Raw genomic sequence first — 57,671 nt, 5'->3', positions numbered from 1 at the left:
CCAGCATGAAGTCCCGGAACGGCTCGGTGATCCGCTCGAAGGCCTGTTCTTCGGTGATCTCGTTCTTCATCAGCGGCGTGATGCCGTTCTTCCAGGCCGCATCGAAGGTCGGCCCCATGACGTAGAAGGTCATGAACAGCGCCAGCGAGATGAGGATGAGATTGCCCGGCGTCGTCTGCAGCCCGATACCGCTGCGCAGGAACGAGAAGGCGATGGCAAAGCGGGTGAAGCTCGTCACCATGATCAGGATGCCCGGTGCAACGGACAGCACCGTCAGCAGGGCTATGACCTGGACGATCCGGCCCGTAGCGGACCCTTCGCCCTCGGGCAGAAGGGCCGAGAGATCGGGCACCTGGGCCTGCGCCGCAACGCTCGACAGGACCAGCAGGACAAGAGCCGGAAGAAGGCAGGGGAGAAGACGCTTCACTGGATCACCAGGGTCTGGAGGATGACTTCACTGACCGCACCTTGCGAACGCAGCCGCGCCCGTTCGTTGAGGTCCTCGCGCAGGTGCTGCAGCCCGACCGCACCTTCGAGCTGGGCGAGACGCAGGCTGTGGAGATAGGCCAGAAGATCCTCCTCCACATGGGCGGTGAGCAGATCCACGTCGTCGACCTCCGCCCCGGAGAGCACCAGCACCCCTTCCACCCGCACCCAGGCATCGCCCGGCGCGTCGAGGTTGGTCACCAGCGGCCGCATCTTCACGATGCGCTGATTGGTCTGATAGCCATCCGCATGGAGCGCGGGGCCGGAGCCGGCCTGTGCCGGGTTCGGCATCTGCCCCTGCTGCAAGGTCTGCACCATGTGGGCCGCCAGCATGGCGCCGGAAGCGACCGACAGCAGGGTCATCAGGAAGAAGACGACCCAGAAGCCGGACCGGCTCTCCTCTTTGCCGCGCGCGGCTGTGCCCGCACGGCCGGGTTCGGATGTCACGAGGCTGAAAGCCATGGCTGCGATCTCCTGCCTTGAGCCTCAGAAGGGCGTCACGATGTCATAGACCTGCTGGCCCCAGCCGGGCTGCTGGACTTCGGACAACCGGCCCCGCCCGCCATAGGAGACGCGAGCCTCGGCGATCTTGTCGTAGGGAATGGTGTTGTCGCTGCCGATGTCGCGGGGCCGCACGATGCCGCGCACCTCGACCACCCGCATCTCGTAATTCACCCGCATTTCCTGGGAACCGGCGATGATGAGATTGCCGTTGGGCAGGCGTTCCACCACCACGGCGGCGATGGAGAACTCCACGTTCTCCGACCGGTCGATCGAGCCCTTGCCAATGGAGGAAGAACCGCTGTCCGCACCGAAGGTGGCGTCGCCGGAAATGCTCTCCCCATCCACGCCGGCGGAGAAGTCGCCGCCGAAGCCGAGCGACGACACGCGGCTGCGGTCGGAGGTGTTGTCGAGGGAGGCCCGGTCGTTGATCGCGATCTTCACGGTCACCACGTCCCCCACCCGCCGGGCGCGCGGATCGGAGAAGAAATTCTCCCGCTCCGTATCCCACATGGAGTTGTAGTCCGTGGTCTTTCCAGGCCCGAAGGTGTTGAGCGGATAGGCGGCGCGCGGCTGGTTCGCCAGCCCGTAGCCGACCGGGCTCATCTCGGGCGCACGGCCGACTTCCTTGAGCTGGCCGGCACAGGCGCAAAGGCCGAGCGGCAGAAGCAGGATCAAGAGACGCATCACATGCCTCCCTTGCCGGCCGGATCGGAGAAGCCAACCATCGCCTGAGTGAGCTGGGCGGCCCGCGCCGGATCCATCTCGTCGAGGATCTCACTCGCCACCCGCGGCTTGAGCTTCAGCAGCACGCCTGTGGCCGTGTCGTCATCGGTGGTGGAAAGCTGGGCGGCGGCCGCATCCGGGCGCATGCGCGAGACGATGTTGACCACATGGCCCTCGACCTCTGCCAGCAGCTTGGCCCGCTTCTCGACCCATTGCTCGAATTCGGCGCGCTTGCGTTCCAGCAGAGCGACCTGCGCCTGCACCTTGGTCTCCAGCGACAGGAGCTTCCAGGTCTGCCAGGCGATCCGCGCCTCTTCCGCCGACTGGGCGATGTTCTTGCAATAGAGCTCCACGTCGCTCGGCTGTTCGGCCCCTTGGGTTTCGGGGGTCGTGCGCACCAGTTTTGGCGCCGGGTCGGACTGGGGCTTGGCCCGTGGCTGCTCGGCCTGCGCGCCCTGCCCGGCGATCATCAGCAGGACGCTGCCGGCAAGCATGACGCGGACACCGGATCGGGCCGGACGGAAGTTTGGCATGGGACGATCGTCCTTCTCTGACATCTCTTGGCGCAGAGTGGACGGACGGGCTTGCGCGAGGCTGGCGGCCCGGAGAGACCCGACCCGCGCATTGTCTCAAGGCGCCAAAACGCATCCACCCCGCCCGGCGGAGCTGACGGGCGAGGCGGACGCAAGGCGGCGATGGAACGCGGGCTACTGAACCACCAGCTCCGCCTGGAGGGCTCCCGCCGACTTGATCGCCTGGAGAATGGCGATGATGCCGGTGGGCTTGAGGCCGATGCGGTTGAGACCGCGCACCAGGGTCGGCAGGTCGGTGCCGCCCACCAGCGCCAGTTGCCCGCCACTCTGGGCGGCCGTGATCGACGTATTGGGCACCGCCACGGTCTGTCCGTTGGAGAAGGGCAGCGGCTGGGAGACCTCCGGCGTCTCGGTAATCCGGACCGTCAGATTGCCATGGGTAATGGCGACCGTGGTGATCTGCACGTCGCGGCCGATGACCACCGTGCCGGTGCGCTCGTCCACCACCACCCGTGCCACCTGGTCCGGGCTCACCCGCAGACTTTCGATTTCCGCGATGAAGCGGGTCAGGCTGATCTTGCCCGGCGGGACGAGATCCACCGTGCGATAGTCACGCTCCTTGGCAACCGTCACCCCGTAGCGCTCGCGGGAATGCCGGTTGATCGTGTCGGTGATGCGCACGGCGGTGACGAAATCCGGGTTCTTGAGTTCCAGCACCAGATCCGGAATGCGGGCGAAGGTCGCCGGCAGGTCGCGCTCGATCAGCGCGCCATTGGGAACGCGCCCTCCGGTCGGAATGCCTTGGCTCAGGCTCTCCGCCTGGCCTTCCTCGGCAAAGCCGGAGACGGCGATTGCACCTTGCGCAACCGCATAGACACTGCCATCCGCCCCGAGCAGCGGCGTGGCGATCAGCGTGCCGCCGGCCAGCGACGTCGCATCCCCGAGCGAGGCGATGCTCACGTCGATCCGCGACCCCTTGCCGATGAAGGGCGGCATGTTGGCGGTCACCACCACGGCGGCCACGTTGCGGGTCCGCAGGCGGTTTTCCCGCACGTTGACGCCCAGGCTGTCGAGCATGGATTGCAGCGACTGTTCGGTGAAGGGCGCATTGCGCAGGCTGTCGCCCGACCCCTTCAGCCCGACCACGAGGCCGTAGCCGACAAGCTGGTTCTCGCGCACGCCCTGAAGCGAGGCGATGTCCTTGATGCGGACCATCGCCTGGGCGCGCACCGGACCCATGAGGCCGATGCACAGCGCGATGATCCCCGCCAGCAGAATGAGCAATGGGCGCATGAAATCAGTTCTCCACCTCGATGGCCCCGTCGCTGCGGACCTTCCCCGACACGACCACGCCGCTGTCCACGTTGCGCACCCGCACCATTTCGCCGATGCCGCCGCTTTCCAGCACTTCCACCTGCATCAGGATGAAGAGACCCTGTTCCCGGAAGACCAGCCGCCCCATCTCGCCCCGCCGCACGAGTTGCAGGGGCTCCACGGCGGACAGCGGGATCGGCTGACCGGGCAGAAGCGTGCGCCGCGCCACCATGCCGACCACCTGGGACCGGTGCGGCGCCACGGCGAACTGGCGGGCCGTGCGCAGCGAGAAGCTGCGCTCGATCAGATCCAGATCCGTCAGGGTCGACCCGGGCTGGATCACCGCCCGCGGTACGGGCAGCTTGACGCCCGCGTTCGATCCCGCGGCCTGCGCCAGCCCCGCTCCTGCAAGAACAAGTGCGGCGCCAAGGGCCAGTCGTCTGGTCAGACGGGTCATGATGCTGCTCCCCGGATCACGGCCTATCGAATGCCGTTGGTGACGGTTCCGGCCATGTCGTCGGCCGCCTTGATCACCTTGGAATTCATCTCGTAGCCCCGCTGGGCGGCGATCAGTTCGGTGATTTCCTTCACCGGATCCACGTTGGAGGCTTCCTTGTAGCCCTGGCGGATGATGCCAAAGCCCGGATCCCCCGCGACCCCGTCGACGGGGGCACCCGACGCCGGCGTCTCGCGGAACAGGTTGCCGCCGACCGGCTCCAGCCCCACGTCATTGGCGAAGTTGGCGAGCGACAGGCGGCCGAGCTGGCGCGGTTCCAGTTCGCCGTCGAGCTGGGCGAAGACCTCGCCGCTCTCGTTGATGACGATCTTGATGGTCTCCGGCGGGAACAGGATCGCTGGTTCCACCCCATAGCCATCGACGGTCACCAGACGGCCGTCCGCATTCTTGTTGAAGGTCCCGGCACGGGTGTAGAGCACCTCGTTGTCCGGCCCCGTCACCTGGAACCAGCCCCGGCCATCGAGTGCCACGTCGAGCTGGTTGCCAGTGTTGGTGAGCGAACCTTGGGCATGCAGCTTGCGGATGCCGGAGGTTTTCACCCCGAGCCCCAGCTGCGCCCCTTCCGGCACCGGATCCTCGCCGCCCCGGTTCGGCACGCCCTGGAGGCGCTCGGCTTGATACAGCAGGTCGGAAAACTCCGCCTGGGCGCGCTTGAAGGCGGTGGTGTTCATGTTGGCGATGTTGTTGGCGATCACTTCGACATTGAGCTGCTGGGCGCTCATGCCGGTCGCCGCAATGGCAAGGGCTTTCATGCGGATCTCCTGAAGGGTGCGGCGAGGTCAGATCGCCATGCGGCTGATTTCCTGGTAGGCCTGAACGACCTTGTCGCGGATGGCGATAGCGGTCTGCAGGCTCTGTTCGGCGGCCATGACCGCCTCGACGACCTGCTGCACGGAGGCCTGGCCATCGACCCCGGCGATCGAGGTGGCTTCGCCCTCCTTCAGCCGGTTGATCGCGTCCTGGGACACGCTCGCCATCATCTGGGAGAAACTGGCATCCCCTGCCGCCTCCGGTCCGAAGGCACTGTCGGCCGCTGCGGGAGAGGCGACGTAGCGGGTGGTCGAGACCTTGCCGGTAAGGTCGCCGGAGACCGAGCTGAGGCCGGAAATCTGGTCGATCATGACTTACTCCTTCAAGAGGCTGATCTGGCGCAGGACCATGTCGCGCGCCTGGGTCATCAGTTTCAGGTTGGCCTCGTAGGACCGGTTGGTCTCGCGCATGTCGGCGAGCTCCATCAGCACGTTGACGTTGGGCATCTTCACGTAGCCGTCCTCGTCCGCCGCCGGGTGGCCCGGGTCGTACTCGACGGTGAAGGGCGCCTTGTCGACGCCGATGTCCTTGACCTTCACCAGATCGGCGCCCAGAGCCCGGTTCATCTCGCTCTCGAAGGTGATGGTCTTGCGGGAATAGGGATCGTCGCCTGCGGTCTGACCGGTGGACCGGGCATTCGCCAGGTTCTCCGACACGACCCGAAGGCGCTCGGACTGCGCCTTGAGCCCGGAGGACGAGATCTGCATGGCTGCGGAAAGCGGATCGCTCATGGTCTCACCTATCTCACGCTCTTGAGGTACATGCGGTGGAAGGACTGGGCGATGGAGGTGTTGAGCGTGTGGGCGCGGGTGATCTCGCCCGCCTTCATCATCTCCTGCTCCAGGCTGACCGAATTGCCCGAATGGCTGACGGTCCAGCTTTCTGCCTTGCGCACCTTGGAGGCCTCGGGCATCCGCCCGCCGCCAGCCAGATGCGCCTCGTTGGTGGCGACCATTTCCAGCCGCGTCTTGTCCAGCACGGAAACGAAAGGCTCCACGTCCCGGGCCGAATATCCGGGCGTGTTCGCATTGGCGACATTCTGGGCCACCGCCGACTGGCGCACCGACAGCCAGCCATTGCTCTGGGAGAGCATCTTGCTCAGATAGACAGGTTCCATGGGGACCCTCCGACAATCTTCATGCCAGAAGATCTAGGCCTTGAGCCTTGCGTCAGGCTGGCGTCACGGCCCGGCCGGGCACGGCAACCCCAGCGCGCGCCACACACTCTCAGTACTTACCAAAGATTGAGCGCCATTTGGATGAGCAGGTAATTTGACCAATTGAACAAATTACGATCACCTTCCTGATCCGCCTGTATTGTGGGCAGGGATCGTTTGTGATCAAAATCCGGGGTTGAGTCTCTCCAGGGGGTTTCCATGAAGATTTCCGATTTCGCACGCGGCGCCCTGCGCCACTCGCGGCGTACGGTTCTGGCTGCTGGCCTCGGCCTTGTCGCCACCGCCGCTGTCGGCCTGCCGTCTGCCTTTGCCAAGGACAAGCCGCTGAAGGTCGCGGCCATCTACACCGTTCCGGTGGAACAGCAGTGGGTGAGCCGCATCCACAAGGCGCTGACCGCTGCCCAGGAACGGGGCGACGTGACCTATGTCTATTCCGAGAACACCGCCAACACCGACTATGAGCGCGTGATGCGCGAATATGCCGAGCAGGGCATGGATCTGGTCGTCGGCGAGGCCTTCGCCGTGGAACGCGCCGCCCGCAAGGTCGCCGCCGAATATCCGGACACCGCCTTCCTGATGGGCTCGTCCTTCGGCCCGTCCAAGCCGAACTTCTCGGTCTTCGACAACTTCATCCATGAACCGTCCTACCTGACGGGCATGATCGCCGGCGCCACCACCAAGTCGAATGTCATCGGCATGGTCGGCGGCTACGCCATTCCGGAAGTGAACCGCCTGATGAACGCCTTCATGGAAGGCGCCCTGTCGGTCAACCCGGACGTGAAGTTCCTCGTGACCTTCATCAACTCCTGGTACGACCCCCCGAAGGCCAAGGAATCCGCTTTTGCCATGATCGACAAGGGCGCGGACGTACTCTACGCCGAGCGTTTCGGCGTGTCTGACGCGGCCAAGGAAAAGGGCGTGCTGGCCATCGGCAACGTCATCGACACCTCCGCCGACTATCCGGGCACCATCCTGGCCTCGTCCCTGTGGCACATGGAGCCGACCATCGACAAGGCGATCGAAGCCGTTGCCGGCGACAGCTTCGAACCCGCCGACTACGGCTCCTATTCCTACATGACCTACGGTGGCGGCTCCTTCGTCGCGGACGAAAGCCTCGTCGCACCGGAAGCTCTCGCAGCTGCCAAGGCCAAGGAACAGGAAATCCTCGACGGTCTCTTCCGGGTCAACGTCAACGACGGCGAACCCAAGTCGACCATGTAATCGACAAGCTCCGGCACCGGGGAGGGTCGTCCTCCCCGGTGCCTCTTGCGTCTCGACCGGCCCACCGGTTTTCCGTCATGCCATGACAGACCATGGCAGCCATGTCTTTGCCGCCCCTCAGGAAAAGCCTGTGACTTGTCGCGGCATAACGGCATGGATTGCAGGTTTCGGCCCTGCAATGACGCCCCGGTCAGGGTAAGAGTGTCCGGACATGACACCCTCTTGATCCGGGAACCGCCGACCATGCCAAGCGCCCCCACGGTCCTTCAGCTCGATCAGATCACCAAGCGCTTCGGCAGCTTCACGGCCAATGACGCGGTGTCCCTTTCCCTGAAGAAGGGCGAGATCCTCGCGCTTCTCGGCGAGAACGGCGCGGGCAAGACCACCCTGATGAACATCCTCTTCGGCCATTATGTCGCCGACGAAGGCACGGTCAGCGTGGCGGACCGCAGCTCCGGGGCGCTCACCGAACTGCCCCCGGGCCAGCCCCACGCGGCGCTCGAAGCCGGCGTCGGCATGGTGCACCAGCACTTCACCCTGGCCGAAAACCTCTCCGCTCTCGACAACATCCTCCTCGGCACAGAGCCGCTGTTCTCCGCCCGCTCGGCCCGCGCCAAGGGGCGCGCCCGACTGGTGGATCTGATGCAGCGCTCCGGCCTGACGGTGGATCTGGATGCCCGCATCTCGACCCTGTCGGTCGGCGAGAAGCAGCGCGTGGAGATCCTCAAGGCCCTCTACCGGGACGCCCGTGTCCTCGTGCTCGACGAGCCGACCGCCGTGCTGACCCCGCAGGAAAGCGACACCCTTTTCGAGACCTTGAAGACCCTGGCAGCCGAAGGCCTCGCCATCATCTTCATCTCCCACAAGCTGGACGAGGTGATCGCCTCCTCCGACCGGATCGCCGTGCTGCGCCTCGGCAAGCTCGTCGCCGACCAGCCGACCGCAGGCAGCACCAAGCTGCAACTGGCCGAGCTGATGGTCGGTCAGACTGTGACGCTCAGCTCGCGCCCCGAACAGGCGGCTGGCCGCGTCCTGCTCACCCTGCAGGGTGCCAGCGCCGGAGACGGCCGCGCCGCCATCCACGACATCGACCTGGCGCTGAACTCGGGCGAGATCCTCGGCATCGCCGGGGTGTCCGGCAACGGACAGGCAACCCTGGCCCGCCTGCTGTCGGGGCTGGAGCCCCTGCGCAAGGGCAGCCTCACCCTGGAAGAGCGGGACCTGGGCCGGACCCTTCACGGCCAGTCCGCCCGCACCATGATCGAGGCAGGCTTTGCCCGCATCCCCGAGGACCGGCACAAGGACGGCATCGTCGGTGCCATGTCCATCGCCGAGAACCTTGCCATCGAGACCATCCGCGCACCGCAGAACCAGCGCTTCGGCTTCCTGAAGTTCGGCGCGATTGCCGAGCGGGCCCGCGCGGCCATCAAGGCCTATGACATCCGCTGTCAGGGCGAAAGGGCCGCCGCGCGCCTGCTGTCGGGGGGCAACATCCAGAAGATCGTCCTGGCCCGCACCCTGGAAGCCAACCCGAAGGTGGTGCTTGCGGCCCAGCCCTCCCGCGGCCTCGACGTGGGGGCGACGGCGGATGTCCACCGCCGCCTGCTCGATGCCCGCGCCCGCGGCGCCGGTGTCATCCTGATTTCCGAGGACCTGGACGAGCTGATGCGCCTGTCCGACCGGATCGCCGTCATCCATCGCGGCCGTCTCGGCCCGGCGGAGGCGACCGAAACCCTCGACCGTTCGACCCTCGGCCTGCGCATGGCCGGCCATGACCACGCCGCTGACGCGGGAGAAGCCGCATGATCCGTTTCGAACCCCGCGAACCGGCGAGCCTGCCGCGCCTCATCCTGATCCCGGTGGCCGCCGCCCTGATCGCCCTGCTGCTCGCGGCCCTTCCCATCTCCGCCGCCGGCGTCAATGTGCTGGAAGCCTACGGCCTCATGGGCAAGGGTGCCTTCGGCTCGCTCTTCTCCTTCACCGAGATGCTGACCCGCGCCACCCCGCTGATCCTGACCGGACTGGCCGCAGCCCTCGCCTTCCGCGCCAAGCTGTGGAACATCGGCGCCGAGGGCCAGCTTTATGCCGGCGCGCTGGCCGCCGTTGCGGTCGGCACCGGCTGGATCGACGCACCGGGCGTCATCCTGCTGCCGCTCGTGGTCTTCGCCGGCGCGCTCGCCGGCGGCGCGGTCATGCTGGGCCCCACCCTGCTCAAGACCCGTCTCGGCGTGGACGAGGTAGTCACCACCCTGCTCCTCAATTTCGTCATCCTGCTCTTCGTCCAGATGATGCTGGAAGGCCCGATGCAAGATCCGATGGGCATGGGCTGGCCCCAGTCCGAGCCGATCCTCGATCAGGCCATCTTGCCCAAGCTCATGGACCGCATGCGCATCCACGGCGGACTGATCATCGCGCTCGCCGCCGCCCTCGCCATCCACATCCTGCTCAAGCGCACGGTCTGGGGCTTCGAGATCCGCGCCGTTGGCGAGAACGCCAGCGCCGCCGCCCATGCGGGCCTGCCGGTGCGCGCCACCTTCATCCGCGTCGGCCTTCTGTCCGGCGCGCTGGCAGGCCTTGCCGGTGTCGGCGAGGTCGCGGGCCTGAAGGGCTATCTGACGGCGGATCTCTCCCCCGGCTTCGGCTATTCCGGCATCGTCGTTGCCATGCTGGCGGGCCTCAACCCGATCGGCGTGGTCGTCGCGGCCCTCTTCATCGCCAGCATCTTCGTCGGCGCCGACAGCATGTCCCGGGCCACGGGGGTCTCCAACTATCTGGCGGACCTGATCGTCGCCATGGCGCTGATCAGCGTCCTGGTCTCCGGCCTGTTCCTGCGCTTCCGCATCAAGTTCATCCGCCCGCACGCGGCCGCCGCCTCCACTCAGGCAGCCTCTCAGGAGACCAAGTGATGGATTTCCTCGACATCTTCCTAAACGCCAATTTCTGGGCGGCGTCCTTGCGCATCGCCACACCGCTGATCTTCGGCGTCATCGGCGCGCTGGTCTGCGAACGTGCGGGCGTGCTCAATCTGGGCATCGAGGGCATCTTCACGGCCGGCGCCATGGCCGGCTGGATGGCCGTCTGGCTCGGCGCGGGTCTCTGGGGCGGTGTGGCTGTCGCGGCCCTCGCGGGCGCCTTCTTCGGACTTATCCACGCGATCCTCACCGTGCCTCTCGGCCTGTCCCAGCATGTGTCGGGCATCGGGGTGACGCTCTTTGCCACATCCTTGAGCTATTTCGTCTACCGCACGGCCCTGCCCGATGTCTCGTCTCCGCCGCGCATCGAGCCCTTCAAGCCGCTGGACATTCCGGGTCTCTCCGACCTGCCCTTCATCGGGCCGGCCCTCTTCCAGCAGACGGCGCTGACCTTCCTCGCGCTCTTCGTGGTGGCGGCCACCGCCTTCGTGCTCTATCGCACGCCGCTGGGCCTCGCGATCCGCGCCGTCGGCGACAACCCGTCTGCCGTCGAAAGCCAGGGCCTGTCCGTCTATGGCATCCGCATCGGCGCGGTGGTCGCGGGCTCCGCGCTCATGGCCCTCGGCGGTGCCTTCCTCACCATGTCCGCCTTTGACGCCTTCTTCTTCGGCATGGTCAACGGCCGGGGCTGGATCTGCATCGCGCTGACGGTCTTCGCCTCCTGGCGGCCGGGCAAGGCACTCCTCGGCGCCCTGCTCTTCGGCGCCTTCGACGCCTTCCAGGTGCGCCTGCAGACGGATGTCGGCAGCTTCATTCCCGGCCAGGTCTTCCTGATGATGCCCTATATCCTGTCCATCGCGGCGCTCATCCTGGTCGCCCGCAAGGCCGACTACCCCCGCGCCCTGCTGGTTCCCTATTTCCGCGGCCAACGCTGAGAGATCCGTTCATGTCCCTCGACCTTCTCATCAAGAACGCCACCCTTCCCGACGGCCGCAAGGGCCAGGACATCGCCTGCGCGGGCGGCCGGATCACCGCCATCGAGCCCGGCATCACCGCTGAGGCCGAGCGCATCATCAACGCCGAGGGCAAGCTGGTTTCGCCGCCCTTTGTCGACAGCCATTTCCACATGGACGCGACCCTGTCCCTCGGCCTGCCGCGCATGAATGTCAGCGGCACCCTGCTGGAAGGCATCGCGCTCTGGGGCGAGCTGAAGCCGTTGCTGACCGTGGACGCCGTGGTCGAACGCGCGCTGAAATACTGCGATCTCGCCGTCTCCCAGGGGCTTCTCGCCATTCGCACCCATGTGGATGTCTGCGACGACAAGCTGACCGGCGTGGAAGCCCTGCTCGATGTGCGCGAGAAGGTGAAGGATTACATCGACCTGCAGCTTGTCGCCTTCCCCCAGGATGGCCTCTACCGCTCGGCCACGGCCGAGAAGAACCTGCTCAGGGCCCTCGACATGGGTGTTGATGTGGTCGGCGGCATTCCCCATTTCGAACGCACCATGGAAGACGGCGCCCGGTCCGTCCGGCGCCTGTGCGAGATTGCCGCCGAGCGCGGGCTGCGGCTCGATCTTCACTGCGACGAGAGCGACGATCCCCTGTCCCGCCACATCGAGACGCTGGCCTATGAGACCCAGCGCCTCGGGTTGCAGGGCCGCACGGCGGGCTCCCACCTCACCTCGATGCACTCCATGGACAATTACTATGTCTCCAAGCTGCTGCCGCTGATCGCCGAAGCCGGCGTTCACGCCATCGCCAACCCGCTGATCAACATCACTCTGCAGGGCCGTCACGACACCTATCCGAAGCGCCGGGGACAGACCCGGGTGCCGGAGATGAAGGCCTATGGCATCAACGTCTCCTTCGGCCATGACTGCGTGATGGACCCCTGGTACAGCCAGGGCTCGGGCGACATGCTGGAAGTCGCCAGCATGGGCTTCCATGTGGCCCAGATGACCAGCCGCGCCGACATCCGCTATGCCTTCGACTGCGTGACCAGCCATCCGGCCCGGGCGATGGGTCTGGAAGGCTATGGTCTGGAAAAGGGTTGCAAGGCCGACATGGTGCTGCTTCAGGCCGCCGATACCATCGAGGCCATCCGCCTGAAGGCGACCCGTCTCGCGGTGATCAAGGGGGGCCGCGTCATCAGCGAAACCGCGCCGCGCATTGCCCGCCTGTCCCTGCCCGGCCGCCCCGCCGAGGTCGATCCGGCAAGCTATGCTCCCGTCGAGGCGAACTGAGAAAAAGCCGGTTTACCCACCGCAGCGAAATTGAAATGGCGCCCCTTGGCGAAGGGCAGCAAGCCGTCTATGAATGCAGAGAATTTGGCTCATGTTTGTTTGCCCCTTCCGGCACGGCCTGAGCCGCCCTCTCCTGCCTTGTCCGGTCCGTGAGGTCCTCTCTCGCCCGGCCACGGCCCGCACCGCCATGCCCGACCGGCTCCTGTCCTGTTCACGGGAGGCGATCCGGCAGCAGCCAACCGAACGGACAAGAGCAGCCGTGCCCGGCAGCGACGACGCCATCGATTTCAGCGACTTCACGGACGGACTGTTTCACGGCGCTGCGTCTCATCTGGTCGACCGTTTCCTGCTGGCGCCCGGCGTCTCCGGCGGCCGGCTCTGCTCGGCGCTGCTCGATCCGGCCAGCATGACCGCGATCCTCGAGGATTATGCCGCTGCCCGCTTCCCCAACTCGGATCGCCGCTCCTCGGCCTCCATGTGGGCCCAGTGGTATTTCGGCTTCCTCATCCCGCCGCTGCTGCTGCTCGCCTCGGCCGCCGACAGTCTCGTGCCCCACGAGCCGGAGCATCTGCGCGTGCTTCTCGACGGCGAACATCAGCCGCTCAAGTTCCTCCTGACGGACCCGCACGGCCAGGCCGCCCCCCGCGAGGCGGATGCCTTCGCCCGCATGGAGCTTTTTGTCGAGCGCCACCTGTCGCCGCTGGTCTTCTCCCTGTCCGCCCGTTCCGGCGTATCGGCCAAGGTCTTCTGGATGAGCGCGGCCGTGGTGATCGACTACACCAGCGACGTCTTCCTCAAGCCCGGCCAGAGGAGCTTCAAGCCCCTGACCGAGGAGCGCCTTCTGCCCAACGGCAACCGCAACCCGCTCTTCGGGCCCTACCGGCCGTCCGGGTCCGAGGCGACCCGCACCCGGCGCGTCTGCTGCATGCGTTACAATCTGGAAGGCATCGAGCGCTGCCCGGACTGTCCGCTCATGCCGGGCACTGCCCGCGCCCGCACCGAACGCCCGGGCCTCATTTCCCAGACCGCCGGCGCCCTGCTCGACCCCAACGGCTGAGGCTTGAACCGTCCCGGGTCACTTGATGCCAGCGCGCATGAAGCTCTGGACGAACTGGCGCTGGAACAGCAGGAAGGCGATCAGCAGCGGCCCGGAGGTCATCAGCGTCGCCGCATTGATCACAGACCAGTCGATGCCGCTGTCGATGGCGGAAAACACGCTCAGACCCACGGTCACCGGCCGGGTTTCTTCCGAGTTGGTGACGATCAGCGGCCACAGGAAGTTGTTCCAGTGATGGCTCACCGACACCAGCCCGTAGGCAAGATAGGTGGGCTTGGCGAGCGGGATGTAGACCCGCCACAGGATGCCCAGCGCCGAGGAGCCCTCCACCCGCGCCGCCTCGTCCAGCTCGCGCGGAACGGTGAGGAAGGTCTGGCGCAGCAGGAAGATGCCGAAGCCCGAGGCCACATAGGGCAATGCGATGGCCGGGATCGTGTCCACCAGATCGAGCAGCCGCATGGTCTGGTAGTTCTCGACGATCAGGATGTCGGGCATCACCAGCAGCTGCAGCAGCACGAGCGTGAAGAGCAGGCCGCGGCCGGGAAACTCGAACCGGGCAAAGGCATAAGCCGCCAGCGTGCAGAGGAAGAACTGGCAGGCCAGGATCAGGCTCACCAGCAGGGTGGTGTTGAGGAAATAGCGCGCAAAGGGGGCTGCCGCCCAGGCCCGCTGGAAATTCTCGAAGGTCAGCGGCGCGGTCAGGACGAAGCGCGCCTCATAGGCTGCCGGATGGATCGCCGTCCACACCGCATAGGCCAGCGGCAGGATCCAGAGGATGGCCAGCGCCCAGGCGGCGAGGGTGTTCAGCACCCGGTCATAGGTGAGCGAGCCGCGCATCATTTGTAGTGCACCTTGCGGTCGAAGAGGAAGAACTGTCCGATGGCCAGCAGGCAGAGCAGGACCAGCAGCGCCACGGTCAGCGTGGCCGCATAGCCGGTTTCCCAGAACTTGAAGGCGATCTCGTAGATGTAGAAGAGCAGCACGGCGGACGCATTGTCCGGGCCGCCGTCGGTCAGGATGAAGATGTGGTCCACCAGGCGGAAGCTGTTGATCACCGCGTTGATAGAGACAAACAGCGTCGTCGGCATCAGGAGCGGGAAGGTGATGCGCCAGAAGATGGTCCAGCCATTGGCCCCTTCCACCCGCGCGGCTTCCACCAGCGAGACGGGCATGGCCTGAAGCGCAGCGAGATAGAAGATCATGAAGAAGCCGGCCTCCTTCCAGATCGTCACCACGATGACCGCATTCAGCGCCGTGTCCGGGCTGCCGAGCCAGTTGGTGGAGGACCAGCCGAACAGGCCGCCGAAGAGCTGGTCGAAGAGACCGAAGCCGGGCGTGTAGAAGAAGAGCCAGATGTTGGCGACCGCGATCAGCGGCAGCACAGTGGGCGTGAAGAAGGCCATGCGGGCAAAGCCGCGCCCGGGCAGGCGCCCGTTCACCCACAGCGCCATGACGAGCGCCAGGCCGACGGAGGCCGGAATGGTCCCCATCGCGAACCAGAGATTGTTGCCGAGCACCTTCCAGAACACAGGATCGCCGATCATGCGCTCGTAATTGTCGAGGCCGATGAACTTCGCCGCCCGCTTGCCGCGCGGCGTGGAGTAGAAGGAATTGATCAGGCTGTTGACCGCCGGAATGTGGGTAAAGGCAAAGAGAAACACCATCGCCGGCAGCAACAGCAGCCAGCCGGTCACCCAGTCCCGTTTCAGTTTCCACGCCCGCATGGCTTGTCCTGCTCTCTCTAACATTCGTCACCCCGGCCGCGAGCCGGAAGCGGTGAGCCACGACCCACCCTCATTTCCCGTCATCCCCGGCTTGACCGGGGATCCAATCCCCTTCTCCACCAGGAACCCGCAGCGAAACCCACCGCGAGTCGATCCCCGCGCGGAGGCAGGGAAGAAGCAGAAACCGGGCGGCACGGGCCGCCCGGTTTCCGGAGTGATTAGCGGTATTCGGCGAGGACAGCGTCAGCCTGGGTCTGAGCTTCCTTCAGCGCCTCTTCCGGGGTCTTCTGACCGGTGATGGCAGCGGCCAGGGCATCGTTGAAGAAGCCGGTCACGCGCTGGTTCTGGTAGGTGGACAGTTCGGCCTTGGCGAATTCGAGCTGGTCGCGGGCCACGAGAACCTGCGGGAACTCAGCCGCATAGGTCTTCATGGCTTCGGTTTCCCAGGTCTCGGCGCGCGGGGCGACATAGCCGGTGGCCATGGTCCACTTGGCAGACTGGGCCGGAGCGGTGATCCACTGGACGAAGTCCACGGCTGCATCCAGCTGTTCGTCGGAAGCGCCCTTGAACAGGTAGAAGTTGCCGCCGCCGGTCGGAGCGCCGCGCTGTTCCTTCTCCGGCAGCATCGCCACGCCGAAGTCGAACGGAGCGTTCGTCTTGATGTTGGTCAGGTTGCCGGTGGTGGTCAGGATGATGGCGCTTTCCCCTTCGAAGAACGCCTTCGGCGTTGCACCCCATTCGATGATGCCCGGAGCCATCACGCCGTGCTTGGCGGACAGGTCGACGAAATACTGCAGGGCCTCAACAACCTTCGGATCGTCGAAGCTGGTCTTGTTGCCTTCCGCATTGGCCAGCGTCACGCCGTTGGAGATGGCGAAGCCCTGGAACGTCCAGTAGGGGAAGCCGGAGGACGGAATGCGCACGCCCCACTGGGTGACGTTGCCGTTGGCATCCTTCTTGGTCAGCTTCTTTCCGAATTCGACCAGCTCGTCCCAGGAAGCCGGAGCGACTTCCGGATCGAGGCCGGCAGCCTTGAAGGCTTCCTTGTTCCAGTAGAGCACCGGGGTGGAGCGCTGGAACGGAATGCCGTAGGTCTTGCCGCCGGTCTGGCTGTTTTCCATGAAGGACGGATAGAAGCCGGCAAGCCAGGCCTTTTCCTCATCGGTGGTCAGATAGTCGTCGAAGGGGACGACCAGATCTTCGTCGATAAGGGTGTACATGTCGGCGGAGAGCACGACGGAGAGCTGCGGAGCATTGCCGCCGCGCGACGCGGTGATGACCTTGGCGACCGTGTCCTGATAGGAGCCGGAATAGACAGCGTCGATCTTCACGTCCGGATGGTTGGCCATGTACTCGTCGGTCATGCCCTGGATGACTTCGGCAGCACCACCGCCTACGGCGACGGGGAAGTAGAACTGCAGGTCGACGGCCTGAGCAGACGCCCAGGTCGAGAAGGTCAGAGCCGTCGTGGCAACGGCCTTCAGAAGAGTGGATTTCAGCATCACGAAACGTCCCTCGTTAAGGTCACCTGCGCGCATGGTTCGCCCCCGCCCGCAGCTTCTGCGCATGTCCGCACAGTTCAGTTGGATTGCCGCGGCAATCCGGTCTCGACGACCCCGCCCTCCCGGCGTCGGCCGGTCGCGGGATCGAAAACATGGAGGTCATCCGGCCCATGGCCGAAGGCGAGCAGGGTTCCCGGCGCGGGCATGTCCTGGCCCGGCAGGCGCGCCTGCACCAGGGCACCGTCCACATCCAGATCCACCAGCGTGTCGGAACCCAGATATTCCACCGAGCGCACGACACCGCGCACCGGGCCGCTCGCATCCAGGATCAGCGCCTCGGGCCGCACTCCGATCATGTCGTCGGACCGGGTGCCCCTTGGCAGGGCCTCCACCGGCAGGGCGGAGGCGGGAATGAGGTTCATGGGCGGCGTGCCGATGAAGCGGGCGGCAAACATCGTCGCCGGCCGGGCATAGAGCGTGCGCGGATCCGCCACCTGTTCGATGCGGCCACCGTTGAGCAGCACCACCTGGTCGGCCATGGTGATGGCCTCGACCTGATCGTGGGTTACATAGACCATGGTGAAGCCGAGCTGCTGCTGCAGGGCGCGGATCTCCACCCGCATCTCATGGCGCAGTTTCGCATCCAGGTTGGAGAGCGGCTCATCCATCAGGCAGACCGGCTTCTCGGCGATGATCGCCCGGCCCAGGGCCACCCGCTGCTGCTGGCCGCCGGAAAGCTGGCCCGGCTTGCGCTCCAGCAGGGCTTCCAGCCCCAGAACCGACGCGACGGTCTGCAGACGGCGCTGCCGCTCCGCGCGCGACACCTTGCGCACCTTCAGACCGAAGGTGATGTTCTCGGCCACGCTCAGATGCGGAAACAGCGCATAGGACTGGAACACCATGGAAAGATTGCGCTGCGCCACGCCGACGCGGGTCACGTCCCGGTCGCCGATGAGAATGCGGCCGTCGGTGGTCTCCTCCAGCCCGGCGATCATGCGCAGGGTGGTGGACTTGCCGCAGCCCGAAGGCCCGAGCAGCACCGTGAAGGAACCGGCCGGCACGATCAGGTTCACGTCATCGGCGGCCAGCCCCGTTCCGTAGGACTTGCTGACATGTTCGAGGCGGATTTCCTGCCCAGCCACCCGGACGTCTGCGATCCCGCTCATGCCGCGTCTCCCGTCCGCTCGACAAGCACCGTCTCGGTGCCCGAAGCCGCGAGCATCTGCGCCACCGCGTCCGGCAGCGGCCGGTCACTGATCACATGGGAGACGTCGCTGATGTGGCCGGCACGCACATAGGCGGGCCGTGTGAACTTGGTATGGTCCAGAACCAGGAAGGACTGGCGGCAATTGGCGAGGATCGACTGGCGGGCCGCCGCTTCTTCCTCGTGGAAGTCGAGCAGCGTGCCGTCCTCGTCCACCCCGGCCACCCCGAAGATGCCGATGTCGACCTTGTAGCGGGAGAAGAACTCCTCGGCCGCCGAGCCAAGCACGTCCCGGTCCCCGGCGCGCAGGCGTCCGCCGGCAATCGTCACCTGGAAGGAAGCGTGGTTCGAGGCGGAAAAGGCCACGTTGAGATTGTTGGTGAAGATGCGCAGGTCCCGGTGGGTGCCGAGCGCCTGCATGATGATCTCCGGCGTGGTGCCGATGGAGAACGCCAGAGACTGCCCGTTGCGGATCAGCCCGGCAGCAGTCGCCGCGATCTCGCGCTTGGCATCCAGGTTCAGGATCTTGCGGGTGTTGTAATGAATGTTGCCGGGCGGCACTTCCACCCCGCCATGGGTGCGCCGCAGGATGCCCAGCTCGCACAGGCCATTCACATCCCGGCGAATGGTCTGGGTCGTGACCTCGAACCGCTCCGCCAGATCCTCCACCGATGCGAAACCGGATTTCTGCACCAGATCCGCGATCTCGGCCTGTCGGCCGGAGATGTCCGTCTGTCTTGCCATGCCCGCGCCAACCCCTGCGACAACTCTCAAGAAGCTGTGCGCCGGGGCCGGGGTCGGACCCTCGTGTTCGTCCTCGGCTCCAGCGCACGAGAACGTCTATAGGGTTTTCATATGAACCTAATTCGTCGTTCATATGAACGTATCATGACAGCGCAACGCGCCTCCCATGCGCCCCTCCCCGCGCCACTTGCGCGAGAAGGAGAGCCTCTTGATCAGCGGTGACGGAAGGAGATGCCGGCCTCGTCGAAGAGATGCAGCTTGGCCGGATCAGCCTTCAGCCGCACCCTTGTGCCCTTCTTCACCGGATGAATGCCGGGCAGCTTGGCAATCGTCCCCGCGCCCCCATTGGCGCCCTTCAGATAGAGCACCGTGGTCTCGCCCAGCGCCTCGACCAGATCCACCTCGGCCTCGATCAGCGCATCCTCCGCCTCGGTCAGCACCAGATCCTCCGGCCGCACGCCCAGCCGCACCGGCCGTGCCTGATCGGACGCTTGCGACGCGATGGGCACCACCACCGCCGGACCGTCCGCGCGGCCGACCGTCGTCTGCGTTCCGGTCGCCGTCACGGTGGCGTCCAGCAGGTTCATGGCCGGAGAGCCGATGAACTGCGCAACGAAGACATTGCGCGGGTTCTCGTAAAGCTCCAGCGGCGCACCCACCTGCTCGATATTGCCCCCGTTCAGCACCACGATCCGGTCCGCCAGGGTCATGGCCTCCACCTGGTCGTGGGTCACGTAGATCATTGTGCTGTCGGGCATGCTCTCCTTCAGATGCGCGATCTCGATACGCGTCGCCACCCGCAGGGCCGCATCCAGATTGGACAGGGGCTCGTCGAAGAGGAACACCTTCGGATCGCGCACGATGGCCCGGCCGATGGCCACCCGCTGGCGCTGACCGCCGGAGAGCGCCTTGGGCAGCCGGTCAAGATAGGGCTCGAGCTGCAGGATCCGCGCCGCCTTGGACACCGCTGCCTCGATCTCCGCCTTGGGCTTCTTCGCGATCTTCATGCCGAAGGCCATGTTGTCGCGCACGCTCATGTGCGGATAGAGCGCATAGGTCTGGAACACCATGGCGATGCCCCGCTGGGCGGGCGGCACGTCGTTCATCCGCTCGTCATCGATGGAAAGATCCCCGGCGGTGATCGTCTCCAGCCCGGCGATCATGCGCAGCAGCGTGGATTTCCCGCAGCCCGAAGGCCCGACGAAGACGATCAGCTCGCCGGTCTCGATCTCCAGGTTGATGCCGCGCAACACCTCCACCCGGCCATAGGACTTGCCCACCTCTTTCAGGGAAACCGAGCTCATGCGTCTTGCTCCGAAATGCGTGTCTGGTTGGATTTGCGTCTCATGTCATTTCACCGATCCGGCCAGCAGCCCGCGCACCAGATAGCGCTGCAAGGCAAAGAACACGGCAAGCGGCACGGCGATCGAGACGAAGGCCGAGGCGGTGAGGATCTCCCAGTTGCCCCCGCGCGAGCCCAGCAGCTCGCGCAGGCGACCGGTCATCACCAGCTGCTCCTCGTTGTTGCCGAGGAACACGGTGGCGACCAGCAGGTCGTTCCACACCCACAGGAACTGGAAAATGGCGAAGGAGGCGAGGGCCGGGAAGGAAAGCGGCAGCACGATCTTGACGAAGATCTCGAAGTCGGAGGCCCCATCGACCCGCGCGCTCTCGATGATCTCCTTCGGCAGACCCTTGATGTAGTTGCGCAGCAGATAGATGGCGAGCGGCAGGCCGAAGCCCGTGTGGGCCAGCCAGATGCCGACATAGCTCTTGCCGATGCCGATGTCCGTATAGAGCCGCAGCAGCGGGATCAGCGACATTTGCAGCGGAACCACGATCAGCCCGACCACCATGGCCACCAGGAAGGTCCGTCCCGGAAAGCGCATCCAGGCCAGAGCATAGCCGGCAAAGGCAGCGATCAGGATCGGGATGATCGTGGCCGGAATGGTCACGGTCAGCGTGTTGATGAAGGACCGGCCGATGCCTTCCGAGAGCAGCACCGTGCGGTAGTTGTCGAGGGTGAAGAGCGGCGGCTCCAGCACGGTGACGAAGAGGCGCTGGCCACGCTTGCCGGTCATGGGCTGATCCGCCTCGATGCGGAAGTCGCCGGTCTCCGTCACGCTCACCCGCTCGCCGTCCTTCAGCACGGCGGTCTCGCCGACGGCAAAGGCGGAGGGATCCTGGCTCGACACCCCGAAGGCGCTGACCGCACCGGCCCCGCCGCCGTCGAAGACATTGCCGGTGATCACGTGAAAGGCGCCCTCCTGCCGCTGGGCGCCCTTGTCATCAGGCGCGGGCGCGCGCACCACCAGATTGCGCTCGGTCGAGGTCAGCGAGGTCCACCAGCCGGAGACCGACAGCTGGTCCTTGTCGCGGAACGAGGACACCAGCAGACCGAAGGTCGGCAGGGTCCACAGCACCACCAGCAGGACAACGGAGAGATGAACGGCCCAGATGAGGGCGGGCTTGCGGCCGGCGATACCTTCCATGGTCGTCCTCACGCGTCCTTCTGCGCTTCGCGAATGTTCCAGATCATGATCGGCACCACGAGGGCCATGATCACCAGGGCGATGGTCGCCGCCCGGCCGAAGTCGAGGCCGCGGAACATCCAGTCGAACATGAAGTTGGCCAGAACCTGCGTCCCCCACTGGCCATTGGTCATGGCCAGCACGATGTCGAAGACCTTGAGCACCAGGATGGTGATCGTGGTCCAGACCACGGCGATGGTGCCCCAGATCTGCGGCACCTTGATCTTCAGGAAGATCTGCAGCGGATTGGCCCCGTCAAGCACCGCCGCCTCCACGGTTTCTTCCGGGATGCCGCGCAGCGCCGCCGAGAGGATGACCATGGCAAAGCCCGTCTGGATCCAGATCAGGATGACCATCAGGAAGAAGTTGTTCCAGAACGGCAGGGCGATCCAGGCCTGCGGCGCACCGCCCAGCGCCACGACAATGGCGTTCAGCAGGCCGATCTGCTCCACGTCCGCCGCCCGCACGTCATAGATGAACTTCCAGATGACCGAGGCGCCGATGAAGGAGATCGCCATGGGCATGAAGATCAGCGACTTGGCGATGTTGCCCCAGGCGATCCGGTCTGTCAGGGCGGCAGCGATCAGACCAAAGAAGGTGGAGGCGGCAGGCACCACCACCAGCCACAGCAGGTTGTTGCGGATGCTCTCGCGGAAGCCGTCATCGCCGAAGAGCCAGACATAATTGTCGAGCCCGACAAACTCCTCGCCGGTCCGCCCGTGCAGGGAGAGCCAGATGGAATTGAGCACCGGATAGACCAGATAGACGGTGAGGATGATCACCGCCGGCCCGAGAAAGAGCCAGGGGCGGATGAGGTTGGCGCGGCGGATATTGGCCGCCGCATGGGCGGACCGGGCCGGAAACACCAGATCCAGCAGCCGGTTGCTGCCCCAGAAATAAAGGGCACAGGCCCCCACCCCCAGCGCCATCGAGCCGAGGGCGACAAGCAGCTGTTCCATCCGGACCTCCCCGAACCGGGCGATCCCCCTCGCCCGTGTGGTTGTTGTCTCAAGAGTGTGCCATTTGCACGGGCCTGTCAAAAACGCGCCGAAGTGGCTCCGGCGCGTTCTCGTGTCGTCGGATGGCGATTTACTTGATCGCGTCCCAGGCCTTCTGGATGTCGGCACCGACTTCCGCCGCCGGCTTGCCGCCCACATAGTCGACCATGCCGGTCCAGAACGCACCGGCACCGATGGCACCCGGCATCAGGTCGGACCCGTCGAAGCGGAAGGTCGTGGCCGAGAGCAGGATCTCGCCGAGACCCTTCAGCGTGTCATCCGCATAGGCGTCCGGGTTCACACCCTTGTGCGGGGTCAGGAAGCCGGACTGGGCCATCCACACTTCGTGGGCGATCGGGCTCTTGAGGAACTCGATCAGGGCACGGGCTTCCGGGCTGTCCTTGGTGATGGAGAACACGGTGCCGGCCCCCAGAACGGGCTGGCCGAGATCCTTGCCCGCATAGGCCGGGAAGTAGAAGAAGTCCGCATCCACGCCCATTTCCGTGCCTTCCGGGAAGAAGGACGGGATGAACGAGGCCTGACGGTGCATGTAGCAGGCCGGCGGCGAGGCGAAGAGCCCCTTCGGGCTGTCGCGGAAGTCGGTCGCGGCCACGGCGCTCGGCGTGTCGACGAATTTCGGATTGTTGGCGAACCAGCCGAATTCCTCGATGGCAGCCACCACCTTCGGATCGTCGAACTTCAGCTCATTGGCGACCCAGGCATCGTAATCCGCCGGGGACTGGGTCCGCAGCATCATGTCTTCCACCCAGTCGGTCCCGGGCCAGCCGGTGGCCCCGCCGGACCCCAGACCGATGCACCAGGGCGTGCCGCCGTCGGCGACGATCTTTTCCGTCAGCGCCTTCAGCTCTTCCATCGTGGTCGGGACTTCATAGCCCGCGTCCTCGAAATTGTCCGGCACATACCAGACCAGCGACTTCACGTCGGCCTTGTAGAAGAAGCCGTAGAGATCTTCCTTGCCGTCCTTGCCGGCGAAGGTGCCCAGATCCACCCAGGACTGACCGGCCGCGTAGTTTTCCTTCACCCAGCCGGCGGTCTCCTCGCCCAGCGGCGTCAGGAAGCCCTTGGCGGCCAGATCCCGCGCCAGACCGGGCTGCGGGAAGATGGCAATGTTGGGGGCCGAACCGGCCTGGGTGTCGATGACGATCTGCTGTTCGAAACTGTCTGAGCCCGAGTACTGGACGTCGATCCCCGTCGCTTCCTCGAAATAGGCCATGGTGCGTTCCACCAGATCCTTGTCCGGGCCAAGCCACGGGCCGAACAGGGTGACGGTCTTGCCCGAGAAATCCTGCTTCTTCAGCTCTTCATAGCTTGCCCAGTTGAAGCGGGGATCCTCACCCGGCTTGAACAGGAGTTCTGCCTGCGCAGCGCCGGCGGTCAGGGCCAGCAGAGCGGCGCCGCTCAGCAATTGCTTGATCATCTGTCGTCCTCCCACGAACGGTTTTCAAACGTCTCGGCCGAATTCGGAGGGTCTGGTCCTCTGGCACCAATCCGTCATCCCCAAGGAAGACGCTTGATCCAAACCGCTTTGAATTCTTCGTCACCATGTCGCTGCCCGGGAAACTTGTCAAGCAATCCGGCCTCAAAGTATTCTTGCCGCTCATGTCGCATCGCACACCGTGCCGGCGACCCAAACCGATTTGGAAGTGGAGTCCTCCAGGGTGAACCTCAAGCAGCTGGCCGAAGCCCTGTCCCTGTCCCAGACCACGGTCAGCCGCGCGCTCAACGGCTATCCGGAAGTCAGCGAGGAGACCCGCAAGCGCGTGGAGGAGACCGCCCGGCGTCTGGGCTATGCGCCCAACAGTCAGGCGCGCAGGCTGGCCACCGGCCGCTCCATGGCCATCGGCCACGTCATCCCCGTCTCCCTGCACGAGATGATGAACCCGGTCTTCATGGAATTCATCGCCGGCGCCGGCCAGACCTATGCCCGCTTCGGCTATGACATGATCCTCACCGTCGTGCCCGACGCCCAGGTCGGTGCCGCCTATCGGGAGATCGCGGTGCGCAAGAAGGCGGATGCGGTGATGATCCACGGTCCCCGCCTCGACGACCACCGCCACGAGATCCTGCAGGAGCTGAAAATCCCCTTCCTGATCCACGGCCGCATTCCCGGCCGCGAAAACGACCTCTCCTGGATCGACATGAACAACGGCAGCGCCTTCGAGACGGCCACCGACCTGCTGCTCGATCTCGGGCATCGGCGGATCGCCCTGCTGAACGGTCTGGAGGACATGGATTTCGCCGCGCGCCGGCGCCGCGGTTTCGAGAGGGCCCACGCCCACAGAAACCTGACAGCGGATCCGGCGCTCATGCGCCAGGCCGACATGACCGAGCCCTATGGCGCAAGCTCCGCCCACGCGCTGCTCGATCTTCCGGAGCCGCCCACCGCCTTCCTCGTCTCAAGCATGATCACCGCCATCGGCGTGTCCCGGGCCATTTCCGAGCGCGGGCTGAAGATGGGCCGGGACGTGTCGGTCATCACCCATGACGACGCCCTGTCCTTCCTGCCCAACACCGGCGACAAGCCGATCTTCACCTGCACGCGCTCCTCTGTGCGCTATGCCGGCGAGCGGGCAGCCGAACTTCTGATCGATCAGGTGATGCCGCACCCGGACAAGCCGGTGCACGAATATCTCAAGGCGGAGCTGATCATCGGCCACTCCACCGGCCCGGCGCCGAAGGCGTAGCGCCCGCTCCGGCAGTTGCCGTCAGGTAACGCCATCCTCGCCCGCCCCGGCGTTGCCGTCAGGCGACGCCGTCCTCGCCAGCATGCGCCGCCACAATGGCACGCAGCCCTTGCAGGAAGTCCCGTTGCAGGCGGGTCGGCTGCCAGTTGGCCCGTGTCGTCAGACCGATCGGCCGGGCAGAGCCCGTTAGCGGCACCGGCAGCACCTTCAGCAGCCCGGCCTTGAGTTCGAGCTGGATCTGGCGCGGCGAGACGATGGTCAGATAGTCGGTCTCGATCAGAATGCCGCGCAGGGCCACAAGCGACCCGGTCTCGATGCAGCCCCGCGTCTCGCGCGGCAGGGCGCCCGATTGCACCAGACTGTCGAAGAGCCGGCGGGTCGGCGTTTCCGGGCGCGGCAGAACCCAGGGAAACTCCTGCAGGTCGGTGAGGGAAATCTGGTTCCGCTGCAGCAGAGGGTGGCTGGCCCGCGCCACCACGGCCAGCTGGTCCTGAAACAGCGCTTCCTGCACCAGGCTCGCCGTGGCAAGCTCCGGCCGCAGGGCCCCGAGCAACATGTCGATGGCCCCGCTCTCCAGCGCCTGGATCAGGTCCTCGAACGTCCCGTCCAGGATGCTGATGGTCGCATCCGGATAGAGTTGCGACAGGGCGACCGCGGCTTCCGGCACGATCTGCGCGCGCACCAGCGGCAGGGTGCCCACCACGACCTTCCCGTCATAGGCGCCCTCATGCTCGCGCACCTCGTCGAAGGTGCTGTCCAGCTCCTTCAGCGCCAGATTGGCGATCCGGGCGAGATCCTGCCCGCCTTCGGTCAGGTGCATGCCCTTGACGCCGCCGACGAAGAGCTTGGCGTCGACAATGCCCTCCAGCTCGCGCGCCGCCCGCTGCACGTTCGGCTCGGTCTGCCCAAGGAACCGGGCAGCGCCGGAGAAGCTCCCCATGCGACCCACCGCCGACACAGCGCGGATGTGCGAAATGGTCAGGTGGTTTTCCAGCGCGATCTCCCGCTCCATCGCCGCCCCGCGCCAGCGGCGCAGGTTCGTGTGGGAATAGCCGCGAATGAGATCGAGAAGACGCCGGGTCCGGCGGGCCACGATCAGCCCGCGCTCGGTGGCATAGACCCCGTTGCCGCGCCGCTCGAGCAGCTTGCCGCCGAACAGCCCGTTGAGGCGGCTGACCGCCTGGCTGGCCGCCGGCTGGGAGATCAGCAGCGTCTCGGCCGCAGCCGTCAGCGACCCCAGCCGCTCCGCCGCCTCCAGCAGGCGCAGATGCCGCAGGTTCGGGTAGAGGGGCCCGCTTTCCGGACCCGTTGCCGCGGCTGCGCCCATCGCCGGATCCGTCACGCTGCCCCCCGAAGGGATCTGCCCACTGCCTGAGCGGCCTGTGCCCATGCTCATTTCCTCGCTTCCGACGCGGGACGCCCGTGCGTCTTCGCCTGTCTTCAGGACCAGTAGAGCCGAACTGGATTGTCGACCAGCAGCTTGCGTTGCAGCTCGGCAGTCGGGGCAATCACGGGGATGCGGTCGACCAGCAGCCCGTCGTCCGGCAGATGGCTCTTCATGTTCGGATGCGGCCAGTCGGTACCCCACAGAACCCTGTCCGGGAACCGCTCCACCAGAAGCCGGGCAAAGGGCGCCACGTCGTTATAGGGCGCGCCTGTCACGGTCAGACGCTCGGGGCAACCGACCTTCACCCAGAATGTCTCGTCCTCCATCAGGCGGACGAACCGCTGGAAGCCTTCGCTCTCCACACCGGCTGCAACGTCCGGGCGGCCCATATGGTCGACCACCACCGTTACCGGCAAACTCTTGAGGAAGGGTGTCAGCTCTTCCAGCTCCGGTGCCTCGAAATAGACCACCACGTGCCAGCCGAGTTTCGCGACCCTTTCCGCCATGCGCAGATAGGCGTCCTTCGGGCCCGGATCGACCAGACGCTTCACGAAGTTGAAGCGAATGCCGCGCACGCCCAGCCGGTCCATGTCCGAAAGCGCCTCGTCGCTGATCGCCGGATCGACCACCGCAATGCCGCGGCTGTTGTCCGGATCCGCCCTCAGGGCATCGAGCAGCGCCGCGTTGTCTCGCCCGTGACAGCTCGCCTGAACGATCACATTGCGCGAGAAGCCGAGGTGCTTTCGCAGGGCGAAGAGCATCTCCTTCGGCGCGTCGGTGGGCGTGTACTTGCGCTCCGGCGCATAGGGAAAGACGTCCCCCGGGCCGAACACGTGGCAATGGGCATCCACCGCCCCTTCCGGGGCCACGAACGCCGGCTTCGACGGGTCAGGATGCCAGGTTTGCGGATCGATGGTCATGGGTCTTCCAGCTTGTCCAGATGGGCAGGGCGACGAGGATCAGCCCGGCCGCCTTCGCGGCGAAGCTGACCGGATCGGCCTGATCGAGAATGAGGGAATAGGTGAAGAGCGCCGCCGCAAGCCAGAAGCTGCCGATCGACACCTTCGACAGAGGCCTGATGAACCAGCCGACCATCGCCGTTCCGGCGGCAAAGGTCGCGCCGACGGCGCCGATGGTCGACAGGATGATGTCCAGGGTCGAGCCGATGAGCAGGAGCCCCGGCGCATAGACGAAGAAGAACGGCGCCACCACCTTGACGAAGCCGAGGCGCATGGCCTCCACCGCCGTCTCGTTGGGCTCGGAGCCGGCAATCGACGCCCCCGCATAAGCCGCCAGCGCCACGGGCGGCGTGATGGCCGAGAGCAGCCCGTAGTAGAAGATGAACATGTGCGCCGCGATGGGCGGCAGGCCGAATTTCTCCAGCGCCGGGGCAATCAGAATGGCGAGCAGCAGATAGGCGGCCGACGTCGGCATGCCCAGCCCGAGCACAAAGGACGCCAGCATGGTCAGCGCCAGAACCAGGAACAGGCTGCTGCCCCCGAAGTCGAGGATCATGGCCGAGACCTTCAGCGCCATACCGGTCAGGGTCAGCACCCCGATCAGCATGCCGGCAATCGCAACCGCCGCCACCACCGGCAGCACGTTGCGCACGGTTTCCACCATCACATCGAGCAGGGCCACCGGGGTCAGTCGGGTCTCCTTCGAGAAGGACGAGATGACAAGCGCAGAGATCAGGCACAGCACGGCCGATTTCGCCGGCGTGTAGCCATAGGCCAGGAACCCGATCAGCGCGACCAGCGGCAGAAGCATGTAGCCGCGACCGGCGAGCACCGCCCGCAGGGACGGCACGTCGGAGCCATCCGAGCGGCTCATGTTGAACTTGCCCGCCTCCAGCCGCACGGCGAGAAGCAGCGCGAAGACATAGAGCAGCGCCGGTATCAGCGCCGCCGCCGCGATGGTCGCATAGGGGGTCTGGGTGATCTCCGCCATCAGGAACGCGGCGGCCCCCATCACGGGCGGCATGATCTGACCGGCGGACGACGCTGCGGCCTCGATGGCAGCCGCCACCTTGGGGCGATATCCGGTGCGCTTCATCAGCGGGATCGTGAAGGTGCCCGTGGTCACGACGCCCGCGACCGCCGATCCGTTGATCGAGGAGAACATGGTGGAAGAGACCACGGCGGTCAGCGCCGGTCCGCCCTGGATCCGGCCCGTCAGCGCATGGGCCAGATCGACGAAGACCTGACCAAGGCCCGTGCGCAGCAGCAAGGTGCCGAGCAGCGAGAACAGCAGGATATATTGCGCGGCCACCCCCATCGGCAGGCCGAAGAGCCCTTCCGTCTTCAGGAAGAGATTGGAGGCCACCCGGCCGATCTTGTAGCCCCCATGGCCATAGACCCCGGGGATCAGGTCCCCGAAGAAGGCATAGGCAAGAGCCGCCACGCCAAGACCCACCATCACCCAGCCGATGGTGAACCGGGCCAGCACCAGCGCCGCCACGGCGCTCAGCGCGAAGAGATAGATGTCCCACTGTCCGGCGATTCCGCCGCTGCGGATGATGGACATGTAGTTGAGGTAGAGATACGGCCCCGGGATCAGGATCAGCAGCGCCAGCACATAGAGAAGCAGGCGACTGATCTGCAGCCGCCTCTGTGCGGCCACGATGAAGAGACCGGTCGAGGTCAGCAGCGAGAAGAACAGTGAGCGCATGAGCAGCGCCGTCAGGCTGCCGAACCAGGCCGCGTGGATGACCAGCGCCGTCGCCGCCAGTGCGAGGGCCGCGACGATGATGCAGAGCAGACGATGCTCGACCCGCGAGAGCGAGCCTTCAGGGAGAAATTTCCAGAGTTCGGCCACGGACAGGGATCCCAGAAGTGGCGGCGGGGCCGGCCCCGCCCGGAAAGCCGTCGCCCGGTCGCGGCCGAAGCCGGTCGAACGGGGCACGGAGCGATGACAGGGGCGCCGTAGCGCCCCGTCAGGCTTCAGGTCACTTGCCGTCGAAGTAGCGCTGCGCGCCCTCGTGCAGCGGGATCGGCGTCTTGGTCGCCTTTTCCAGCGAGATCGCCTTGGCCGCCGGGTGAACGGCCGCCACATCGCCGAGATTGTCGAAGAGCGTCTTGGTGATCTGATAGATCAGATCCGGATCCGCATCGGCTGCGGCAAACAGGATCGCCGGGTCACCGACCGCAGCCACCGGAGCATCCGCCCCCTTGTAGACACCGCCGCGGATCTCGACGAGTTCGTAGAACGGATACTTATCGATCAGGGCACCCATCTTGTCGCCATTCACCGGCACCAGCGTCATGTCCATGGTGGTGGTGAGCTCGATGAACGCGGACGCCGGAACGCCGGCGAGAATGATGGAGCCGTCCAGATTGCCGTTCTTGATGGAATCCGTTGCCTCGTTATAGGACAGATACGAGAGGTTCGAAGGCGTCAGAGCGCCGGATGCCTCCAGAACCCGCTCCGCAAAGACGGCCGAGTTGGAGCCCGGAGGCCCGACGGAAATCTTCTTGTCGGCCAGATCCTCGATGGAGGTGACGCCGCTTGCGGTCGTCGCCGCGATCTGCAGATAGGCCGGATAGAGATAGGCGATGGCGGCCACGTTCTGCGCGGCATCGAACGTTCCTTCGCCCTGCTTGCCCTCATAGAGCGTGGAGGCGCTGGAGAAACCGATGGTCATTTCGCCTGCGGAGACCCGCAGCACATTCTCGACCGAAGCGCCGGTGACTTCCGCATTGGCGGTGACGCCATCGAGCTTCTTGTTCAGGATGTCGGCCATGCCGGCGCCGATGGCGTAGAACACGCCCCCCGTGCCGCCGGTGCCGATGGACACGCGGGTTTCGGCCTGCGCCGGAGCGCTGACGGCAAGCGCGAGCGCCCCGGTTGCGATGAGCTTTCTGATCATTGGTACTCCTCCCATGTTAGCCGGATCAGATGAGAACGGTGCCTGGCTAGACGAACACCGTCCCGTCGAAGAGTTTGCGCGCGGTCCTCAGAACCCCTGCGGACACCAGCGTTCCCGTGTCGTCGAGGCGGGCCAGAACGGAGAATTCCCCCGTCGGATGTTCGACCGAAAGCGTCTTGCTCTCGCCGTCGGGCACCCGCGCCAGAGCCTGCGCCGGACCGTCCTCCAGCAGGCAGGCGGTGGCCACGCTGACGGCCCCCAGCACGCCGATGGCGGCATGGCAGCGATGGGGAATGAAGGTGCGCGTGGAAATGCAACCGGCCTCGGGCGCGCTGACGAGCGTCATCTTCGGCACGGACTTCTCGCTCACATCGCCGAGATTCATCAGCGGGCCGGCCTTGAGGCGGATCGCCTCGACCCGGCGGCGCAGCTCGCCGTTGGCCTCCAGCTCCTTCGGGGCCTCCCGCCCCGTGATGCCGAAGTCGGCCGCATTCAGGATGACGCAGGGCATGCCGTTGTCGATGAGCGTGACCGGCACGCCGTCAATCACGTCGACCGCATTGCCAGTGGGCAGCAGGGCGCCGCAGGTCGAGCCTGCCGTATCCTCGAAGACGATGGAGATCGGCGCGGAACTGCCCGGCACCCCGTCGATCCGCGCATCCCCCGCATAGGTCACCCGGCCGCCGGGCGTCGCCACGCTGGCGGTGGCCAGCTGGCCGGTGTTTTCCATGAAGATGCGCACGTCGGTCACCCCGTCGCGAGCGGCAACGAGACCGCGCTCCAGGGCAAAGGGACCGACGGCGGCAAGGATGTTGCCGCAGTTCTGGCTGTCGGCGACCACCGCCTGATCGACGAAGACCTGCAGGAACAGATAGTCCACATCGACGCCGGGCCGGGTGGACGCCTTGACCACCGCAACCTTGGAGGTCAGGGGATCCGCCCCACCCATGCCATCGATCTGGCGCGGATCGGGGGACCCCATGACCTTGAGCAGAAGGGCGTCGCGCTCCGCCGGATCCTCGGGCAGATCCTCGGCCAGGAAATACCCGCCCTTGGAGGTGCCGCCGCGCATCCACATGCAGCGGATGCCGGTGTCATGATCCGGACCGGAACGCAGCGCCTCAGACATATTTCAGCCCCTTCTCGGCCAGCCGCTCGCGCATGCCGTAGAGATCGAGACCCAGCTCGCCGGCGGCCAGACGCTGGCGCTTTTCCTCTTCCGCGGCCATGCGGGCCTGCGCCTTCTTCAGCACGTCCTCGGCCTCTTCGCGCAACACCACGCAGACCCCGTCGTCATCGGCGACCAGAATATCGCCCGGACGGACATAGGCCCCGGCGCAGACCACGGGCACGTTCACCGAGCCGATGGTCTCCTTCACCGTGCCCTGGGCGAAGACTGCCTTGGACCAGACGGGGAAGTTCATCGCCCGCAGGTCGCGCACGTCGCGCACGCCCGCATCGATGATCAGCCCCATGCCCCCGCGCGCCTGCATGGACGTGGCCAGCAGATCGCCGAAATAGCCGTCCTCGCAGGGGCTGGTCGGGGCAAGCACCAGAATGTCCCCGGCCTGCACCTGCTCGATGGCCACATGCACCATCCAGTTGTCGCCCGGAGGCGCGGAGATCGTCACGGCAGAGGCCGCCAGCTGGGCACCCGGAATGATCGGGCGCATGTAGGAGGCCAGAAGCCCCTTGCGCCCCTGCGCTTCATGGACGGTGGCCACACCGGCCTCCCCCAGCGCCTTGATCACGGCCGGATCAGCCCGTTCGATGTTCTGCACGACGACGCCGCCCATGGCAGGTCTCTCCTCTTAAAGTTCGTCAACGGTGCGCGGATAGACCGACTGGAAGCCTTCCGCATATTTGCAGGCGCGCCCGCCGGACTGGCCGCCGGAATTGCGCTGGAAGTGGTTTCCGCGATTCTCGGCCACGTTGCGATAGTAGTGCCAGAGGTGCTCCTGCCCCTGCATGCACTGGATGGCCGCCCACTTCTTCTCCCAGACGGAGGTGATGTCGAGGAACGTGTCCGGCTTCCAGTTCATCTGCTCGGACTGATGCGGCTCGAACAGATAGACCTGCGGCGCGCCGAGGATCTTCTGCCCCGGATTGTGGCCCCAGGCCTGGGCGATGGCCCGGCATTCCAGGGTCCACTGCGACACATACATGTGGTCGGTGTTGTAGGGGTCCCACTGGGAGTGCGACATCATGAAGGACGGCTGCACTTCGCGCATGACGTCGACCAGCCGGTCCTTGGCTTCGCGGGTCATGTCGAGCGGATAGTCGCCGAGGTCGAAGAAGCGGATGTCCTTGACGCCGAGAGCCTGGGCAGCAGCCTCGGCTTCCTTGCGGCGCTCGGTCTTCACCGTCTCAAGGGTCATGCCCTCCTTCTTCCAGAGCTTGGCGCTCTCGCCACGCTCGCCATAGGACAGGCAGACGACGGTGACGTCATAGCCCCGTTCCTCGTGCAGGGCGATGGCGCCACCACAGCGCCAGACGAAGTCAGCGGAATGGGCGCTGACGATGAGTGCGGTCTTCCTGGACATCTCTTCGTGTCTCCAAACCTTAGTGATCTACCGGCGGCGTGCCGTGCGTGTGGAAGCTCTCGATGGTCTTGAGACCCCAGGCCTGACCCTTCATGCGGTCGGTCTGGGTCCAGCACACCGGCTCCCAGTCCGGCTGCAGGATCAGGCGGGCGCCGGCATTGGCGACCTCGACGCGGTTGCCGGCCGGCTCCCAGACGTAGAGGAAGAAGGTGCCCTGCACCGCGTGCTTGTGCGGCCCGGTCTCGATGAAGACGCCGTTCTCAAGGAAGATGTCGGCCGCCCGCAGCACGTCTTCGCGCTGGTCCACCGCATAGGTCACATGGTGGAACCGGCCCTTGGTGCCCGTATGGTCTTCCGTGTAGGCGATGTCATAGGTCTTGTTGTTGACCGTGAACCAGCAGCCACCCAGGCGGCCATTGTCGAGCTGGATGTATTCGGTGACCCGGGAGCCCAGCGCCTTGGGCATCCATTCGCGGATCTTCGACACGTCGCTGGCCAGCAGGTTCAGGTGGTCGATGCGGCGCACGGCGGCACCCCGGCCGTGATAGCGCTGCGCGATGTTCTTCAGCGCGGCCTTTTCGCCCTCCGGCGCCACATACTTGCGGGTCTCGTAATAGACCTCGAAGATGTGCCCGTCCGGATCGGTGAAGCGATAGGCCCGTCCGTGACCCATGTCGCCCTCGACCCAGCCGATGCCGCAGCCCAGCTCCTCGATGGCCTTCACCCGGCGATCCAGGGCAGCCTCCGAGGTGCAGCGATAGCCGATGTGCCCGACGCCCGTGGTCTCGGAGCGGGTCAGCTTCAGCGAGTGGAATTCATAATCGTCGAAGCCGCGCAGATAGGCGGAGGTCTCGTCGCGACCGCTTTCGGTCAGACCATAGACGTTGACGAAGAAGTCGAGGCTTTCCTCGAACTTGTTGGTGAGCAACTCGACGTGCGCCAGATGGGCGACATCGTAACAGGGTTCTCCGGACATCTCGATCCTCCGCATTGGCCGGTCAGCTCAGGGAGAAGTCGCAAGTGGACGCAGCCAGCCGCTCACGGTCCGGCCGGGGCCATGGACTGTGGGCGCAGGCGCAAGGCAATCGCCTCCGCGTCCGGTTTCCTCACCTGATCTTGTTTTGACCCGAACCTAGAGGAGGGCCCGGGCGGCCACAAATCAATGCCGCCCCCCAGGTCATAACTTCTGCTATCAGACCAAGAAAATCCTATATGCGTCAGAGTGCCGCAAACGCAGGGTTACAGCCACTCTTGTGACCGACGCCTTATCCGATTTCAGGCAAGCGACGGATCGACCATACGGCGCGGATCGACGATCCGGTCGAAATCCTCGGCAGAGACATAGCCCAGTTCAAGAGAGATCTCGCGCAGGGTCTTGCCCTGGGCATGGGCCCTCTTTGCCACTTCGGCGGCCCGGTCATACCCGATCACCGGGGACAGGGCCGTCACCAGCATGAGCGACCGCTCCACATAGTCCGCCAGCTGAGGTTCGTTGGCCTCCATCCCCTCCACCAGGAAGCGGAGGAAATTGCCGCAGCCATCGGCCATGATCCGCGCCGACTGGAGCACCGCGTTGATCATCACCGGCTTGTAAACATTCATCTCCAGATGCCCCCCGCTCGACGCCATCCCGACGGTCACGTCATTGCCCATGACCTGCACGGCGATCATGGCTAGCGCCTCGCACTGGGTCGGATTGACCTTGCCCGGCATGATCGACGACCCCGGCTCGTTCTCCGGAAGGATCAGTTCGTTGAGCCCGCAGCGCGGGCCGCAGGCCAGCAGCCGGATGTCATTGGCGATCTTGAAGAGCGACGCGGCAAGGGACTTGTAGGCCCCGTGCAGCATGACAAGCGCATTGTGCGCCCCCTGGGTCGCGAACTTGTTGGGCGCCGTGACAAAGGGCAGCCCGGTGAGATCGGCCACGTGAGCGGCGGAGCGCACCGCGAACTCCGGGTGAGTGTTGATCCCCGTTCCAACGGCCGTGCCGCCGAGGGTGAGCTTCAGCACATCCTTCAGCGCGAAGTCGATCCGCGCCAGATCCTCGTCCAGCATCGCCACATAGCCCGACATCTCCTGGCCCAGCGTCAGCGGCGTGGCGTCCTGCAAGTGGGTGCGGCCGATCTTGATCAGATCCGCCCAGGCCTCCGCCTTCGCCGCCAGCCCGTCCCTCAGCGCGCGCACCGCAGGCAGAAGCCGGCGTTCGGCCTGAAGGGCTGCGGCCATGTGCATGGCGGTCGGATAGGTGTCGTTGGAAGACTGGGACATGTTGACGTGATCATTCGGGTGCACCGGATCCTTCGACCCCATCTCGCCGCCCGCCATCTCGATGGCCCGGTTCGAGATCACCTCGTTCACGTTCATGTTGGTCTGGGTGCCGCTTCCGGTCATCCAGACGAAAAGCGGGAAATGATCGTCCAGCGCGCCGGAGGCCACCTCCTGCGACGCGGCATCGATGAGCGCGAAGAGCGGCTCGGGCAGCAGGCCCAGATCCCGGTTGGTGCGCGCGGCGGCCTGTTTCAGCAGCCCATAGGCATGGATGAGCTCGTCGGGAACCCTGTCCGTGCCGACCGTGAAATAGGTCAGCGAGCGCTGGGTCTGCGCGCCCCAGTAGCGGGAGGCTTCCACCTCGATGGCACCCATGCCATCGGTTTCGCGGCGTGTTGCGGTCGTCATCTCTCGATCCTTCCTTGTCCCTGGGTCTGCCATGGGGTCTGCCGCGCACCCGCGCCCGACCCGCCGAAGGAACGGATCGTCAGGGTCAGACGTGCGGCAGCCGGCTGACGAAGAAGACTTCGTCCATCCGGTCCCGCGCCTCTTCCCGGCAGCGGCGCATCAGCGTTTCTGCAAGCTCGGCATCCCGCGCCTCCACGGCCGACAGAATGTCCCTGCAGACCTCCGCCATCAAGGGTGGCTTGCCCATCAGCCGCAGGAGGACGAGACGCCCACGGTGCAGCTGATCGAACAGTGCTTCGAGCAGGATGGAAAGGCGCCGGTTGGTGCCAAGCCCCACGATCAGACGACGGAAGTCGAGCTCGGCATCGGCCCAGGCATCGATATCCTCGTCCAGCTCCGCCTGGTGCATCGCCGCCACCGTGTCGCGCAGCGGGGCCAGCAGACCCTCATCCAGTTGCTGGTCCTCGAAGCAAAGCCTGCGCAGGGCGAGAGGTTCCAGCACACAGAGAATATCGTAGATGTCCTGCATGTCCTGCCGGCTCATGCCCTTGACCCGGGCCCCACGGCGCGGCACCAGATCCACCAGCCCGTCGGCCTCCAGCCGGATCAGCGCCTCGCGCACCGGCGTGCGACTCATGCCCAGCCGCTCCGCGATCTCCGGCTCCGGCGCCTGGAACCCCGGAGGCAGCTCGCTGTTCAGGATGTCCTGCTTCAGACGTTCATACGCATTGTTCACGCGTGTGGGCTTGGGCGACACCGGCATAGAACACGAGATCCCTGAACTTCGGGTGGCTACGGACATGCAAAGGCCGCCTCGGTCATAATGGTAAATTTGCCAAGGCCAACCTTAAGAAAGGGTTGTGACCGGAAAATGGTTACCTAGTCTTAAATTTTTCATTCGCATTTTATCTATCTCCGTTTTTCCGCAGAGGTCAGCAGGACCTGCCAGAAATCGGATGCGCTGCACGCGCAGTAACTCCATGAACTTTCGAGAAGAATTCGGCAGCCCAAAAGTGGCCGACCACTGGCCCCGCAGATGCCCTCGACAAACGTTAGATCCCGAATCTTACTTATAGATACAATTTACAATACATGACGAACTTGCAAAAAGACGCAGCGTTAATCTCAAGAAGGGTCGCATGAATACGCTTCCTTAACTATAATATCAAAGCATAGGCTCGACTGTTTTCGGAGTTTGTCGATGCCCAGACCCTTTGCACATTCGGTAACCGGGATGGTCCGCCTTGGCCTGCCCTTCGCGACCGCCCTTGCACTCGGCACGGCCGTGGCCTCGTCACCTGCGGCCGCCGAAAGCCTGCAGGAGGCCATGGGCTGGGCCTATGCCGCAAATCCCGGACTGAAGGCAGAGCAATCGCGCTATCAGGCCACCACCCAGGGGGTTGCCACCGCCCGGTCTCGCTTCCTGCCCACGGTGAACGGCAGCTTCACCGCCGAACACAATGCCTTCGACAGCCTGCGCAACGGAACCAGTGACCGCTCCGCCTTCTACAGTGTCGGGATCACCGCCACCCAGCCCCTGTTCCAGGGCTTCTCGGCCGTGCACCGGCTCAATCAGGCCCATGAGGAATCCAATTCCGGCCGCAACCAGCTGCTCAATGCCGAGCAGACCCTGCTCTTCAACACCGCCGATGCCTATCTCCAGGTCATGCGTGACCGCACCATCCTGTCCCTCCAGCGCGACTATGTCGGCATCGTCCAGCAGGAAGTCACGGCCGCCCAGGCCCGCTACAAGTCCGGCGACGCCACCCGCACCGACGTCGAACAGGCCAGCGCCCGTCTGGCGGAAGCCCAGGGCAACCGGGATCTGGCCATGGGCGAACTGGAGGGCTCGCTGGCCCTCTACGAGCGCCTCACCGGCAAGGAACCGGGCAAGCTCGGCTGGCCGGCCATTCCGCCCCACATCTCGCCCGCGACCCTCGACAACGCCATCGAGGTGGCGCTGGCCCAGAACCCGGCGATTCGCGCCGCCATTTCCGATGCCCGCGCCGCCCGCTATGCCGCCCGCGCTGCCGTGGGCGACATGCTGCCCAACGTGCAGCTGGAAAGCACCTGGAGCAACGGCTTCCGGGGCAATCTGGCCGAGCGCGACGAGGAGGACTTCCGCTTCGGCCTGCGGGTGACCGCCCCCCTCTTCGCCGGCGGCCGCAACGTGTCCGCCGTCCGCGCCACCAGCTACACCGCCTCCCAGCAGGAATACGCGCTGGAGGACATCCGCCTGACCATCCGCGAGAGCATCATTCGCGCCTACAAGCAGGAGCGCACGGCCAGCTCCCGGGCAGAGGCGGCCAAGCGGGCGATCGCCTCCAATGCCTCGGCAGTCAACGGGCTCAAGGTGGAATATGACGGCGGCCAGCGCTCTCTGCTCGATGTGCTCAACGGGCAGCGGGAGCTGATCAATTCCAAGGTCGCCCAGGTGCGCACCCGCTACGACCTTGAGGTCGCGCGGTTCTTCCTTCTGGCCTCCATGGGCCGGCTCGATCCGTCCCACTTCGGCATCACCGAGGACCGCCCGCCCGAGCAGCGCCGCCTCGTGCCCCAGCTGGCGAACTGGGACCTGCGCCTTGCACCGTCGGAGACCGACATGGCCGCCTCCCAGCAGCAGACCGCGAGTTTCCTCGACACCCTCTCCATGCCCGCCCTGCGCAGCTCCCTCGCACCCGAGACCACGACCGGCAGCCAGTAGCCGGAAGGCAAGAGTACACCACTCCAGTCCCCGCCTTCGCGCTCCCCCGTCGTTCTCGGCCTCGTGCCGAGAATCCAGCCTTCTGACGATACCGCACTGCCCGCAGGATGCTCGAGACAGGCCCGAGCATGACCAAAGGAGAGGGCCGCGAGACAAACGAGAGCAAACGGAAAAAGGCACCACCGCCCGCCTCCCCCTCACCATCGTCATCAACTCTGTTTTTTGAAGTCGTCTCTGATCCCGGCGTCGAAGAGGGTCCGGGGCGCCAAGGTCGGCTTGCCGCTCACCCCATTGCTCCCGCGCAAGGCATAAGCGCCATTTACCTCTCCCGGGACAGGGAGAGGTCGACGCAACGCGTCGGGTGAGGGCCGACAAGGCCGTCGGTCTTGTCGCAGCGCATATGGGGAGGATGACCTCAACCCTCACCCGGACTTTTCAGTCCGACCTCTCCCAGGCTTGGGAGAGGTAACTTGCGCCTCTTGTTACGCAAGACTGTGCACCAGACGATTTGCCTTCGTCTCCCCGGACGAAGGCAAGGCCTGAGATCCGGGGCCGGTGAGCCACGACATTGGATAGCCAGGAAGAAAGGTCCCACCCCCGCCTTCGCACCCCTCCATCATTCTCGGCCTCGTGCCGAAAATCCAGCCTTCTGACGATACCGCACTGCCCGCAGGATGCTCGAGACAGGCCCGAGCATGCCCAAAGGAGAGCGTCCGTAGGACGCAGACCCGGCTGCGTCAGGAACCAGCGCCCCTCACCGCGCCATGAAAAAGGGCGGCCCCGAAGGACCGCCCTGTCTCCTGCATCCGATCCGCTCGCCCTAGAACTGGATGCTCTCGATCTCCGTGAAATCGATGCGCGAACCATCGGCCAGATCGATGTAGCCGGCGGCGTCATCGCTCAGCGAGATCTCGCCATTGACCATGTCGACGCCGGTGATGGAGCCGTCGGTCACCGTCACGCTCCAGTCGGACCCGTAGGTGCCGAGCGCCTGCGCTCCGTCATTCAGGTCGATCATGTCGATCCAGCTTGCACCGGCGCCGCCGTGGATCGTGTCGTCGCCATCCCCCATCTGGTAGAGGAAGGTGTCCGACCCGTCGCCACCATAAAGCGTGTCGTCGCGGGTGCCGCCGACGATCAGATCGTCGCCCGCATGGCCATAGATCGTGTCCTGACCGCTCAGGCCATAGATCTGGTCGTCTCCCGTCGAGCCGTGCAGGGTGTCATTGCCCCCCACCGTCAGATCCACATCCGTGTAGAGGATCTGCTCGAAAGTGTAGGTCGATCCAAGTCCGAGGGTCGAGGCATCCGCCGTCAGCACCACCTGGTCGAACAGAACGCCGGTGTCGATGTTGATCGTGTCCATGCCAGATCCGGTGCCGGAGAAGCTGCCGCTGCCGACCAGAACCCCGTCATCATAGATCTCCCAGGAGCCGCGCTCGGTGCCGATGCCCAGTAGCCCGGAGTAGAGATCGGACACCTCGAAGGACACGCTCGAAATGTCCCGGTCAAAATCGAAGCTCAGCGCCCCCGACACGCCAGTCAGGGCGTTGTAGGTCAGATCCCCCGTGTCAGCGAGAAGCTGGGCGGCCGCGTCAAGCGTCGCCAGACCGTCGTTCACATCGAGCAGCGACGTCAGGGTGATGTCCCCGTTCAGGATCTGCCCGACGGAAACATCCACGCCTTCGAACAGGGTCAGATCATCGGCCAGGTTCAGCGCCGTCGTATCACCCACATGGATGAACTCTTCCGTACCCATGATCGGCGATCCGTCATCGAGATCGATGACGCGGATCTCGATCACTTCCGTGTCGGAAAGGCCGCCGCTGTCGGTTGCCGTCACCGTCACGGTCACCGACGGTTCGCTTTCATAGTCAAGCGCGATGCCGTCCTTGAGCTTCAGCAGATAGGCGCCATCGCTGACAACCACCTCGAAGCGACTGTCAGAGAGCGTGAACGTGTGCGTGTCGCCCGCATCCGGATCGACGACCGAAAGGGCGACGAGCCCCTCGCCTTCCCGGTTTTCGGCCACCGTGATGTCGCTCACGTCCACGAGCGACACGCTGTCGATCTGCGTGCCCTTGTAGTTGTCGGTGCCCACTTCCTCGAAGCGCAGCCGGTCGGTGCCGTCGCCTGCCCCGCCGGTCACCTCGAAGGCATAGCTCTGCCAGTCGGAACTGGTGGCCAGCGGCGCGATTTCCGCCACCAGCACACCGCCCCAAAACACCCGGACGACCGCATCCCCAACCTCGCCGCGATGACGCAGGTCGAAGCTCAGGCGATAGGTTTCGCCATCGGCGAGACCCTGCACGTCCTGATAGGCGTAGCCATTGTTCGAGGCATTGGCCAGATCGAGGCGATAATCCCCGTCCGTGGTGCCGAGATTGTTGTCCCAGCCGCTCGAATGAATGTCCGCTTCCGTGCTCCAGCCATTGACGATGGCACTGCCGTACCAGCGGCTGTTGCCATAACCGCTTTCCTGACCGGAGGACTGGAACTGCTCGAAGCTGCCGTTGACGATGTAGTTGTGAGAGCCCACCGGATCGCCGACGACCAGATCCGGCGCCTCGTTCACATCCCCCACATTGATGGTGAAGCTGCGCGAGGAGGTCGACCCGTCGCTGGACGTCGCGGTGACCAGAAGATCGATGCTCGGCGTCGTTTCGAAGTCGAGATCCACGCCGTCCGCCAGAGTGATCTCCCCGGTGTTCGCATCGATGACGAAACGCGTGTCGGTGATGGAATAGGTCACCGTGTCGCTCGCGTCCGGATCCTGGGCGAAGGCCGTGATCCCGACGACCGTTCCGCCTGCCGAGCCTTCCGCGATGAGATTGGCCGAGGCATCCACATCGCTCAACGGACCGATGGCGAACTCGTTCACATCGGTGATGTTGACGGTGAACGTCTCCGTGACGCTTGACCCGTCGCTCGAGGTGGCCGTGACCTCGATGTCGATGGACGACGTGGCTTCCGCATCAAGAACGGCCCCGTCCGCCACCGTGATCACCCCGGTATTGGCATCGATGACAAAGCGCGTGTCGGTGATGGAATAGGTCACCGTGTCGGTGCCATCCTGATCCTCGGCAAAGGCCGTAATGCCGACGACCGTTCCGCCCGCCGAATTCTCCGCCACCACATTCGCGCTGGCATCGACATCCGTCAGCGGGCCGATCGCCCATTCGTTCACGTCCCTCACCTCGATCTGGATGGTTTCCGCGTCCGACAATCCGCCGCTGTCGGTCACGGTCACAATCACGGTGACGCTCTGCTCGGTCTCGTAGTCGAATGCCTGATCGTCCTTCAGCTTGAGCATGTAACCCGACCCCGTCGCGACCACCTCGAACCGGTCGTCGGAGACGGTGAAGCTGTGGCTGTCGCCATCATCCGGATCGACCACGGACAGCGCCACGATCTCCGCACCGGCATATTCCTCCGCCACCGAGATGGTCGATCCGGACTGGATCGACACGCTGTCGATCAAGGTGCCGGCCAGATTGTTCGTCCCGATTTCCACGAAGGTCAGCGTGTTGGTGCCATCCCCCGCGCCGCCGACCACGTTGAAGGTGAAGGTTTGCCAGTCCACGCCCGTCACGGCCGGGTCGATGGTCGCCAGCAACTCGCCATTCCAGTAGATCTCGGCCACGCTTTCGCCAATGGCGCCACGGCTCTTCAGATCCATGCTCAGCTCATAGACATGTCCGTCCAGCTGGCCTTCGATCGTCTGGGAGATCGTGCCGTTCTGGCGCGCCGAGAGATCCAGGTGATGGGACCCGTCGGTTGCCCCGAAATTGTAGTGACCGCTCTGGTGCACATCCACATTGGTGTAGCTGTCCCAGCCCTCGATGCTGTCCGGGTTCTCGTACCAGCCCTGCCCCGGCGTGCCGTCGAGCATGCCGGCAAAGACTTCGAAACTGCCATTCACCAGGAATTCCTGGCCGGACATTTCCGCGTTGACCACCAGGTCCGGCGCCTCGTTCACGTCGGTGATGGTGACCGTGAAGGTCTCCGTCGCCGTCGAGCCGTCGGACGACGTGGCCGTCACCTCCAGATCCACGGTCGGCGTCGCCTCGTGGTCGAAGGACACCCCGTCGGCCACGGTCACGACGCCCGTGGTCGGATCAATCACGAAGCGGGCATCGGTGATCGAATAGGTCACCGTGTCGACCGCATCCGGGTCGCTGGCGAAGGCGGTAATGCCGACATACTCGCCGCCGGTGCCATTCTCGGCCACCGCATTCACACCCGTATCCGTGTCGACGACCGTACTGATATCCTCGTTCACGTCGCTCACGTTGATGGTGAAGATCGCCGAGGAGCTCGAGCCATCGGTGGAGGTTGCCGTCACCTCCAGATCGATGGTCGGCGTTGCCTCGAAATCGATCTCCGCCCCGTCCGCGACGGTGACCACACCGGTGTTCGGGTCAATCACGAAGCGCGCGTCGGTGATCGAATAGGTCACAGTATCGCCCGGGTTCGGATCATTGGCGAAGGCCGTCAGGCCCACCACTGTGCCACCGGCGGAATTCTCCGCCACCGTGTTGGCACTCGCATCCACATCCGACACCGGACCGACCGGCTCGGAGATCTCGATGTCGAAGCTCTGGGTGGACGAGGACCCGTCCGTCGAGGTTGCCGTCACCGTCACGGTGACCGTCGGTTCCACATTGGCATCGAAGACCGCGCCATCGGCAACGGTCACCACACCGGTCGTCGGATCAATGACAAAACGGGCGTCATCGATGGAATAGGACACCGTGTCACTGACATCCTGATCCGAGGCCAAGGCCGTCAAACCGGTGTTCGTGCCGCCGGTCGCGGAGGCGCTGATCCGGTTCGCCGTCCCGTCCACATCGCTGACCGGGCCGATGGCAAACTCGTTCTCATCCGAGATGGTGATCGTGAAGGTCGCCTGAGAGGTCGAACCATCCGTGGACGTCGCCGTCACCACCAGATCGATGCTCGAGGTCGTCTCCGCATCCAGCACCGCCCCATCGGCAACCGTCACCACGCCCGTATTCGGGTCGATGTCGAAGCGGGTGTCGGTGATGGAATAGGTCACCGTATCCGTCGCATCCGCATCCTCAGCGAAGGCCGTGATGCCCACAACCGTCCCACCGGCAGAGTTCTCGGCAACCGTGTTTTCCGTCCCGTCCACGTCGGACACAGGACCGATGGCAAACTCGTTCTCGTCGGAAATGGTGATCGTGAAGGTCGCCTGAGAGGTCGAGCCATCCGTGGACGTCGCCGTCACAACCAGATCGATGCTCGAGGTCGTCTCCGCATCCAGCACCGCCCCATCGGCAACCGTCACGACACCCGTGGTCGGGTCGATGTCGAAGCGCGTGTCGGTGATGGAATAGGTCACCGTATCGGTCGCATCCGCATCCTCGGCGAAGGCGGTGATGCCGACCGCCGTGCCCCCGGCGGAATTCTCGGCGACCGTGTTCTCGGTCCCGTCCACATCCGTGACCGGGCCGATGGCAAACTCGTTCTCATCCGAGATGGTGATCGTGAAGGTCGCCTGAGAGGTCGAACCATCCGTGGACGTGGCCGTCACCACCAGATCGATGCTCGAGGTCGTCTCCGCATCCAGCACGGTCCCATCGGCGACCGTCACCACGCCCGTGGTCGGATCGATGACGAAGCGCGTGTCGGTGATGGAATAGGTCACCGTATCGGTCGCATCCGCATCCTCGGCGAAGGCGGTGATGCCGACCACCGTGCCCCCGGCAGAGTTCTCGGCGACCGTGTTCTCGCTCCCGTCCACATCGCTGACCGGGCCGATGGCAAACTCGTTCTCATCCGAGATGGTGATCGTGAAGGTCGCCTGAGAGGTCGAACCATCCGTGGACGTCGCCGTCACCACCAGATCGATGCTCGAGGTCGTCTCCGCATCCAGCACCGCCCCATCGGCAACCGTCACCACGCCCGTATTCGGGTCGATGTCGAAGCGGGTGTCGGTGATGGAATAGGTCACCGTATCCGTCGCATCCGCATCCTCAGCGAAGGCGGTGATGCCCACAACCGTCCCACCGGCAGAGTTCTCGGCGACCGTGTTCTCGGTCCCGTCCACATCGCTGACCGGGCCGATGGCAAACTCGTTCTCATCCGAGATGGTGATCGTGAAGGTCGCCTGAGAGGTCGAACCATCCGTGGACGTCGCCGTCACCACCAGATCGATGCTCGAGGTCGTCTCCGCATCCAGCACCGCCCCATCGGCAACCGTCACCACGCCCGTATTCGGGTCGATGACGAAGCGGGTGTCCGTGATGGAATAGGTCACCGTATCCGTCGCATCGGCATCCGTCGCAAAGGCCGTGATGCCGACCACCGTGCCCCCGGCGGAATTCTCGGCCACCGCATTGGCAGTCCCGTCCACATCCGTGACCGGGCCGATGGCAAACTCGTTCTCATCCGAGATGGTGATCGTGAAGGTCGCCTGAGAGGTCGAACCATCCGTGGACGTCGCCGTCACCACCAGATCGATGCTCGAGGTCGTCTCCGCATCCAGCACCGCCCCATCGGCAACCGTCACCACACCCGTGGTCGGGTCGATGACGAAGCGGGTATCGGTGATGGAATAGGTCACCGTATCCGTCGCATCGGCGTCCTCGGCGAAGGCCGTGATGCCGACCACCGTGCCCCCGGCGGAGTTCTCGGCAACCGTGTTCTCGGTCCCATCCACGTCGGACACAGGACCAATCGCAAACTCGTTCTCATCCGAGATGGTGATGGTGAAGGTCGCCTGAGAGGTCGAACCATCCGTCGACGTGGCCGTCACCACCAGGTCGATGCTCGAGGTCGTCTCCGCATCCAGCACCGCCCCGTCGGCCACCGTCACCACACCCGTGGTCGGATCGATGACGAAGCGCGTGTCGGTGATGGAATAGGTCACCGTATCGGTCGCATCCGCATCCTCGGCGAAGGCCGTGATGCCGACCACCGTGCCACCGGCGGAATTCTCGGCGACCGTATTCTCGGTCCCGTCCACATCCGTGACCGGGCCAATCGCAAACTCGTTCTCATCCGAGATGGTGATCGTGAAGGTCGCCTGAGAGGTCGAGCCATCCGTCGAGGTTGCCGTCACCACCAGATCGATGCTCGAGGTCGTCTCCGCATCCAGCACCGCCCCATCGGCAACCGTCACGACACCCGTGGTCGGGTCGATGTCGAAGCGCGTGTCGGTGATGGAATAGGTCACCGTATCGGTCGCATCCGCATCCTCGGCGAAGGCGGTGATGCCGACCGCCGTGCCCCCGGCGGAATTCTCGGCGACCGTGTTCTCGGTCCCGTCCACATCCGTGACCGGGCCCACATCGAACTCATCCACATCGGTGACCGTGAAGACGAAGGTTTCCGTCGACTGGGAGCCATCCGTCGAGGTGGCCGTCACCACGACCGTGATGCTGCCTTCCGTCTCGGCGTCGAAGACCGCGCCCTCGGCAACCGTAACCACGCCTGTGGTCGGGTCGATGTCGAAACGCGGGTCGTCGATCGCATAGGTGACGCTGTCGGAGATATCCGGGTCGTCGGCGAAGGCGGTCAGCCCGGTGGCACTGCCGGCAGCCGCGTCCTCGGCGAAGCTGTTGGCGCTCGCATCCGTGTCGGAGACGGGGCCCACATCGGCCTCGTCCGCATCGCCCACGGTGAAGACGAAGGTCTGCGAGGAGCTGGACCCGTCGGACGATGTGGCCGTGACAATGACGCTCACGCTGCCTTCGGTTTCCGCGTCGAACTCCGCCCCTTCGGCGATGGTCACCAGACCCGTTGTCGGATCGATGGCGAAGCGCGGATCATCGATGGTGTAGATCACCGTGTCGCCATCCGGATCGACGGCGAGCGCCGTCAGCCCGACAACCGTGCCTGCAGGGGCATCCTCGGAAAACGCATTGGCCGTGTCATCCACGTCGACCACGTCGCCGATCACGCTGTTCACCGCCGGATCGCCATCAGGCACGCCGCCGCCGCCGGCACCCGGCCCGGCCTCGCCGCCCTCGGCGGAGGCGCCGTCACCGCCCAGATCGAACTGGGGCAGTCCGTCGCCTTCCGGCGCCGCGTTCAGGCCGACCCCGGCCGTGGCATCGCCCGCATCGGCGGCCGTTGCCTCGATACCGCCGTTGAGCTCCAGAGGTGCCTGGCCATCGCCCGTGCCCCCGCCGCTCACATCGGCCGAGCCGTCGAGCGTCGCATCGCCGGCCGGTGCGGCCTGGGCCTCCGAGCCGGCCTCCTCCGCCTGGATGACCTCGCCGCCCTCGTCATCCAGCGGCACCTGCTGGAACAGGTTGGAAACGGTCGCTTCCGACGAGTCCCCCTCGGTGAGCGAGACGCTGTAGTCGTTGGTTTCCGTCGCCCGATACGGGTCGGCAGACTGGGCGCCGGTACGCGCCACGTCGTCCGAGACGACCGGCCCGCCGGTCTGCGAAGAGGGTTCCGTCGAGGATGCGGACACCGTCGTGTTGGTCGTGGTGGACGTTGCGGCAGCCGGATCGGTGTCAGTGTTGCTCAACGGACTTCTCCTGAGGCGGAATATTCATTCCAATATTTGCGCAGTTACGCGCAAACGCCAAGAGATGTACCCTTGTAATAAATATCCATAAATTGCGCAAAACAGTGGACTGGGTAAATTTTTACATAAAGCGAGATAAACGATCAGGAAAGAAATTGATGCTCTGATGAGATTTCGGAGGCGATCTATGAGTATATATCGTAATTTATCTCTACGTAATTTTACACTCCCCAAGATCAGAGTCACCGCATCCCAGACCGGCGAGGTTATTGAGACTCCTGGCCTTCCCTGGTCGGTCCTCAGCGCCTCCGCGCTCACGGTCCTGCTCGGCCTGGCCCTGCCTCTCACCATCCTTCAGGTTTACGACCGGGTGCTGCCCAACAAGTCGACGGACACCCTGCTGGTTCTGGCCATCGGTGTCGTGGCGGTGCTGTTTCTGGACGCGACCCTCAAGATCATGCGCGGCTTTGTCGTTTCCTGGCTCGCGGCGAGCTTCAGCCACAAGGCCCACATGGAGGCCATGCGGCGGATCCTCTACGCCCGCTCGGAAACCCGCGCCCGCATGAGCGTCTCGCGCCAGATCGAGGAGCTGAAGGCGCTGCAATCGCTCGCGGATCACTATGCCAGCCCCTCCCGGCTTCTCGTGATCGACCTGCCCGCCAGCCTGATCTTCCTGGCCCTTCTCTTCGTCATCGGCGGACCGATCGGCTTCGTGCCCATCGCGCTCATCCTCGTTTTCACCCTGCTCACCTCCTCCATCAACGGCAGGCTGCAGGGACTGGTCGAAAGCCGGGCCCAGCTCGATCAGCGCAAGTACGACTTCCTGCTGGAAGTTCTGGCCGGCCTCACCACCATCAAGGCCATGGCCCTGGAGCCGATGATCATGCGCCGCTTCGAGCGCCTTCAGCGCACCGTCTCCGAGGAAGGGCAGAATTACATCGAGTGGTCCAACAACGCCCGCGACATCTCCACCCTCTTCACCGGCCTGACGACCGTCTTCATCGTCGCCGTGGGGGCGGTCCTCGTCATTCACGAGCAGCTCAGCATCGGCGCGGTCGCCGCCTGCACGCTTCTCGCCGGTCAGGTGATGCAGCCCCTGCTGCGTGGCGTGAACTACTGGACCGACATGCAGCGCATCAATCACGACCACCGGGAGGCAAGCCGCCTGTTCGAGCTGCCGCCGGAAGACGCCTATCCCGAGACCGCCGCAGCGATCGAGGGCCATATCACCCTTCAGCGCGTGTCCTGCGAAGGCAAGAGCGGCGTCCCCCTCGACCTGTCCGACAGCGAGATCCGCATCGAGGCCTGCGAGACCGTGGCTCTGGCCGGCCCCGACGGCTCGGGCCGTTCGGCTCTGCTGCGCCTCATCAGCGGCGACATGCAGCCCACCTCCGGCAAGGTGCTGATCGATGATCTGGACCTCTTCGGCGACGACCACCAGAGCCTGCGCCGGCGCATCGCCTATGTGGGCCAGGAAGCGCAGGTCTTCACCGGCACCATCCTGCAGAACCTCACCCTCTTCGGCTCCCGCGCCGATCCGAACAAGGCCCGCCTCGCCGCGGACCTGATCGGGCTGGAACGCGACATCCACCTGCTGCCCCAGGGCTATGACACCATGCTGGGCGCCGGTCTGGACGAGAACCTCACCGCTTCCTTCCTGCAGCGCATTGCCATCGCCCGCGCGCTTGCCTCCGAACCGGAGATCCTGCTGCTCGACAATGCCAATGGCGTGCTCGACATGCCGGGCGAAGCCGGGTTGCTGCAGGGCCTGACGCGCATCAAGGGTCAGCTGACCATCTTGCTCGCCAGCCACCGCCCCTCCTTCCGGGCCATAGCCGACCGGGAGATCCGCCTGGAACGCGGCCGCCTGGCGCCGCCGCCGGCCGACAAACCGGCTGGAATGCCGAGGACGGACGACTCCGGACAGCCTGGCGCTCAGGGTCCCACCCTGCCCCCCTCCCTCACCATGTCCATGAGCGGAGCCTCAACCGCATCGGGCTATTACGCCCCGCCCCGGAAGGAGCGCTGAGCCATGTCCATCAGTGCCTTTTCCGAACCGCAGATGACCCGTGACACGACCGGCCCACGCCGCGCCGTGGCCGACCTCGACCTGCGCCTGCACCAGAGAACCGGCGGCAAGGAGGGTGAAAGCACACCGGCGGAAAACTGTCTGCTGCCCCTTCTGCGCGCCCTGAAGTGGGACGGGCTGGAGCGACACCTCTTCGAGGCGCTTCCCCATCTCGAGCCCGTCGCCAGCATTTACGGCCTTCGGGCAATCCTAGCGCGGCTGAACTACGCGACCACACCCTCGCGCAAGTCGCCCGGCGCCCTCACGCCGGAGTATTTCCCCTGCCTCTTCGAGACGGAGGACGACATTCTCGTTCTTCTGGGCAAGACCGAAGCGGGGGATCTTCTCGCCTACAGCGGACGCAGCAAGGCAGAGCAGTGCCTGCCCTCGGGTGGCAAGCTCCGCGGCACGCTCTACCTGATGTCGGACAACGCCCAGACCTTCAAGAGCCAGGCCCAGTTCAAGCACTGGTCCTCGCGTCTGGCACACCAGTTCCGCGGCACGCTGGCGAAGCTGTTCCTGATCGGCCTGCTGAGCAACTTCCTGGCGCTCGCCCTGCCCATCTTCACCATGACCATCTACGACAAGGCGATGGGTGCCAAGTCCATGTCGGTGCTGGTGACCCTGCTGATCGGCATCCTGCTGATCTTCGCCCTTGACGCCCTGACCAAGCACACGAAGTCGCGCCTGCAGGCCTATTTCGGCACGCGCCTCGACAACGTGATCACCAATTCCACCTTCCGGCACTTCCTGCACATGCCCCTGCCGGTCACCTCTAACGCCCCCATCGGCGCCCAGATCACCCGCCTGCGCCAGTTCGACGGGGTGCGCGAGATCTTTCACAGCAACCTGGCCAATGCGCTGATCAACCTGCCCTTCTCGGCGATCTTCATCGTCGCCCTGGCGATCATCGGCGGCACCTTGTCCCTGCTGCCGGCTGGTCTTCTCTTCGGCTATGTGCTGGCGGGCTATTTCCTCGTGCCGCGCATGAAACGGGCCATTGCCGTGACCGGGGAAGCCAAGTCGCGCCTGCAGAACATCACCGTCGAAAGCCTGACCAAGAACCGGGCCATCCGCAGCCTGTCGGCCAATGACGTGTGGCTGGAGAAATACCGGACGATCTATTCCGACTTCGCCCAGAAGAACCTGCGCACCCGCCACCTCTCGGCAATCATCCAGATCCTGTCCCAGACCATGATGACCTCCTGCGGGGTGGCGGTTCTCGCCTTCGGGGCCATACGGGTCCTCGATGGCCAGATGACCGCCGGTGCGCTGATCGCCGTGATGGCCCTGTCCTGGCGCTCTCTCAACCCCATGCATCAGGCTTTCCTCAGCCTCACACAGCTCGGTCAGGTGCAGCAGACCATCGAGCGTATCGACGGCCTGTTCCGCGTGCCGCTAGAGCGCGAACCCGGTGCCCTGCCCAGCCTGCAGCGCTCGCTCCAGGGCACCTTGCGCGTCTCCGGCCTGTTGCTGCGCTATCCCACCCGTCAGGAACCGGCACTGAAGAACCTGTCGCTGGAAATCCCCAAGGGCGAGGTTCTGGCGATCACCGGCCCCAGCGGATCGGGCAAGTCCTCCCTGCTCAAGGCGATCCTCGGGCTCTATCCCACCCAGATGGGCGCGATCCTCGTCGACAACCTGGACATCCGCCAGCTCGACCCGGGCGAATGGCGCTATTGCATCGGCTATGCGCCCGACGAGTTCGACTTCTTCTATGGCACGGTGGCCCAGAACCTGCGCATGGCCGATCCCCAGGCCGACGACGCCCAGGTGCTGGAGGTGTTCAAGGACTTCGGGCTGCACAACTATCCCGACTTCCTGCCCGAAGGTCTGGAAACCCGCCTGACCGGCACCCTGATGCAGGCCATGCCCGACAACCTGAAGCAGCTCATGCTTCTGGCCCGCACCTTCCTGCGCCCGGCGCCGATCTACCTGCTCGACAATCCGGGCAGCAGCCTCGATCAGGCCGGCGACAAGCTGCTGGTGGAGAAGATCGAGAAGATGCGCGGCACCGCCACCGTGATCATGACCACCTACCGGCCGAGCCACATGCGGCTCGCCGACAAGGTCGCCTATCTGCAGAACGGCCAGCTGACCATCTATGGACCGCCCGACGAGGTCCTTGACGACATCATGAGCCGCTAGGCCAGAGACGACGCGAAAGAGGACATCAGCAGATGACCCAGAAGAAGACCGCCCTGCAGCAGGCCATGTATGGCTCGGTGAACCTGCCTCTGGAACTGGAGGACGGCGCGCCACCCCAGATCTATTCCCGCCTGCTCTACGGCCTGACGCTGACCACGGTCACCCTGCTCGTCTGGGCCTCCATCGGCGAGATCCGCGAAGTGGCCAACACGGTCGGCGACATCAAGCCCACCGGCAACATCATGGCCGTCGAACATCTGGAAGGCGGCATCGTGCAGGAACTCATGGTGCGCGAGGGCGACTTCGTGACCGCCGGCCAGCCGCTCGCCCGGCTGGAGAAGGAAGACACCACCGCAGAGCTTGCCCGCATCGAGAGCCGCATGCGCTACCTCGCCCTGGAGGAAGAACGCCTTCAGGCCCAGGAATATGACGAGGGGGTCAAGGTCGGGCTGCGGCTGCAATCCTCCTTGAACGAGCTGAGCGACCAGCAGCGCGACGCGTTGCGGGCAAACCGTCAGGCCCTTTCCGACGAACAGGCCGGCCTTGCCGCCCGCGTCGCCCAGAAACAGGCGGAGATCGCCAGCCTGCAGATGCAGATCACCCTGCAGGATGCCCAGGTCGATCTGGAACGGCAGAAGTTCGAGATTCAGGAAGGTCTGCTCAAGGACGGCTTCACCTCCCGCCGCCGCTATCTCGATGCCCAGACCGAATATCAGCGCGCGCTGCTGAACCGTCAGCAGACCGCCGGCAATCTGGAGACCGCCCGCGAGATGTTGGCCGAAGCCCAGGCGGGCCTCGCGCAGGCAGGAGCCGTGGTCAACCGCGACGTCGCCGACGAACGGGCCCGCATCGCCCAGGAGCGCAACGAGCTGACCCAGGAGGCCGCCAAGCTGAAGGACCGGCAGAGCCGCCTCTTCGTCAAGGCGCCCATCGACGGCTACATCCAGCTGGTCGGACAGTCCGGTCGCGGCGCGGTGGTCAATCCCGGCGATCTCATCGCCGAGATCGTGCCCATCAGCGAGCAGCTCGTCGCCGAGGTGAAGGTCGATCCGAAGGACATCGGCCACATCGAGGTCGGCCACGAGGCCGAGATCACTATCACCAGCTATGACCCCAATATCCAGGGCACGATCAAGGGTCAGGTGGAGACCATCTCCGCCTCCAGCTTCGAGAACGAGAAAGGCGAATACTACTTCAAGGCCATCGTTGCCTTCACGGGCAACACCATCGGCGAGGGCGCGAACCAGCGCCCCGTCCGCCCCGGCATGCAGGTCAACGCCCAGATCGTCACCGGATCCAAGTCGATCCTGCGCTATCTGCTGCACCCGGTCACCCGCGCCATGCGCACGATCTTCACGGAACGCTGACGCCAGATCAGCCCCCCAGATCGGCCTGCAAGGTCAGCCCCATCGACCGGAAGAGAAAAACCCCCGGAAACGAACGGTCGACAGACCTTCCTTTCCGGGGGTTTTTCATGTCAGCGGTCCGGACGTCCGGCCCGGTCAGTGGGTGTTCGGCGTCACCATGGCCGAGATCGTGCTCTGCAGGCTGACCGACCCGATCGGCCGGCCCGTCTTGTCCAGAACGTTCGCCCGGTCCTGACCGGTTTCGGCAAAGAGCTTGGCCGCATCTTCCAGCAGCATGCGCTGGCGCAGCTCCGGTGCCCCTTCCACGATCTCGCCCCGATCCATGATCGTGTCGACGAAGATCACCCGGGCCCGGTTCACTTCCTGAACGAAGTTGGAGATGTATTCATCGGCCGGACGCAGCACGATTTCCTGCCCCGTGCCCTGCTGGATCACCGCGCCGTCCCGCAGGATGGCGATGCGATCCCCCAGGCGCAGAGCCTCGTCCAGATCGTGGGTGATGAAGACGATGGTCTTGCGCAGTTCCGCCTGAAGGTCGAGCAGCACCGACTGCATGTCGACCCGGATCAGCGGATCGAGGGCCGAGAAGGCCTCGTCCATGAGCAGGATGTCCGCGTCATTGGTCAGCGCCCGGGCCAGACCCACACGCTGCTGCATGCCGCCTGACAGCTGGTTGGGATAGTGGTCCTCGAAGCCTTCGAGGCCCACCCGGGCGATCCAGCGCGCAGCCGCCTTGCGGGCGGTGCGCCGGTTCACGCCCTGGATTTCCAGACCATAGACCGTGTTCTCGATCACCGTCCGATGGGGCAGGAGCGCGAATTTCTGGAACACCATCGCCGTCTTGTGACGCCGGAATTCCCGCAGCTCCTTCGCGTTCATCGCGCAGACGTCCTGATCCCCGTAGAGCACCTCGCCCGCGGTGGGATCGATCAGCCGGTTGATGTGGCGGATCAGCGTGGACTTGCCTGAGCCCGACAGCCCCATCACCACCTGGATCTGCCCGCCGGGCATGGAGATGTTGATGTCGTTCAGGCCCAGCACGTGATTGTGCTTCTCGTTGAGCTCGGTCTTGGACATGCCGCCCTTGACCTTCTCCACCATCTCCGCTCCGTTGGGACCGAAGATCTTGTAGAGGTTGCGGATCTCGACGCCATGTGCCACCCGCTCCTCCTCGCTCGCCCCGTTGGCGAGAGCTGCATCAGCCATGGATCACCTCCGAGTGTTTCTGCAGGCGCTTGCCATAGGCCTGGGTGGCGCGGTCGAAGATGATGGCGATGGCAACGATGGCCAGACCGTTCATGACACCCATGGTGAAATACTGGTTGTTGATGGCCTGGAGCACCGGCTGGCCGAGGCCCTTCACGCCGATCATCGAGGCGACCACCACCATGGCGAGCGACATCATGATGCACTGGTTGATCCCGGCCATGATCGTCGGCAGGGCCAGCGGCAGCTGCACCTTGCTCAGCTTCTGGAAGCTCGACGAGCCGAAGGCATCAGCCGCTTCCAGCACCGCCGGATCGACGAGCCGGATGCCCAGGTTGGTCAGGCGGATCATCGGCGGAATGGCATAGACCACCACGGCGATCACGCCGGGCACCTTGCCCAGGCCGAAGATCATCACCACGGGAATGAGATAGACGAAGCTCGGCATGGTCTGCATGAGATCGAGGATCGGATTGATGATCCCCTGCATGCGGTCCGAACGCGCCATGGCGATACCGATGGGAATGCCGATGATCACCGCAACCATCGTGCAGACCGTCACCACCGCGATGGTGCGCATGGTGTCTTCCCACATGCCGAAATAGCCGATGGCCAGCAGGGCGAGCGTGGCGCCCGCCGCGATCCTGACATTGCGGCTGAGGAGGAAGACGATGCCGACGATGCCGATGAGGACCAGCGGCCAGGGGCTTTCGATAAGCAGATGTTCGAGCCAGACGAGAAAGTCCTCGAGCGGCTCGAAGGCCCGTTCGAGGGTCGGCCCATAGGCGCGCGTGAATTCGCGGAAGGCGCCGTCGATGGTCAGGCGCAGATCGCGCAGATCCCGGCGGCCGAGGGACGGAAATTCGATCCAGTCCATATTGTTTTTCCTGACGTTCCGGATGAGACGGACAGGCAACCGGGGCAAGAGGCTCCGGCTGCGGGCTTGGGCAGGTGCGGGGCGCAGCTCAGGCGCCCCGCAGCGTCAGATCAGAGCGAAGCCTTGATCTTCTCGGCGACCTCGGTGGAGACCCACTGGGTCCACACGTCCTCGAAGTTTTCCAGGAAGTAGTAGGCGCCATCCTCGTTGGTGGCCTGATTTTCGGTCATCCAGGCCAGGACCTTGTTGCAGGTCTCGTTGCGCCAGGCGCGCGCCTTGGCGTAATCGACCGCCACACCGGCCTTCTCGACGAAGCTCGGGGACAGGACCGTGAAGACTTCGGACTTCACCCATGAGTTCTTCTTCGGGTCGGTACAGTCGGCGACCACCGTGCAGCGGTTCCACTCTTCGTTGTCATGCTCGACGCCGAAGTCCAGCAGGGTCATCTCGTACTTGCCGAGAATGGCGGTCGGCGCCCAGTAGTAGCCCAGCCAGCCTTCCTTGCGCTCGAAAGCGCGAGCGATGGAGCCGTCAAGACCGGCAGCAGAGCCGGAGTCCACCAGCTCGAAGCCCGCGTCCGGACCGCCATAGGCGTTGAACAGGTTGGCCGTGGTGATCTGGCAGTTCCAGCCTGCCGGGCAGTTGAAGAAAGCACCCTTGCTTTCGTCTTCGGCGCCCGGGAAGAGTTCCGGATGCTTGAACGCGTCCTCGACGGTCTTGATCCCGTGTTCTTCGGCCAGGTACTTCGGCACCCACCAGCCTTCGACGCCACCATCCAGCAGCACTTCGCCGCCGATCACCAGGGTGCCTTCGGCCACGGCCTTGTCCAGCGGCTCGCGGAACGCGTTGATCCAGAGCTCGGGCGCCATGTCCGGCTCGCCCTTCTCGCTCATGGAGGTGAAGGTCGGCATGGTGTCGCCGGTGACCAGCTCGACCTTGCAGCCGTAGCCCTCTTCCAGAATGATCTTGTCAATCTGCGCGATAACGCCAGCGGAAGCCCAGTTCATCTCGGCCACGGTCACGGTGCCGCAGTCTTCGGCAGCCATTGCACCGGACGCCCCCATGGACAGGGTCGCCGCAGCCGCGGCCAGGAACAGTTTCTTCATCTGATTTCTCCTCAGCAGTCGATTTTCAGGACAACAGCAGGCCCGCTCTGGAAACAACTTTATGTCATCCAGACAGGCTTGTTGTTATTTGGGAAAAAGAGGTGTCGGATCGAGAGCCTCTGCCGGTTCAGGGGAACGTATTCCCGATAGACAGGGCTGTCTTCAGAACAGCAAGTCCCCCATGGCAAACCGATCCAGAATTTTCAGGTATGCGAACGCCGAGCTCGTTCATTCTGATGAGTATTTTCGGCATCAAAATCGCATCTGATGGATTGGAACAATACACTATGAGAGCCTGTTTTCAATACCTTGAATGACTTACCTGAATCTGGAGCCCTCATCGGCGGCCGAAATTTGAACGCAAGAGCGCCCGATTGGTTCCGAAATTGTGGCGGAATTCTGCGCTCTTTCGGGAGGCCGTCAGCGCATGCCGGCCCCATCGCCTTGACGTGTCAGCAGATTTGCGGGCACACAATCAGTCCCGATCCGCTTCGGGTCGCCCTCCAGCCATCGATGAGTGCCATGCCCTCCTGTTTCCATCTCGCCTACCACGTCACCGATCTGGACGCGGCCCGCGCCTTCTATGGCGGCGTGCTGGGCTGCGCCGAGGGACGCTCCACGCAGACCTGGGTCGACTTCGACTTCTTCGGCCATCAGATATCGCTGCATCTCGGTGAACCCTTCAAGACAACCAACACCGGCAAGGTGGGCGATCACATGGTCCCCATGCCCCATCTGGGCGTGATCCTGGATCTGGCGAGTTTCAACGCCCTCGCCGCACGGCTTGAAGAGGCCGGAATTGCCTTCGAGTTTCCGCCCATGACCCGCTTTGCCGGCAAACCCGGCGAACAGCGCACCATGTTCTTCCGCGATCCCTCCGGCAATCCGATCGAGGTCAAGGGTTTTGCCGACACCAGCGGGATCTTCGCAGCATGAGCACCTCCCGCCCCTCTCTCCCCGTCCTGCCCCTGCTGGCCCGCCGTCCGGAACACCGGGACGAGACCTGGACCAGCGCCCTCACCGAGGCTTTCGAAGGCACGGCCATCGTGCGCGCCTTCGAGGACCTGAGCGCCGAGGAACGCGCCCTGGCCGAGGTCGCCATCGTCGCCAATCCGGACCCGGCCCAGCTCGACACCCTGCCGCGGCTGAAATGGGTGCACAGCCTCTGGGCCGGCGTGGAGCGTCTGGTCGAAGAGCTGCAGCGCCCGGATCTGGAGATCGTGCGCCTGTCCGACCCGAACATGGCCGACATCATGGCCGAGGCGGTCCTTGCCTGGACCCTCTATCTGCACCGCGACATGCCCGCCTATGCGCGCCAGCAGCGCAAGACCATCTGGCAGGATCTGGACTATGTGCCGGCCGGCGAGCGCCGCGTCACCCTGCTCGGCCTCGGCTATCTCGGCTCCGTCGCCGCCGCCCGCCTGCTCGCCCAGGGCTTTCAGGTCCAGGGCTGGAGCCGCAGCCCCAAGGACATTCCCGGCGTCGCCTGCCATTCCGGGGCCGACGGCCTGCGCGAGGTGCTCTCCCGCACCGACATCGCCGTGATGCTGATGCCCCTGACGCCGGACACCCGCGGCATCCTGAACGACGAGACCTTGGGCCTCATGCCCCGCGGCGCGCAGCTCATCAACTTCGCCCGCGGCCCGCTCATCGACGATGCCGCCCTGTTGCGCGCCCTCGACAGCGGCCAGATCGGCCACGCGGTGCTCGACGTCTTCGCCCGCGAGCCCTTAGGCGCGGCCGATCCCTACTGGCAGCATCCCTCCGTCACCGTTCTGCCCCACATTTCCGGACCAACGACGCGGGCCTCCTCGGCCGCGGTGGTGGCGCAAAACATCCGCACCTGGTGGGCAACCGGCACCCTTCCCGCCAGCCGGGTGGACCGGACACGGGGCTACTGATCCGCCAATGACGGATCGAACCTGACGGATTGAGTGTGACGGGTGCCATGTGACGTGAGCAATGTGACGGATCGGACACCCGCCTCACGCAGGGGCATTGCACGCCTGTCATGAAAGGGGTTTATGGAGCCGTCTCCGTCATTTCGCGGACGATCCATGCGAGGCCCCTTTCATGACTGACCTGCCAATTGTCGGCGCCGCCCTCACCCTGCCCGGCCTGAAGACCCACCTCGATCTCATCCTGGAGAAGAACCGGGATCTGGAGATCCAGGATTTCATCTCCGCCGACCTGCTGGACGGGGACTGGCGTCCGCGCGTCGACGAGATCCGGGCGCTGCTGCCCCCCTACACGGGTCGCCTCGGCATCCACGGTCCGTTCTGGGGCTTCTCCATCGCCAGCCCCGATCCGG

At 65.0% G+C, this 57,671-nt stretch carries 47 protein-coding genes (2 of these 47 cut by a window edge); 14 read left to right on the top strand and 33 right to left on the bottom strand.

Going from position 1 to position 57,671, the window contains the following annotated elements:
• The 10 genes from fliP to flgB form a co-directional block, all read right to left on the bottom strand.
• Positions 1–427, bottom strand: partial view of a flagellar type III secretion system pore protein FliP gene (fliP, locus tag FR728_RS16240; protein ID WP_188318934.1) — the 5' portion only. The gene continues 329 nt to the left of window position 1, outside the view; 427 of the gene's 756 nt are visible here — the first part of the coding sequence; the start codon lies at positions 425–427; the stop codon falls past the left edge of the window.
• Complete coding sequence (locus FR728_RS16235; RefSeq protein WP_149893788.1) at positions 424–948, bottom strand: flagellar basal body-associated FliL family protein; 525 nt, start codon at positions 946–948, stop codon at positions 424–426. The genes fliP and FR728_RS16235 overlap by 4 nt, the downstream gene beginning before the upstream one ends.
• Before the next feature lie 24 nt (positions 949–972).
• Positions 973–1,674: a flagellar basal body L-ring protein FlgH gene (flgH, locus tag FR728_RS16230; RefSeq protein ID WP_149893787.1), complete on the bottom strand. Its 702-nt coding sequence runs from the start codon at positions 1,672–1,674 to the stop codon at positions 973–975.
• Positions 1,674–2,246, bottom strand: a complete 573-nt coding sequence (locus FR728_RS16225) for a MotE family protein (RefSeq protein ID WP_149893786.1) — start codon at positions 2,244–2,246, stop codon at positions 1,674–1,676. Before FR728_RS16225 ends, flgH begins: the two co-directional genes overlap by 1 nt.
• Before the next feature lie 174 nt (positions 2,247–2,420).
• A complete protein-coding gene (gene flgI / locus FR728_RS16220) occupies positions 2,421–3,539 on the bottom strand; it encodes a flagellar basal body P-ring protein FlgI (RefSeq protein ID WP_149893785.1) in 1,119 nt (372 codons plus the stop codon).
• Positions 3,540–3,543: 4 nt separating this feature from the next.
• Positions 3,544–4,017, bottom strand: a complete 474-nt coding sequence (flgA, locus tag FR728_RS16215; RefSeq protein WP_149893784.1) for a flagellar basal body P-ring formation chaperone FlgA — start codon at positions 4,015–4,017, stop codon at positions 3,544–3,546.
• Between the two features lie 23 nt (positions 4,018–4,040).
• The gene (gene flgG, locus FR728_RS16210; RefSeq protein WP_149893783.1) at positions 4,041–4,829 is read right to left on the bottom strand and encodes a flagellar basal-body rod protein FlgG; all 789 of its coding nucleotides are present in this window, start codon (positions 4,827–4,829) and stop codon (positions 4,041–4,043) included.
• Between the two features lie 27 nt (positions 4,830–4,856).
• Positions 4,857–5,198 carry a flagellar hook-basal body complex protein FliE gene (gene fliE, locus FR728_RS16205; RefSeq protein ID WP_149893782.1) on the bottom strand — a complete coding sequence of 114 codons (342 nt, stop codon included), beginning with the start codon at positions 5,196–5,198 and terminating at the stop codon, positions 4,857–4,859.
• A gap of 3 nt (positions 5,199–5,201) precedes the next feature.
• Positions 5,202–5,618 (bottom strand): flagellar basal body rod protein FlgC, encoded by a 417-nt coding sequence (flgC, locus tag FR728_RS16200; protein WP_149893781.1) that lies wholly within the window; start codon positions 5,616–5,618, stop codon positions 5,202–5,204.
• Positions 5,619–5,626: 8 nt separating this feature from the next.
• The gene (gene flgB / locus FR728_RS16195) at positions 5,627–6,004 is read right to left on the bottom strand and encodes a flagellar basal body rod protein FlgB (protein WP_149893780.1); all 378 of its coding nucleotides are present in this window, start codon (positions 6,002–6,004) and stop codon (positions 5,627–5,629) included.
• A gap of 258 nt (positions 6,005–6,262) precedes the next feature.
• Here flgB and FR728_RS16190 point away from each other — a divergent pair, with 258 nt between their 5' ends.
• The 6 genes from FR728_RS16190 (at position 6,263) to fhuF (ending at position 13,496) form a co-directional block, all read left to right on the top strand.
• A complete protein-coding gene (locus tag FR728_RS16190; protein ID WP_149893779.1) occupies positions 6,263–7,285 on the top strand; it encodes a BMP family protein in 1,023 nt (340 codons plus the stop codon).
• Positions 7,286–7,528: 243 nt separating this feature from the next.
• The gene (locus tag FR728_RS16185; protein ID WP_149893778.1) at positions 7,529–9,091 is read left to right on the top strand and encodes an ABC transporter ATP-binding protein; all 1,563 of its coding nucleotides are present in this window, start codon (positions 7,529–7,531) and stop codon (positions 9,089–9,091) included.
• Positions 9,088–10,191, top strand: coding sequence for an ABC transporter permease (locus FR728_RS16180; RefSeq protein WP_149893777.1), 1,104 nt, complete (start codon positions 9,088–9,090; stop codon positions 10,189–10,191). The genes FR728_RS16185 and FR728_RS16180 overlap by 4 nt, the downstream gene beginning before the upstream one ends.
• Entirely contained in the window at positions 10,191–11,132 is a 942-nt protein-coding gene (locus FR728_RS16175) for an ABC transporter permease (protein ID WP_149893776.1), read from the top strand. Before FR728_RS16180 ends, FR728_RS16175 begins: the two co-directional genes overlap by 1 nt.
• An 11-nt stretch (positions 11,133–11,143) precedes the next feature.
• Positions 11,144–12,439, top strand: a complete 1,296-nt coding sequence (locus FR728_RS16170; RefSeq protein WP_149893775.1) for an amidohydrolase family protein — start codon at positions 11,144–11,146, stop codon at positions 12,437–12,439.
• Between the two features lie 259 nt (positions 12,440–12,698).
• Complete coding sequence (gene fhuF, locus FR728_RS16165) at positions 12,699–13,496, top strand: siderophore-iron reductase FhuF (RefSeq protein WP_188318933.1); 798 nt, start codon at positions 12,699–12,701, stop codon at positions 13,494–13,496.
• An 18-nt stretch (positions 13,497–13,514) separates the two neighbouring features.
• Here the strand turns inward: fhuF and FR728_RS16160 are convergent, their stop codons facing one another.
• From FR728_RS16160 to FR728_RS16120, 9 genes are all read right to left on the bottom strand, one after another.
• Positions 13,515–14,336 carry a carbohydrate ABC transporter permease gene (locus FR728_RS16160; protein WP_149893773.1) on the bottom strand — a complete coding sequence of 274 codons (822 nt, stop codon included), beginning with the start codon at positions 14,334–14,336 and terminating at the stop codon, positions 13,515–13,517.
• The gene (locus FR728_RS16155; protein ID WP_149893772.1) at positions 14,333–15,220 is read right to left on the bottom strand and encodes a carbohydrate ABC transporter permease; all 888 of its coding nucleotides are present in this window, start codon (positions 15,218–15,220) and stop codon (positions 14,333–14,335) included. Before FR728_RS16155 ends, FR728_RS16160 begins: the two co-directional genes overlap by 4 nt.
• A gap of 218 nt (positions 15,221–15,438) precedes the next feature.
• Positions 15,439–16,722 carry an ABC transporter substrate-binding protein gene (locus FR728_RS16150; RefSeq protein ID WP_149893771.1) on the bottom strand — a complete coding sequence of 428 codons (1,284 nt, stop codon included), beginning with the start codon at positions 16,720–16,722 and terminating at the stop codon, positions 15,439–15,441.
• 77 nt (positions 16,723–16,799) lie between these two features.
• Entirely contained in the window at positions 16,800–17,888 is a 1,089-nt protein-coding gene (locus FR728_RS16145) for an ABC transporter ATP-binding protein (protein WP_149893770.1), read from the bottom strand.
• A complete protein-coding gene (locus FR728_RS16140; protein ID WP_149893769.1) occupies positions 17,885–18,670 on the bottom strand; it encodes a DeoR/GlpR family DNA-binding transcription regulator in 786 nt (261 codons plus the stop codon). The genes FR728_RS16145 and FR728_RS16140 overlap by 4 nt, the downstream gene beginning before the upstream one ends.
• Positions 18,671–18,882: 212 nt before the next feature.
• A complete protein-coding gene (locus tag FR728_RS16135; RefSeq protein ID WP_149893768.1) occupies positions 18,883–19,974 on the bottom strand; it encodes an ABC transporter ATP-binding protein in 1,092 nt (363 codons plus the stop codon).
• 45 nt (positions 19,975–20,019) lie between these two features.
• A complete protein-coding gene (locus tag FR728_RS16130) occupies positions 20,020–21,162 on the bottom strand; it encodes an ABC transporter permease subunit (RefSeq protein ID WP_149893767.1) in 1,143 nt (380 codons plus the stop codon).
• A gap of 8 nt (positions 21,163–21,170) precedes the next feature.
• Positions 21,171–22,160, bottom strand: a complete 990-nt coding sequence (locus FR728_RS16125) for a carbohydrate ABC transporter permease (protein ID WP_149893766.1) — start codon at positions 22,158–22,160, stop codon at positions 21,171–21,173.
• 130 nt (positions 22,161–22,290) lie between these two features.
• Positions 22,291–23,637 (bottom strand): ABC transporter substrate-binding protein, encoded by a 1,347-nt coding sequence (locus FR728_RS16120; protein ID WP_149893765.1) that lies wholly within the window; start codon positions 23,635–23,637, stop codon positions 22,291–22,293.
• Positions 23,638–23,878: 241 nt separating this feature from the next.
• Here FR728_RS16120 and FR728_RS16115 point away from each other — a divergent pair, with 241 nt between their 5' ends.
• On the top strand, positions 23,879–24,904 hold the full coding sequence (locus FR728_RS16115; RefSeq protein ID WP_149893764.1) for a LacI family DNA-binding transcriptional regulator: 1,026 nt from the start codon (positions 23,879–23,881) through the stop codon (positions 24,902–24,904).
• A 58-nt stretch (positions 24,905–24,962) separates the two neighbouring features.
• Here the strand turns inward: FR728_RS16115 and FR728_RS16110 are convergent, their stop codons facing one another.
• The 10 genes from FR728_RS16110 to FR728_RS16065 all read right to left on the bottom strand — a co-directional run bounded on the left by FR728_RS16110 (position 24,963) and on the right by FR728_RS16065 (position 36,180).
• The gene (locus tag FR728_RS16110) at positions 24,963–26,300 is read right to left on the bottom strand and encodes a LysR family transcriptional regulator (protein WP_244304691.1); all 1,338 of its coding nucleotides are present in this window, start codon (positions 26,298–26,300) and stop codon (positions 24,963–24,965) included.
• A gap of 44 nt (positions 26,301–26,344) precedes the next feature.
• The gene (locus FR728_RS16105) at positions 26,345–27,211 is read right to left on the bottom strand and encodes an amidohydrolase family protein (protein WP_149893763.1); all 867 of its coding nucleotides are present in this window, start codon (positions 27,209–27,211) and stop codon (positions 26,345–26,347) included.
• Entirely contained in the window at positions 27,180–29,195 is a 2,016-nt protein-coding gene (locus FR728_RS16100) for a TRAP transporter permease (protein ID WP_208998870.1), read from the bottom strand. The genes FR728_RS16105 and FR728_RS16100 overlap by 32 nt, the downstream gene beginning before the upstream one ends.
• 43 nt (positions 29,196–29,238) lie before the next feature.
• Complete coding sequence (locus FR728_RS16095; RefSeq protein WP_149893762.1) at positions 29,239–30,159, bottom strand: TAXI family TRAP transporter solute-binding subunit; 921 nt, start codon at positions 30,157–30,159, stop codon at positions 29,239–29,241.
• Between the two features lie 46 nt (positions 30,160–30,205).
• Positions 30,206–31,288, bottom strand: a complete 1,083-nt coding sequence (locus FR728_RS16090) for a 4-oxalomesaconate tautomerase (protein WP_208998869.1) — start codon at positions 31,286–31,288, stop codon at positions 30,206–30,208.
• Positions 31,281–31,955, bottom strand: coding sequence for a 4-carboxy-4-hydroxy-2-oxoadipate aldolase/oxaloacetate decarboxylase (locus FR728_RS16085; protein ID WP_149893761.1), 675 nt, complete (start codon positions 31,953–31,955; stop codon positions 31,281–31,283). Before FR728_RS16085 ends, FR728_RS16090 begins: the two co-directional genes overlap by 8 nt.
• Positions 31,956–31,970: 15 nt before the next feature.
• Entirely contained in the window at positions 31,971–32,702 is a 732-nt protein-coding gene (locus FR728_RS16080; protein WP_149893760.1) for a PIG-L deacetylase family protein, read from the bottom strand.
• 19 nt (positions 32,703–32,721) lie between these two features.
• Positions 32,722–33,678 (bottom strand): VOC family protein, encoded by a 957-nt coding sequence (locus FR728_RS16075; RefSeq protein WP_149893759.1) that lies wholly within the window; start codon positions 33,676–33,678, stop codon positions 32,722–32,724.
• A gap of 299 nt (positions 33,679–33,977) precedes the next feature.
• The gene (gene fumC / locus FR728_RS16070; protein WP_149893758.1) at positions 33,978–35,378 is read right to left on the bottom strand and encodes a class II fumarate hydratase; all 1,401 of its coding nucleotides are present in this window, start codon (positions 35,376–35,378) and stop codon (positions 33,978–33,980) included.
• 85 nt (positions 35,379–35,463) lie between these two features.
• Positions 35,464–36,180, bottom strand: coding sequence for a GntR family transcriptional regulator (locus tag FR728_RS16065; RefSeq protein WP_149893757.1), 717 nt, complete (start codon positions 36,178–36,180; stop codon positions 35,464–35,466).
• A gap of 399 nt (positions 36,181–36,579) precedes the next feature.
• Here FR728_RS16065 and FR728_RS16060 point away from each other — a divergent pair, with 399 nt between their 5' ends.
• Positions 36,580–38,082 (top strand): TolC family outer membrane protein, encoded by a 1,503-nt coding sequence (locus FR728_RS16060; RefSeq protein WP_208998868.1) that lies wholly within the window; start codon positions 36,580–36,582, stop codon positions 38,080–38,082.
• Positions 38,083–38,902: 820 nt separating this feature from the next.
• Here FR728_RS16060 and FR728_RS16055 read toward each other — a convergent pair.
• Positions 38,903–46,588 carry a cadherin domain-containing protein gene (locus FR728_RS16055; RefSeq protein ID WP_149893756.1) on the bottom strand — a complete coding sequence of 2,562 codons (7,686 nt, stop codon included), beginning with the start codon at positions 46,586–46,588 and terminating at the stop codon, positions 38,903–38,905.
• 187 nt (positions 46,589–46,775) lie between these two features.
• Between FR728_RS16055 and FR728_RS16050 the strand changes: the two genes are divergently transcribed.
• The 3 genes from FR728_RS16050 to FR728_RS16040 are packed head-to-tail and all read left to right on the top strand — an operon-like array spanning position 46,776 to position 52,171.
• Complete coding sequence (locus FR728_RS16050) at positions 46,776–48,617, top strand: peptidase domain-containing ABC transporter (RefSeq protein WP_188318932.1); 1,842 nt, start codon at positions 46,776–46,778, stop codon at positions 48,615–48,617.
• Positions 48,618–48,620: 3 nt separating this feature from the next.
• Complete coding sequence (locus FR728_RS16045) at positions 48,621–50,804, top strand: peptidase domain-containing ABC transporter (RefSeq protein WP_149893754.1); 2,184 nt, start codon at positions 48,621–48,623, stop codon at positions 50,802–50,804.
• Positions 50,805–50,836: 32 nt separating this feature from the next.
• Positions 50,837–52,171 (top strand): HlyD family type I secretion periplasmic adaptor subunit, encoded by a 1,335-nt coding sequence (locus tag FR728_RS16040; RefSeq protein ID WP_149893753.1) that lies wholly within the window; start codon positions 50,837–50,839, stop codon positions 52,169–52,171.
• A gap of 135 nt (positions 52,172–52,306) precedes the next feature.
• Here FR728_RS16040 and FR728_RS16035 read toward each other — a convergent pair whose 3' ends face one another.
• The 3 genes from FR728_RS16035 to FR728_RS16025 all read right to left on the bottom strand — a co-directional run bounded on the left by FR728_RS16035 (position 52,307) and on the right by FR728_RS16025 (position 55,360).
• Entirely contained in the window at positions 52,307–53,377 is a 1,071-nt protein-coding gene (locus tag FR728_RS16035) for a quaternary amine ABC transporter ATP-binding protein (protein ID WP_149893752.1), read from the bottom strand.
• Positions 53,370–54,254, bottom strand: a complete 885-nt coding sequence (locus FR728_RS16030) for an ABC transporter permease (protein ID WP_149893751.1) — start codon at positions 54,252–54,254, stop codon at positions 53,370–53,372. The genes FR728_RS16035 and FR728_RS16030 overlap by 8 nt, the downstream gene beginning before the upstream one ends.
• A gap of 110 nt (positions 54,255–54,364) precedes the next feature.
• Positions 54,365–55,360, bottom strand: coding sequence for an ABC transporter substrate-binding protein (locus FR728_RS16025; protein WP_149893750.1), 996 nt, complete (start codon positions 55,358–55,360; stop codon positions 54,365–54,367).
• A gap of 522 nt (positions 55,361–55,882) precedes the next feature.
• Between FR728_RS16025 and FR728_RS16020 the strand changes: the two genes are divergently transcribed.
• From FR728_RS16020 to FR728_RS16010, 3 genes are all read left to right on the top strand, one after another.
• Positions 55,883–56,296, top strand: coding sequence for a VOC family protein (locus FR728_RS16020; RefSeq protein ID WP_149893749.1), 414 nt, complete (start codon positions 55,883–55,885; stop codon positions 56,294–56,296).
• The gene (locus tag FR728_RS16015) at positions 56,293–57,261 is read left to right on the top strand and encodes a 2-hydroxyacid dehydrogenase (RefSeq protein ID WP_149893748.1); all 969 of its coding nucleotides are present in this window, start codon (positions 56,293–56,295) and stop codon (positions 57,259–57,261) included. The genes FR728_RS16020 and FR728_RS16015 overlap by 4 nt, the downstream gene beginning before the upstream one ends.
• A gap of 172 nt (positions 57,262–57,433) precedes the next feature.
• A protein-coding gene (locus tag FR728_RS16010) for a sugar phosphate isomerase/epimerase family protein (RefSeq protein ID WP_149893747.1) crosses the window boundary here: on the top strand, positions 57,434–57,671 show its beginning. It continues 581 nt past the right edge of the window; only the first 238 of its 819 coding nucleotides appear in the window; it begins with the start codon at positions 57,434–57,436; its stop codon lies beyond the right edge, outside the window.

It is taken from the genome of Roseibium aestuarii (assembly GCF_008477545.1).
Lineage (GTDB): Bacteria > Pseudomonadota > Alphaproteobacteria > Rhizobiales > Stappiaceae > Roseibium > Roseibium aestuarii.
Note: the sequence above shows the minus strand (reverse complement) of the source record. Positions and strands in the feature narration are given on the sequence as shown.

Excerpts from the sequence above, each read along its gene's own strand:
- FR728_RS16235 (WP_149893788.1), bottom strand. The coding sequence starts at position 948 with ATGGCTTTCAGCCTCGTGACATCCGAACCCGGCCGTGCGGGCACAGCC.
- flgH (WP_149893787.1), bottom strand. The coding sequence starts at position 1,674 with ATGCGTCTCTTGATCCTGCTTCTGCCGCTCGGCCTTTGCGCCTGTGCC.
- FR728_RS16225 (WP_149893786.1), bottom strand. The coding sequence starts at position 2,246 with ATGCCAAACTTCCGTCCGGCCCGATCCGGTGTCCGCGTCATGCTTGCC.
- flgI (WP_149893785.1), bottom strand. The coding sequence starts at position 3,539 with ATGCGCCCATTGCTCATTCTGCTGGCGGGGATCATCGCGCTGTGCATC.
- flgA (WP_149893784.1), bottom strand. The coding sequence starts at position 4,017 with ATGACCCGTCTGACCAGACGACTGGCCCTTGGCGCCGCACTTGTTCTT.
- flgG (WP_149893783.1), bottom strand. The coding sequence starts at position 4,829 with ATGAAAGCCCTTGCCATTGCGGCGACCGGCATGAGCGCCCAGCAGCTC.
- fliE (WP_149893782.1), bottom strand. The coding sequence starts at position 5,198 with ATGATCGACCAGATTTCCGGCCTCAGCTCGGTCTCCGGCGACCTTACC.
- flgC (WP_149893781.1), bottom strand. The coding sequence starts at position 5,618 with ATGAGCGATCCGCTTTCCGCAGCCATGCAGATCTCGTCCTCCGGGCTC.
- flgB (WP_149893780.1), bottom strand. The coding sequence starts at position 6,004 with ATGGAACCTGTCTATCTGAGCAAGATGCTCTCCCAGAGCAATGGCTGG.
- FR728_RS16190 (WP_149893779.1), top strand. The coding sequence starts at position 6,263 with ATGAAGATTTCCGATTTCGCACGCGGCGCCCTGCGCCACTCGCGGCGT.
- FR728_RS16185 (WP_149893778.1), top strand. The coding sequence starts at position 7,529 with ATGCCAAGCGCCCCCACGGTCCTTCAGCTCGATCAGATCACCAAGCGC.
- FR728_RS16180 (WP_149893777.1), top strand. The coding sequence starts at position 9,088 with ATGATCCGTTTCGAACCCCGCGAACCGGCGAGCCTGCCGCGCCTCATC.
- FR728_RS16175 (WP_149893776.1), top strand. The coding sequence starts at position 10,191 with ATGGATTTCCTCGACATCTTCCTAAACGCCAATTTCTGGGCGGCGTCC.
- FR728_RS16170 (WP_149893775.1), top strand. The coding sequence starts at position 11,144 with ATGTCCCTCGACCTTCTCATCAAGAACGCCACCCTTCCCGACGGCCGC.
- FR728_RS16160 (WP_149893773.1), bottom strand. The coding sequence starts at position 14,336 with ATGATGCGCGGCTCGCTCACCTATGACCGGGTGCTGAACACCCTCGCC.
- FR728_RS16155 (WP_149893772.1), bottom strand. The coding sequence starts at position 15,220 with ATGCGGGCGTGGAAACTGAAACGGGACTGGGTGACCGGCTGGCTGCTG.
- FR728_RS16150 (WP_149893771.1), bottom strand. The coding sequence starts at position 16,722 with ATGCTGAAATCCACTCTTCTGAAGGCCGTTGCCACGACGGCTCTGACC.
- FR728_RS16145 (WP_149893770.1), bottom strand. The coding sequence starts at position 17,888 with ATGAGCGGGATCGCAGACGTCCGGGTGGCTGGGCAGGAAATCCGCCTC.
- FR728_RS16140 (WP_149893769.1), bottom strand. The coding sequence starts at position 18,670 with ATGGCAAGACAGACGGACATCTCCGGCCGACAGGCCGAGATCGCGGAT.
- FR728_RS16135 (WP_149893768.1), bottom strand. The coding sequence starts at position 19,974 with ATGAGCTCGGTTTCCCTGAAAGAGGTGGGCAAGTCCTATGGCCGGGTG.
- FR728_RS16130 (WP_149893767.1), bottom strand. The coding sequence starts at position 21,162 with ATGGAAGGTATCGCCGGCCGCAAGCCCGCCCTCATCTGGGCCGTTCAT.
- FR728_RS16125 (WP_149893766.1), bottom strand. The coding sequence starts at position 22,160 with ATGGAACAGCTGCTTGTCGCCCTCGGCTCGATGGCGCTGGGGGTGGGG.
- FR728_RS16120 (WP_149893765.1), bottom strand. The coding sequence starts at position 23,637 with ATGATCAAGCAATTGCTGAGCGGCGCCGCTCTGCTGGCCCTGACCGCC.
- FR728_RS16110 (WP_244304691.1), bottom strand. The coding sequence starts at position 26,300 with ATGAGCATGGGCACAGGCCGCTCAGGCAGTGGGCAGATCCCTTCGGGG.
- FR728_RS16105 (WP_149893763.1), bottom strand. The coding sequence starts at position 27,211 with ATGACCATCGATCCGCAAACCTGGCATCCTGACCCGTCGAAGCCGGCG.
- FR728_RS16095 (WP_149893762.1), bottom strand. The coding sequence starts at position 30,159 with ATGATCAGAAAGCTCATCGCAACCGGGGCGCTCGCGCTTGCCGTCAGC.
- FR728_RS16090 (WP_208998869.1), bottom strand. The coding sequence starts at position 31,288 with ATGTCTGAGGCGCTGCGTTCCGGTCCGGATCATGACACCGGCATCCGC.
- FR728_RS16085 (WP_149893761.1), bottom strand. The coding sequence starts at position 31,955 with ATGGGCGGCGTCGTCGTGCAGAACATCGAACGGGCTGATCCGGCCGTG.
- FR728_RS16080 (WP_149893760.1), bottom strand. The coding sequence starts at position 32,702 with ATGTCCAGGAAGACCGCACTCATCGTCAGCGCCCATTCCGCTGACTTC.
- FR728_RS16075 (WP_149893759.1), bottom strand. The coding sequence starts at position 33,678 with ATGTCCGGAGAACCCTGTTACGATGTCGCCCATCTGGCGCACGTCGAG.
- fumC (WP_149893758.1), bottom strand. The coding sequence starts at position 35,378 with ATGACGACCGCAACACGCCGCGAAACCGATGGCATGGGTGCCATCGAG.
- FR728_RS16065 (WP_149893757.1), bottom strand. The coding sequence starts at position 36,180 with ATGTCCGTAGCCACCCGAAGTTCAGGGATCTCGTGTTCTATGCCGGTG.
- FR728_RS16060 (WP_208998868.1), top strand. The coding sequence starts at position 36,580 with ATGCCCAGACCCTTTGCACATTCGGTAACCGGGATGGTCCGCCTTGGC.
- FR728_RS16050 (WP_188318932.1), top strand. The coding sequence starts at position 46,776 with ATGAGTATATATCGTAATTTATCTCTACGTAATTTTACACTCCCCAAG.
- FR728_RS16045 (WP_149893754.1), top strand. The coding sequence starts at position 48,621 with ATGTCCATCAGTGCCTTTTCCGAACCGCAGATGACCCGTGACACGACC.
- FR728_RS16040 (WP_149893753.1), top strand. The coding sequence starts at position 50,837 with ATGACCCAGAAGAAGACCGCCCTGCAGCAGGCCATGTATGGCTCGGTG.
- FR728_RS16035 (WP_149893752.1), bottom strand. The coding sequence starts at position 53,377 with ATGGCTGATGCAGCTCTCGCCAACGGGGCGAGCGAGGAGGAGCGGGTG.
- FR728_RS16030 (WP_149893751.1), bottom strand. The coding sequence starts at position 54,254 with ATGGACTGGATCGAATTTCCGTCCCTCGGCCGCCGGGATCTGCGCGAT.
- FR728_RS16025 (WP_149893750.1), bottom strand. The coding sequence starts at position 55,360 with ATGAAGAAACTGTTCCTGGCCGCGGCTGCGGCGACCCTGTCCATGGGG.
- FR728_RS16020 (WP_149893749.1), top strand. The coding sequence starts at position 55,883 with ATGCCCTCCTGTTTCCATCTCGCCTACCACGTCACCGATCTGGACGCG.
- FR728_RS16015 (WP_149893748.1), top strand. The coding sequence starts at position 56,293 with ATGAGCACCTCCCGCCCCTCTCTCCCCGTCCTGCCCCTGCTGGCCCGC.